The 55,867-nt window shown below is 70.5% G+C and carries 52 protein-coding genes (2 of these 52 running past the window's edge); 22 read left to right on the top strand and 30 right to left on the bottom strand.

The genetic code is table 11. From position 1 onward, the window contains the following. The 4 genes from ACFSKW_RS30860 to ACFSKW_RS30875 form a co-directional block, all read right to left on the bottom strand. On the bottom strand, nucleotides 1-537 hold the 5' portion of the coding sequence (locus ACFSKW_RS30860; protein WP_379575991.1) for a nucleoside hydrolase. Its footprint begins 387 nt before the window's first position; the window shows 537 of its 924 coding nt (coding positions 1-537); its start codon is at nucleotides 535-537; the stop codon falls past the left edge of the window. Between the two features lie 250 nt (nucleotides 538-787). After that, the gene (locus ACFSKW_RS30865; protein ID WP_379575992.1) at nucleotides 788-1,177 is read right to left on the bottom strand and encodes an OsmC family protein; all 390 of its coding nucleotides are present in this window, start codon (nucleotides 1,175-1,177) and stop codon (nucleotides 788-790) included. 138 nt (nucleotides 1,178-1,315) lie between these two features. Next, nucleotides 1,316-2,332, bottom strand: coding sequence for a HAMP domain-containing sensor histidine kinase (locus tag ACFSKW_RS30870; protein WP_379575993.1), 1,017 nt, complete (start codon nucleotides 2,330-2,332; stop codon nucleotides 1,316-1,318). Continuing rightward, a complete protein-coding gene (locus ACFSKW_RS30875; RefSeq protein WP_379575994.1) occupies nucleotides 2,329-3,006 on the bottom strand; it encodes a response regulator transcription factor in 678 nt (225 codons plus the stop codon). Before ACFSKW_RS30875 ends, ACFSKW_RS30870 begins: the two co-directional genes overlap by 4 nt. A gap of 177 nt (nucleotides 3,007-3,183) precedes the next feature. Here ACFSKW_RS30875 and ACFSKW_RS30880 point away from each other — a divergent pair, with 177 nt between their 5' ends. Next, nucleotides 3,184-3,714: a hypothetical protein gene (locus tag ACFSKW_RS30880; RefSeq protein WP_379575995.1), complete on the top strand. Its 531-nt coding sequence runs from the start codon at nucleotides 3,184-3,186 to the stop codon at nucleotides 3,712-3,714. Nucleotides 3,715-3,794: 80 nt separating this feature from the next. Continuing rightward, nucleotides 3,795-4,544 (top strand): FAD:protein FMN transferase, encoded by a 750-nt coding sequence (locus tag ACFSKW_RS30885; protein ID WP_379575996.1) that lies wholly within the window; start codon nucleotides 3,795-3,797, stop codon nucleotides 4,542-4,544. Here the strand turns inward: ACFSKW_RS30885 and ACFSKW_RS30890 are convergent. Next, complete coding sequence (locus tag ACFSKW_RS30890; protein WP_379575997.1) at nucleotides 4,541-4,816, bottom strand: hypothetical protein; 276 nt, start codon at nucleotides 4,814-4,816, stop codon at nucleotides 4,541-4,543. The two genes, ACFSKW_RS30885 and ACFSKW_RS30890, sit on opposite strands and share 4 nt — an antisense overlap. 210 nt (nucleotides 4,817-5,026) lie before the next feature. Between ACFSKW_RS30890 and ACFSKW_RS30895 the strand changes: the two genes are divergently transcribed. Both ACFSKW_RS30895 and ACFSKW_RS30900 read left to right on the top strand, forming a co-directional pair. Next, complete coding sequence (locus tag ACFSKW_RS30895) at nucleotides 5,027-5,398, top strand: phage holin family protein (protein WP_379575998.1); 372 nt, start codon at nucleotides 5,027-5,029, stop codon at nucleotides 5,396-5,398. Next, complete coding sequence (locus ACFSKW_RS30900; RefSeq protein WP_379575999.1) at nucleotides 5,398-6,714, top strand: aromatic amino acid lyase; 1,317 nt, start codon at nucleotides 5,398-5,400, stop codon at nucleotides 6,712-6,714. Before ACFSKW_RS30895 ends, ACFSKW_RS30900 begins: the two co-directional genes overlap by 1 nt. On the opposite strand, the gene ACFSKW_RS30905 is transcribed toward ACFSKW_RS30900, so the two are convergent. Continuing rightward, nucleotides 6,704-7,696 (bottom strand): LacI family DNA-binding transcriptional regulator, encoded by a 993-nt coding sequence (locus ACFSKW_RS30905; RefSeq protein ID WP_379576000.1) that lies wholly within the window; start codon nucleotides 7,694-7,696, stop codon nucleotides 6,704-6,706. The genes ACFSKW_RS30900 and ACFSKW_RS30905 overlap by 11 nt on opposite strands. Before the next feature lie 124 nt (nucleotides 7,697-7,820). Between ACFSKW_RS30905 and ACFSKW_RS30910 the strand changes: the two genes are divergently transcribed. Then, the gene (locus tag ACFSKW_RS30910) at nucleotides 7,821-8,717 is read left to right on the top strand and encodes an amidohydrolase family protein (RefSeq protein ID WP_379576001.1); all 897 of its coding nucleotides are present in this window, start codon (nucleotides 7,821-7,823) and stop codon (nucleotides 8,715-8,717) included. 6 nt (nucleotides 8,718-8,723) lie between these two features. Continuing rightward, nucleotides 8,724-9,251 carry a cysteine dioxygenase gene (locus ACFSKW_RS30915; RefSeq protein ID WP_379576002.1) on the top strand — a complete coding sequence of 176 codons (528 nt, stop codon included), beginning with the start codon at nucleotides 8,724-8,726 and terminating at the stop codon, nucleotides 9,249-9,251. 2 nt (nucleotides 9,252-9,253) lie between these two features. On the opposite strand, the gene ACFSKW_RS30920 is transcribed toward ACFSKW_RS30915, so the two are convergent. Together ACFSKW_RS30920 and ACFSKW_RS30925 are read right to left on the bottom strand one after the other, a co-directional pair. Further along, complete coding sequence (locus tag ACFSKW_RS30920; protein ID WP_379576003.1) at nucleotides 9,254-9,925, bottom strand: hypothetical protein; 672 nt, start codon at nucleotides 9,923-9,925, stop codon at nucleotides 9,254-9,256. Between the two features lie 34 nt (nucleotides 9,926-9,959). Further along, nucleotides 9,960-11,117: a CynX/NimT family MFS transporter gene (locus ACFSKW_RS30925; protein WP_379576004.1), complete on the bottom strand. Its 1,158-nt coding sequence runs from the start codon at nucleotides 11,115-11,117 to the stop codon at nucleotides 9,960-9,962. A gap of 220 nt (nucleotides 11,118-11,337) precedes the next feature. On the opposite strand from ACFSKW_RS30925, the gene ACFSKW_RS30930 reads away from it, so the two are divergent. Next, nucleotides 11,338-12,336 carry a LacI family DNA-binding transcriptional regulator gene (locus tag ACFSKW_RS30930; protein ID WP_379576005.1) on the top strand — a complete coding sequence of 333 codons (999 nt, stop codon included), beginning with the start codon at nucleotides 11,338-11,340 and terminating at the stop codon, nucleotides 12,334-12,336. A gap of 46 nt (nucleotides 12,337-12,382) precedes the next feature. Here the strand turns inward: ACFSKW_RS30930 and ACFSKW_RS30935 are convergent, their stop codons facing one another. Beyond that, complete coding sequence (locus tag ACFSKW_RS30935) at nucleotides 12,383-13,597, bottom strand: MFS transporter (protein ID WP_379576006.1); 1,215 nt, start codon at nucleotides 13,595-13,597, stop codon at nucleotides 12,383-12,385. A 57-nt stretch (nucleotides 13,598-13,654) separates the two neighbouring features. On the opposite strand from ACFSKW_RS30935, the gene ACFSKW_RS30940 reads away from it, so the two are divergent. Further along, a complete protein-coding gene (locus ACFSKW_RS30940) occupies nucleotides 13,655-14,626 on the top strand; it encodes an ArsR/SmtB family transcription factor (protein WP_379576007.1) in 972 nt (323 codons plus the stop codon). On the opposite strand, the gene ACFSKW_RS30945 is transcribed toward ACFSKW_RS30940, so the two are convergent. The 4 genes from ACFSKW_RS30945 to ACFSKW_RS30960 all read right to left on the bottom strand — a co-directional run bounded on the left by ACFSKW_RS30945 (nucleotide 14,616) and on the right by ACFSKW_RS30960 (nucleotide 18,503). Continuing rightward, nucleotides 14,616-15,413, bottom strand: a complete 798-nt coding sequence (locus tag ACFSKW_RS30945; RefSeq protein ID WP_379576327.1) for a carbohydrate ABC transporter permease — start codon at nucleotides 15,411-15,413, stop codon at nucleotides 14,616-14,618. The two genes, ACFSKW_RS30940 and ACFSKW_RS30945, sit on opposite strands and share 11 nt — an antisense overlap. Beyond that, nucleotides 15,413-16,318 carry a carbohydrate ABC transporter permease gene (locus ACFSKW_RS30950; protein ID WP_379576008.1) on the bottom strand — a complete coding sequence of 302 codons (906 nt, stop codon included), beginning with the start codon at nucleotides 16,316-16,318 and terminating at the stop codon, nucleotides 15,413-15,415. Before ACFSKW_RS30950 ends, ACFSKW_RS30945 begins: the two co-directional genes overlap by 1 nt. Before the next feature lie 13 nt (nucleotides 16,319-16,331). After that, nucleotides 16,332-17,630, bottom strand: a complete 1,299-nt coding sequence (locus tag ACFSKW_RS30955; RefSeq protein WP_379576009.1) for an extracellular solute-binding protein — start codon at nucleotides 17,628-17,630, stop codon at nucleotides 16,332-16,334. Nucleotides 17,631-17,753: 123 nt separating this feature from the next. Continuing rightward, a complete protein-coding gene (locus ACFSKW_RS30960; protein WP_379576010.1) occupies nucleotides 17,754-18,503 on the bottom strand; it encodes an AMP-binding protein in 750 nt (249 codons plus the stop codon). A gap of 435 nt (nucleotides 18,504-18,938) precedes the next feature. Here ACFSKW_RS30960 and ACFSKW_RS30965 point away from each other — a divergent pair, with 435 nt between their 5' ends. After that, entirely contained in the window at nucleotides 18,939-19,256 is a 318-nt protein-coding gene (locus ACFSKW_RS30965; RefSeq protein WP_379576011.1) for a hypothetical protein, read from the top strand. A 20-nt stretch (nucleotides 19,257-19,276) separates the two neighbouring features. Next, nucleotides 19,277-21,139 (top strand): ABC transporter ATP-binding protein, encoded by a 1,863-nt coding sequence (locus tag ACFSKW_RS30970; RefSeq protein ID WP_379576012.1) that lies wholly within the window; start codon nucleotides 19,277-19,279, stop codon nucleotides 21,137-21,139. Nucleotides 21,140-21,372: 233 nt separating this feature from the next. Here the strand turns inward: ACFSKW_RS30970 and ACFSKW_RS30975 are convergent, their stop codons facing one another. Further along, on the bottom strand, nucleotides 21,373-22,806 hold the full coding sequence (locus tag ACFSKW_RS30975; RefSeq protein WP_379576013.1) for a peptidoglycan D,D-transpeptidase FtsI family protein: 1,434 nt from the start codon (nucleotides 22,804-22,806) through the stop codon (nucleotides 21,373-21,375). 60 nt (nucleotides 22,807-22,866) lie between these two features. Beyond that, a complete protein-coding gene (locus ACFSKW_RS30980; protein WP_379576014.1) occupies nucleotides 22,867-23,226 on the bottom strand; it encodes a MerR family transcriptional regulator in 360 nt (119 codons plus the stop codon). Between the two features lie 80 nt (nucleotides 23,227-23,306). Between ACFSKW_RS30980 and ACFSKW_RS30985 the strand changes: the two genes are divergently transcribed. Further along, nucleotides 23,307-24,230, top strand: a complete 924-nt coding sequence (locus ACFSKW_RS30985; protein WP_379576015.1) for an aldo/keto reductase — start codon at nucleotides 23,307-23,309, stop codon at nucleotides 24,228-24,230. Here the strand turns inward: ACFSKW_RS30985 and ACFSKW_RS30990 are convergent. Next, nucleotides 24,202-24,861, bottom strand: a complete 660-nt coding sequence (locus ACFSKW_RS30990) for a TetR/AcrR family transcriptional regulator (RefSeq protein ID WP_379576016.1) — start codon at nucleotides 24,859-24,861, stop codon at nucleotides 24,202-24,204. The two genes, ACFSKW_RS30985 and ACFSKW_RS30990, sit on opposite strands and share 29 nt — an antisense overlap. 72 nt (nucleotides 24,862-24,933) lie before the next feature. Here ACFSKW_RS30990 and ACFSKW_RS30995 point away from each other — a divergent pair, with 72 nt between their 5' ends. After that, entirely contained in the window at nucleotides 24,934-26,208 is a 1,275-nt protein-coding gene (locus ACFSKW_RS30995) for a GH1 family beta-glucosidase (RefSeq protein ID WP_379576017.1), read from the top strand. 10 nt (nucleotides 26,209-26,218) lie between these two features. Here the strand turns inward: ACFSKW_RS30995 and ACFSKW_RS31000 are convergent, their stop codons facing one another. Continuing rightward, nucleotides 26,219-27,118, bottom strand: coding sequence for a coiled-coil domain-containing protein (locus tag ACFSKW_RS31000; RefSeq protein WP_379576018.1), 900 nt, complete (start codon nucleotides 27,116-27,118; stop codon nucleotides 26,219-26,221). Between the two features lie 192 nt (nucleotides 27,119-27,310). Here ACFSKW_RS31000 and ACFSKW_RS31005 point away from each other — a divergent pair, with 192 nt between their 5' ends. Then, nucleotides 27,311-30,358, top strand: a complete 3,048-nt coding sequence (locus ACFSKW_RS31005) for a M14 family metallopeptidase (protein WP_379576019.1) — start codon at nucleotides 27,311-27,313, stop codon at nucleotides 30,356-30,358. A gap of 113 nt (nucleotides 30,359-30,471) precedes the next feature. Further along, the gene (locus tag ACFSKW_RS31010; protein WP_379576020.1) at nucleotides 30,472-31,905 is read left to right on the top strand and encodes an aldehyde dehydrogenase; all 1,434 of its coding nucleotides are present in this window, start codon (nucleotides 30,472-30,474) and stop codon (nucleotides 31,903-31,905) included. Nucleotides 31,906-32,167: 262 nt separating this feature from the next. Here ACFSKW_RS31010 and ACFSKW_RS31015 read toward each other — a convergent pair whose 3' ends face one another. From ACFSKW_RS31015 to ACFSKW_RS31025, 3 genes are read right to left on the bottom strand one after another with little or no spacing between them, the layout of a single operon-like run. Then, a complete protein-coding gene (locus tag ACFSKW_RS31015) occupies nucleotides 32,168-32,929 on the bottom strand; it encodes an alpha/beta hydrolase (protein WP_379576021.1) in 762 nt (253 codons plus the stop codon). 9 nt (nucleotides 32,930-32,938) lie between these two features. Then, on the bottom strand, nucleotides 32,939-33,214 hold the full coding sequence (locus ACFSKW_RS31020; RefSeq protein ID WP_379576022.1) for a hypothetical protein: 276 nt from the start codon (nucleotides 33,212-33,214) through the stop codon (nucleotides 32,939-32,941). A gap of 55 nt (nucleotides 33,215-33,269) precedes the next feature. Beyond that, nucleotides 33,270-35,699 carry an ATP-binding protein gene (locus ACFSKW_RS31025; protein WP_379576023.1) on the bottom strand — a complete coding sequence of 810 codons (2,430 nt, stop codon included), beginning with the start codon at nucleotides 35,697-35,699 and terminating at the stop codon, nucleotides 33,270-33,272. A gap of 261 nt (nucleotides 35,700-35,960) precedes the next feature. Here ACFSKW_RS31025 and ACFSKW_RS31030 point away from each other — a divergent pair, with 261 nt between their 5' ends. Beyond that, nucleotides 35,961-36,548, top strand: coding sequence for a TetR/AcrR family transcriptional regulator (locus ACFSKW_RS31030; protein ID WP_379576024.1), 588 nt, complete (start codon nucleotides 35,961-35,963; stop codon nucleotides 36,546-36,548). Here the strand turns inward: ACFSKW_RS31030 and ACFSKW_RS31035 are convergent. Then, entirely contained in the window at nucleotides 36,529-37,392 is an 864-nt protein-coding gene (locus ACFSKW_RS31035; RefSeq protein ID WP_379576025.1) for a hypothetical protein, read from the bottom strand. The two genes, ACFSKW_RS31030 and ACFSKW_RS31035, sit on opposite strands and share 20 nt — an antisense overlap. Nucleotides 37,393-37,509: 117 nt before the next feature. Here ACFSKW_RS31035 and typA point away from each other — a divergent pair, with 117 nt between their 5' ends. Together typA and ACFSKW_RS31045 are read left to right on the top strand one after the other, a co-directional pair. Then, complete coding sequence (gene typA, locus ACFSKW_RS31040; protein ID WP_379576026.1) at nucleotides 37,510-39,363, top strand: translational GTPase TypA; 1,854 nt, start codon at nucleotides 37,510-37,512, stop codon at nucleotides 39,361-39,363. A gap of 318 nt (nucleotides 39,364-39,681) precedes the next feature. Next, a complete protein-coding gene (locus tag ACFSKW_RS31045) occupies nucleotides 39,682-42,228 on the top strand; it encodes a hypothetical protein (RefSeq protein WP_379576027.1) in 2,547 nt (848 codons plus the stop codon). Here the strand turns inward: ACFSKW_RS31045 and ACFSKW_RS31050 are convergent. From ACFSKW_RS31050 to ACFSKW_RS31080, 7 genes are all read right to left on the bottom strand, one after another. Then, complete coding sequence (locus ACFSKW_RS31050) at nucleotides 42,191-42,961, bottom strand: FkbM family methyltransferase (RefSeq protein WP_379576028.1); 771 nt, start codon at nucleotides 42,959-42,961, stop codon at nucleotides 42,191-42,193. The genes ACFSKW_RS31045 and ACFSKW_RS31050 overlap by 38 nt on opposite strands. 109 nt (nucleotides 42,962-43,070) lie before the next feature. Next, entirely contained in the window at nucleotides 43,071-43,730 is a 660-nt protein-coding gene (locus ACFSKW_RS31055) for a response regulator (protein ID WP_379576029.1), read from the bottom strand. Between the two features lie 31 nt (nucleotides 43,731-43,761). Further along, nucleotides 43,762-45,033, bottom strand: a complete 1,272-nt coding sequence (locus tag ACFSKW_RS31060) for a sensor histidine kinase (protein WP_379576030.1) — start codon at nucleotides 45,031-45,033, stop codon at nucleotides 43,762-43,764. 5 nt (nucleotides 45,034-45,038) lie between these two features. Next, complete coding sequence (locus ACFSKW_RS31065; RefSeq protein ID WP_379576031.1) at nucleotides 45,039-45,689, bottom strand: DUF2461 domain-containing protein; 651 nt, start codon at nucleotides 45,687-45,689, stop codon at nucleotides 45,039-45,041. Nucleotides 45,690-45,718: 29 nt separating this feature from the next. Further along, nucleotides 45,719-47,209: a helicase HerA-like domain-containing protein gene (locus ACFSKW_RS31070; RefSeq protein ID WP_379576032.1), complete on the bottom strand. Its 1,491-nt coding sequence runs from the start codon at nucleotides 47,207-47,209 to the stop codon at nucleotides 45,719-45,721. Next, entirely contained in the window at nucleotides 47,206-47,994 is a 789-nt protein-coding gene (locus ACFSKW_RS31075) for a polysaccharide deacetylase family protein (protein ID WP_379576033.1), read from the bottom strand. The genes ACFSKW_RS31070 and ACFSKW_RS31075 overlap by 4 nt, the downstream gene beginning before the upstream one ends. 469 nt (nucleotides 47,995-48,463) lie before the next feature. Beyond that, complete coding sequence (locus ACFSKW_RS31080; protein WP_379576034.1) at nucleotides 48,464-49,036, bottom strand: helix-turn-helix domain-containing protein; 573 nt, start codon at nucleotides 49,034-49,036, stop codon at nucleotides 48,464-48,466. 47 nt (nucleotides 49,037-49,083) lie between these two features. Here ACFSKW_RS31080 and ACFSKW_RS31085 point away from each other — a divergent pair, with 47 nt between their 5' ends. Next, nucleotides 49,084-49,917 carry an EamA family transporter gene (locus tag ACFSKW_RS31085; protein ID WP_379576035.1) on the top strand — a complete coding sequence of 278 codons (834 nt, stop codon included), beginning with the start codon at nucleotides 49,084-49,086 and terminating at the stop codon, nucleotides 49,915-49,917. A gap of 29 nt (nucleotides 49,918-49,946) precedes the next feature. Further along, nucleotides 49,947-50,831, top strand: coding sequence for an anti-sigma factor RsbA family regulatory protein (locus ACFSKW_RS31090; RefSeq protein WP_379576036.1), 885 nt, complete (start codon nucleotides 49,947-49,949; stop codon nucleotides 50,829-50,831). On the opposite strand, the gene ACFSKW_RS31095 is transcribed toward ACFSKW_RS31090, so the two are convergent. Then, nucleotides 50,828-51,424 (bottom strand): sigma-70 family RNA polymerase sigma factor, encoded by a 597-nt coding sequence (locus ACFSKW_RS31095; RefSeq protein ID WP_379576037.1) that lies wholly within the window; start codon nucleotides 51,422-51,424, stop codon nucleotides 50,828-50,830. The two genes, ACFSKW_RS31090 and ACFSKW_RS31095, sit on opposite strands and share 4 nt — an antisense overlap. A gap of 237 nt (nucleotides 51,425-51,661) precedes the next feature. On the opposite strand from ACFSKW_RS31095, the gene ACFSKW_RS31100 reads away from it, so the two are divergent. Next, nucleotides 51,662-52,732 carry a PLP-dependent cysteine synthase family protein gene (locus ACFSKW_RS31100; protein WP_379576038.1) on the top strand — a complete coding sequence of 357 codons (1,071 nt, stop codon included), beginning with the start codon at nucleotides 51,662-51,664 and terminating at the stop codon, nucleotides 52,730-52,732. A 61-nt stretch (nucleotides 52,733-52,793) separates the two neighbouring features. Here ACFSKW_RS31100 and ACFSKW_RS31105 read toward each other — a convergent pair whose 3' ends face one another. Then, complete coding sequence (locus ACFSKW_RS31105) at nucleotides 52,794-53,786, bottom strand: ABC transporter substrate-binding protein (RefSeq protein WP_379576039.1); 993 nt, start codon at nucleotides 53,784-53,786, stop codon at nucleotides 52,794-52,796. A 47-nt stretch (nucleotides 53,787-53,833) separates the two neighbouring features. Here ACFSKW_RS31105 and ACFSKW_RS31110 point away from each other — a divergent pair, with 47 nt between their 5' ends. Further along, nucleotides 53,834-54,880 carry a FecCD family ABC transporter permease gene (locus tag ACFSKW_RS31110; RefSeq protein WP_379576040.1) on the top strand — a complete coding sequence of 349 codons (1,047 nt, stop codon included), beginning with the start codon at nucleotides 53,834-53,836 and terminating at the stop codon, nucleotides 54,878-54,880. After that, nucleotides 54,877-55,867, top strand: partial view of a FecCD family ABC transporter permease gene (locus tag ACFSKW_RS31115; RefSeq protein WP_379576041.1) — the 5' portion only. The gene runs 53 nt beyond the window's last position; the window shows 991 of its 1,044 coding nt (coding positions 1-991); it begins with the start codon at nucleotides 54,877-54,879; its stop codon lies beyond the right edge, outside the window. The genes ACFSKW_RS31110 and ACFSKW_RS31115 overlap by 4 nt, the downstream gene beginning before the upstream one ends.

Genomic DNA, 55,867 nt, shown 5'->3' on the forward strand with positions numbered 1-55,867 from the left:
GGCGTCGAACACGATCGACGCCGCGGCGGGGTCGGCCTTGATGTTGAACTCGGCGGCGGGCGTGTGGTTGCCGCGGGTGTAGGAGCCCCCCATGATCACGAAGTCGCGCGCCCACTCGACGATGCGCGGCTCGCGCCGTACGGCGAGGGCGATGTTGCTGAGCGGGCCGACGGCGACGAGGGTGATCTCGCCGGGCGCGGAGCGGAGAGTCTCGATGATGTAGTCGACGGCGTGACCGTCGGCGACCCCGCGGGTCGGCGCGGGGAGGGTGACGCCGCCCAGGCCGGTGGCACCGTGAATGGAGTCGGCACGGACGCCCGCCCCGAGCAGCGCGCCGGCGCTGCCTGGCGTGACCGGGACGTCGCCGAGCCGGTAGAACTCGCGGAGCGAGAGGGCGTTGGCGGTGGTCAGGTCGAGGCTGACGTTGCCGCCGACGGTGGTGATGCCTACCAGGTCGATCTCGGGGGAACCGGCTGCGAGCGCCAGGGCCAGCGCGTCGTCGATGCCGGGGTCGCAGTCAAGGAGGAGCTTCTTCACCCCAAAACAGTACACATGAATCGGGGCCGGACGGCTTCCCCCAAAACCGTCCGGCCCCGATCTACCGCGGTCCAGGCCGACACCTTCCCCCGAAGTGTCGGCGGTCCCGCACAGCAGACGACGGTCCCCCTCCGCGTCCGCATCGGCAAAAGCTCTGCAAGTCAGTCGCAGCACCCTTGACCTGCTTCAACGTTACAGAGACGAATGCAACGGACGCGTCATACCAGGGTCGATTATCGCCCTAATCAGCCTAGGGGAGCTCCAAGCGGACCTCCGTGCCCTCCCTGAGCGAACGGCTCACCGTGCAGTGCTTCTCCTCCACCCGTTCGGCCACCGCCCTGAACACCTCGTCGGCCTGCTCGGAGGGGACCTCCACGTCGTAGGTCACGGTGACGGGCCCGAGCTTGCTCGGCTCGACCTTCTCCGCCTCGACCGTCATCGCCAGCCGGAGCAGGCGGTGCCCTCGCTTTGCCGTGAGCGGTTCCACGGTCACGATGTTGCACCCGCCGACGGCGGCCAGGAGCAGTTCGACGGGGGTGAAGACGCCGTCCTCGTCGCCACCGCCGATCTCGACCCGCGCACCGCGGGCGTTGGTCGCCACGAAACCGTCGTCTGTCCGCTCAACACGCACGTTAGCCATGCCGGTCAACCTACCGGGAGTATCCGGACCGCGCGCGTCCGAGCCGCCCTGTCCGTCGTCGGGTACGGCGGCGCCCCAGGAGTTCGACGGTCCGACAAACCTCTGGACCGAGGGATCCGCAGAACCCAAGGGCCGGGGTCACGCCATCCCGGGGAGGACCAGACGGACCAGGGTTCCCCCGTCCGGGACCGAGACAGCCGACACGGTGCCCCCGTGGCTGTCCACGACCTGCCGTACGATCGCCAGCCCCAGCCCCGACCCCGGTTTCGTCCGCGCCTCGCCGGACCGGTAGAACCGGTCGAAGACGAACGGCAGGTCCGCCACCGGAATCCCGGGCCCATGATCGCGGACCTCCAGCACCCCGTCCCGCAGCGTCACTTCGACCGCGTCCTCAGGCGCCCCGTACTTGGCGGCGTTGTCCAGCAGGTTCCCCACGGCGCGCGCCAGCCGGTCGGGCACGCCCCTGACCACGGTCGGCTCCACCGCCACCGTGAACCTGGTGGCCGCCCAGTGGAGTCCCGCCCTGGTCACCTCGTGCTCGACGATCTCGTCGAGCCGCACGTCCTCGACCAGCGCCACCGGTTCCTCGTCCCTGGCCAGTTCCACCAGATCCGAGACCAGCCCGCTCAGTTCCTCGAGACCGTAGACGACCGCCTGCCCGACCTCGTCGCGCTCCTCGGCGGGCAGGTCGCCGCGCACCAGGAGTTCGGCGTTGGTCCTGACGGCGGTCAGCGGCGAGCGCAGCTCGTGCGAGGCGTCGGCGACGAGCTGCTTCTGCGCTTTGGCCGATCGCTCCAGGGCGTCCAGCATGGTGTTGAAACTGGCCGCCAGTTTCCCTATCTCGTCGTCGCGGGCCACGTCGATGCGCAGCCCGAGGTCCCTGGTGACGGCGATCCTGGAGGCCGTGGCGGTGAGCGTCGACAGGGGGCGGAGCGAGGCGCGGGCCGCCAGCCACCCGAGGAAGGCGGCGATGACCAGTCCGCCGACGGCCACGGCGAGGAACGGCCAGCCGAACTCCGCCTGCCACCGTCCGATCTGCCCCATGACGCTCTCGGCCCTGCGGCAGGTGACGTAGTAGGCGGCTCCGAGCACGAGCAGGACGGAGAGCGCCGCCGCGAGGCCCGCCGCGAGCGCGAGCCTTAGATGAAGCCTCATGACTCCCTCAACACGTATCCGAGGCCGTGCACTGTCTGGATCAGCCGGGGTTCTCCGTCGTGTTCGGTCTTGCGCCGCAGGTAGCGGATGTAGACCTCCAGCGAGTTGGAGCCTGGCGTGAAGTCGTATCCCCAGATCCGTTCCAGGATGACCTCCCTGGTGAGGACCTGTCCCGCGTTGCGCATGAGCAGTTCGAGCAGCGCGGCTTCCGTCCCGGTCAGGTCGAAGAGCCTGCCGCCGCGTCTGGCCTGGCGGCTCTCGGTGTTCAGCGCGAGTCCCGCGAACTCCAGCGCCCCTCCCGAGGAGTTGGTACGGCGCAGCAGCGCGCGCACCCTGGCGAACAGCTCTTCGAGGGCGAACGGCTTGACCACGTAGTCGTCGGCGCCGGCGTCGAGCCCCTCCACCCTGTCTCCCACGCCGGACAGCGCGGTCAGCATGAGGACGGGGGTCCTGTCGCCTTCGGCTCGCAGGCGGCGGCAGACCTCCAGCCCGTCCATGCCCGGCATCATGACGTCGAGCACGATCAGGTCGGGACGGTCCACGGCGGCCACGGCCAGCGCGGTCGGCCCGTCGGGCGCGCTCCTGACCTGGTATCCCTCGACGCGAAGCGCTCTGCTGACGGCGTCGCGCACCTGGGGCTCATCGTCCACAACCAGAACTTCGGATTTACCCATCTTCTATTCAGGCAACTCTCATCTACTTCGCAGACTGTCTTTTCTATGACTACCAGCACCCAGTCTCTCCCGCCGGTGCTCTTCTGGTCTGGCGCGGCAGTGGGACACTTCGGAGCAATTCACCCCGCTTGGAGTTACCCGTGGCTCCCGACGGCCCATGTCGGCACCGCGGTTCTGGTGGTGCTCGGCCTGGTGGCGGCGCGCTGGAACAGGCAGGAGCGGCTGCACCCCAGCCTCAGGTGGGCGGCGTATCTCGCTGGGGCGCTGGTGGTGGTCCATCAGCTCGCCTCGCCTGCGGCGGTGACGGGGCTGAGCAGGGTGGGCTCGTTCCTCCTGTACGGCGCGGCGCTGGCGGTGCTGCTGTGGGAGCGCAGGCCCGAGCCCCGGACGTCGACCCTGCTGATCGCCGAAGGCGTGGGCGCGGCCGCGATCGCCGCGAGGGTCAAGGACCCGGAGCGCACGGTGGTCCTCTACCGCGCCCGGGACACCCGCGAGGCCCAGCAGGCGCGCGAGCTGCGCGAGCTGGGCGTGCCCGTGGTGCTCGTGGAGGGCACCGAGCACGATCCCCGGGCGAAGGAGGCGGTCAGTGCCTCGGGCCTGCGCCGCCTGGTGCCCGACATCTCCCAGCGCACGGTCCACGTGTACGGCCCGCGAGGCTTCGTCCGCTACGTCAGGGGCGCGTTGACCAGGCTCCGGCGAAGGGCATAGCCGCTGTCACGTTGGCGCGTTGACCAAGCCCAGGTAAAGGACTTAGCCGGCCGTTATGGCTCGCGTGGGACGGTGACCGCATGACCTTTCCCGGTGCCGCTCGAGTCCAGATGGTGATGAGCCTGCCCGTGTGCGTGGACATCCGCACGGCGCTTCCAGGGCGGGAGCTGACGCCGCTGCTGGACGACGCGTTCAGCTGGCTGCGCTGGGTGGAGGACACCTTCCGCCCCGGCGTGGACGGCGGCCACGTCGCCCGGCTCGACGGCGGGCGGCCGATCGAGGGGATCCCCGAGCTCGTCGAGGTCACGCGCAGGTGCGAGGAGCTGAGCGGGGAGACGGGTGGCTGGTTCGACGGCAGCGAGGGCGAGCGGTTCGACCCGATGGCCTACGTGCGGGGCTGGGCCGTGGAGCGCCTTTCGCGCGCGCTGGCCGGCGCCGGCGCGGTCGACCACCGGGTGACCGCGGGCAGCGGGACGAGGGTGCGCGGTTCCTCAGCGCCCGGCCGCCGCTGGAGGGTGGGCATGCGCGACCCGTACGACGGGGTCACCACCAGGGTGCTGTTCGCCCATGACGCCGCGGTGGCGACCGCGGGCGGCGAGCAGTACAGCGGGGACGGCAGGGCGTGGGTGTGCGTCGTCGGCCCCGACCTGGGCGCCGCCGGTGCCTACGCGGGCGCGATGCACGCCATGGGCACGGCCAGGGCAAGGCGTTTCGCGAGGGAGCTCGCCGCGCGCCTGCCGTACCAGAGCATGGTGGTCGGCGCGGACGGGCGCGCGACGAGCACCCCGGGGTTCACCGGCCACGGGGTGGAGACCAGGCTGGCGGGCTAGGCCTCGGGGTGCTTCGACAGGTAGTCGACGTAGAGCGGTTTGAGCGCCTCCCCCAGATCTCCGTGTCCCGAGGCCATGGCGTCGCTGAGCAGGGCGGACAGGTGGCTGAGGTCGTTGACGACCTCGCCTCCGTGACCGCTCGCCGCCTCGGCCGCGGGGATCGCCTTGAGCAGGTCCCAGATGAACGCGAAGTCCCCGTGGCGTACGGCGTAGTGGACCGCCCGCTCGTGCAGCTCGATCGTCGGCAGCGTCTCGAGTTCTCCACTGTCCATGTCACTCCCTCCCCAGGAGGGCTCTTCCCCGCGATGTCGCCTCGATAACGCCTTCTCAGGACTACTTAGCGTCATGGCCGGGCACGTAGCGTCCATGATCGACCGTCGGCCGGCGACCTTCCCCGCCGTCACCGGGGGCGCGGCGCCCACCGGGGCCCGGCGGCGGCACCCCTTCCTCATCGCCGATCAGAGATGCGAGGATCCTGTGGCGTGAAGTTCATTATCAAAGTTCTCGTCGTGGCGGCATCCCTCTGGGTCGCCATCCAGTTCGTGAGCGGGGTCGCGATCACGACCCCGACGGGCACGGCCCAGTACTGGGGCACGCTGCTCGTCGTGGCGCTGATCTTCGGTGTGATCAACGCCGTGATCAAGCCGATCATCGAGACGATCGGCTGCGCGTTCTACGTGCTGACGCTGGGGCTGTTCGCCCTGGTCGTCAACGCGGGTCTGATGCTTCTCACCAGCTGGGTGTCCGAGCAGCTCGACGTCCCCTTCCACGTCTCCGGTTTCTGGCCCGCCTTCTGGGGAGCGATCGTGGTCTCCATCGTGAGCTGGGTGCTCAGCCTGGTCCTTCCCGACTGATGGAGCTCGACGGCACCTCCCTCACCTGCGCGCAGGTGGCCACAGGCGGCCCGGTCTCGATCGCGTCACTCGATCGGGCCCGGGCCGCCTGGCGTACGGCGCGGTCGCTGACCGGCCCCGTGTACGGCCAGAGCACGGGCGTCGGCGCCAACAAGGACACCTCGGTCCAGGAGGGCGGCTTCGACCTGTTGCGCAGCCACGCCGGCGGCGCGGGCCCGCTCGTCTCCGAACGACGGGCGAGGGCCATGCTCGTCGTGCGGCTGAACCAGCTCCTCGCGGGCGGCTCGGGCGTGGATCCCGCGCTGCTGCCCGTGCTCGCCGAGGCGATCAACGGCGGGCACACCCCGCCGGTGCGCACCTATGGCGCGATCGGTACGGGCGATCTGACCGCGCTGGCCACGACCGCGCTGTGCCTGCTGGGCGAGCGGGAGTGGCGCGGGAGCGGGCCAGGCCCCAGGTTCCCGCTGTCGTCGGCCGACGCGCTGCCGTTCATCAGTTCGGGCGCGGCCACGCTGGCCGACGCCGCGCTCGCGGTTCACCAGGTGAAGCTGCTGCTCGACGCGGCGATCGGCGTGGCCGCGCGCACCTTCACCGCGGTCAACGCCTCGGCGGAGCCGCTGGCGCGGGCCGTGCACGAGGCACGGCCCCAGCCTGGGCAGGCGGACGTGGCCGCGCGGCTGCGCGGGCTGCTCGCCTCCGAGGAGGCGGTCAGGGTCCAGGATCCGTACGGCTTCCGCGCCTTCGCCCAGGTGCACGGGGCGGCCGTCGACGCGCTGGCCCGGGCGCAGCGGGCCGTCGAGGTGGATCTGAACGCCGCCAACGAGAACCCGCTGTTCGACGGCGAGCTCGCCTGGCACAACGGCAACTTCCACGCCGCCCCGATCGCGTTGGCGCTCGACGCGCTGCGCGCGGCGCTCGTGCCGGCCGCACAGCTCGCGACCGCGCGGCTGGCCACGCTCATGGAGCCCGCCTACACGGGGCTGCTGCCCTTCCTGGCGGGGCGGCAGGGCGACTCGGGCGCGATGATCCTGGAGTACGTCGCCCATGACGCCCTCGCCGAGCTGCGCCTGCTGTCGGCGCCTGTGACGGGCGGCACGGCGGTCATCTCGCGCGGCACCGAGGACCACGCGAGCTTCGCCACCCAGGCGGCGCGGGCCGCGCTGCGCTGCGTGGAGCCGCTGGAGATCGTGCTGGCCTGCGAGCTGGTCGCCGCCAGGCGCGCCCTGGCCGAGCGCGGCGCTCCAGGGGAACGGGATCGCCCCCTCGACACCGATCTCGACGCGGCCAGGGAGGAACTGCGCCTGGTCAGCGGCTGATCCGCCGCACTGATCCGCGTTCGCGCAGTGTGGGCTGCTGGACGACCCTGCGGCGGCGGGCCGCGCCGTCGGCCGCCGCGGCCACCAGGCGTACGGCGGCGCGGACGATGCCGTCGAGGTTCCAGTCGACGGTGGTGAGGCCGGGGGTGAGCAGGCCCGACATGGGATGGTCGTCGTAGCCCATCACCGACACGTCGCCCGGCACCGACAGGCCGCGCTCGGCGGCCGCCGCGTAGACGCCGTAGGCGATGGAGTCGGAGAAGCAGAACACGGCCGTGTGGCGCCCGTCCTCCAGCACCTCGCGGGCCACCTCGGTGGCGCCCACCAGGTCGTAGGGCGCGGGGGCCACCTCGATGTCGAGGCCGAGCCTGTCGGCCTCGGCGCTGGCGTGGACGTCGGCGGGCCTGTCGGGGGTGCGGGCGCCCGTCGGGGTGAGCACCGCGATCCTGCTGTGACCGAGCGCCTTGAGGTGTTCGAGGGCGAGCGTGACGCCGCTCCTGTTGTCGAAGACCACCTCGCCCGCCGTCCCTGGCAGCCCGTCGCCGATCGCGACGACCGGAACCGACTCGCACAGGTCGGCCCAGAACGGCGCGGCGGGATCGACGGGCTGCACGATGAGGCCGTCGACGCGCTGGTCGCGCAGTTGCGTGGCCAGCGCGCGCTCGCGGCCCGGGTCGCCGACGGCGTCGAGGATCAGCGCGTAGCGGTCCTTCTCCCGCAGGCCCCTGCTGATGCCGACAGCGAGGGACTGCTGCCACAGGTCCTCGAGCGAGCCGCAGAGCACGCCGATCATGCCGGTGCGGCCGCTGGCCAGCGCTCGGGCGATGGGGTCGGCCTCGTAGCCGAGTTCGGCCGCGGCGGCGCGGACGCGCTCCATGGTCTCCTCGGAGACCTGGAGCCCGCGAAGGGCGTACGAGACGGCGGCAGGTGACAGGCCGGTCGCCTGCGCGACCTCTTTGATGGTCGCTCGCTTTCTGGCCATCCGCCAAGCCTACTCAGCGTTGACAAAAGCAGGGGTGAAGCGGTTCACTGAATCGCATCACTGAAACGGTTCACAAGGTGATCCCCAGGTTTACCTGTATTGTCAGTAGGAAATAGAGGGAGGTATGGCCGTGAGCATCGACGTGCATCAGCACCTGTGGACTTCGTCGTTCGTCGACGCGCTCCGCGCTCGCGCCACGCCTCCCTACCTCGACGGGTGGACGCTGATCCTCGACGGCGAGCCCCCGTACGAGGTCGACCCCGCCGACCACGCCGATCGCGACACCACGGGCCTGGAGCTCGCGCTCGTCTCCCTGTCCAGCCCGCTCGGCATCGAGTCGCTGCCACCCGAGGAGGCGTGGCCGCTCATCGACGCCTATCACGAGGGCGCGCTGAAGCTGCCGGAGCCGTACGGCGCGTGGGCGGCGACCTGCCACAGCGAGATCGACCCCGACCGGCTGGCCGCCGACCTCGACCGTGGCTTCGCCGGGCTGCAGATCCCCGCGACCGCCGAGCCCGACGACCGGCTGCTGGAGGTGCTGACCTCGCGCGACCTGCCGCTGTTCGTGCACCCCGGCCGTGCCGCGGCCGAGCTCGACCGTCCCGGCTGGTGGCCCGCGCTGGTGCCGTACGTGCAGCAGATGCACGCGGCGTGGCACCACTTCCGCGCGGTGGTGCGCCCGCGGCACCCGCGCCTGCGGGTCTGCTTCGCGCTGCTGGCGGGGCTCGCGCCGCTGCACTCCGAGCGGCTCATGGCCAGGGGCGGCGGCCGCGGCCAGGTCGACCCCTGCCTGTTCGTGGAGACCTCCTCGTACGGCCCGCGGGCGATCGACGCGATCATCCGCGAGCTCGGCATCGACGTGGTGGTGAACGGCTCGGACGCGCCGTACGCCACCGCCTTCCAGGACGGCCCGGGCATCGGCCAGGCGGCCGCGCACGCCATCAGGGTCACCAACCCGCGTCGTCTCCTGTCGGGAGACGACAGCAGCCACATTTCTCGTGCATTGGGACGAAAGGAGTAAACGCACGTGAGCACCAACCTTCCAGACCGCGCACTCGATCGGCGGGAACTACGCGAGCTGGTCGACGACCTGGCCTCGAAGCCTGCCCAGTGGCAGGACCAGGTGCAGTTCCCGGCCGACGGCGGCCGGCACTACGCCTCGCTCTACCGCGACGCCTATGTCGATGTGTGGCTGCTCTGCTGGCGTCCCGAAGACGACACGGGCTGGCACGACCACGACATCTCGTCGGGAGCGGTGCACGTGGTCCAGGGCGCGCTGCTGGAATGCAACCCGCGCATCGGCGGCGAGCACCTGGAGACCGTCGTCGCCGAGGGGCAGTCGTTCCACTTCGGGCCCGACCACATCCACAGGCTGACAGGAGCGGTGGACAAGAGCGTGTCCATCCACGCCTACTCGCCGCCGCTGTGGCGGCTCGGGCAGTACTCCATCGACGACACGGGCCTCATGCGCCGCGTCTCGGTGAGCTACGCCGACGAGTTGCGCCCCATCGACGGCGAGCCGGTGGGCGACGCCGCCATGGAGGAAGTGGCCTGAGCTCAGGCCGCCTGGGGCTCGCGCAGCACGCAGCAGGTCGCGCAGGCGTCGGCCTCGGGAAGGGTGACCCACAGGCAGCAGGTCCTGCGCCGGTAGCCGTCGGCGGTCTGTTCGAGCAGACCGTCGACGGGCGGCCCCACCTCGCGCAGCAGGCTCATGTAGTCGGCCTTGACCACCACGGTCATCGGGTGCGCGAAGGCCTCGGCCGTGGAGCCCCACAGCGTCCGCCTGCCCACCCTGGCCTGCCCGCTGATCGCGTTGACCAGCGGCTCGTGCGCCTGCAGGAGCGCCTCGCGGATCGCCTCGGCGCTGCCGGCGACCGACACCGACGTGGCCGCGATCGTCACACCCGCGTCGGACCGCCTGAAGTAGATGTCCTCGTGCCGCATGACGGGCGCCTGCCTGTTGAGCGCCCAGCCGAGGGCCATCGGGAAGGTGAGCCAGTAGCCGAGCGTCTTCCACAGCAGCGCCGCGCCCACGTGCCTGGGCGCGTCGTACAGGCCGGCGGTCTGGTCGATCAGCGCGCTCAGCAGCGTGGACGGCTCGCGTGACAGCTCGCTGAGCGGCGTCCACGACTCGTCGGGTTCGACGACAAGACCGGGTAGGACGCCGAGCACCCCGCCACGCTCGGCGGCGACGCGTTCCAGCACTCCGGTCAACTCCGCGAGCGGCACGGCAAAGCCCTTTCCCTGAAAAGGTTAGCCTTACCTAAGATAGCAGAGGACGGCCTGCTCGCACGCCCACAACCAGCTGGATCATGCAGGCCGCGATACCCGCGAGCAACGGAAGCGTCCAGCCGCCGGACACCTCCCTGAGGATCCCGATCAGCAGCGGGCCGAGCGCGGCCAGCACGTAGCCGACCGACTGGGCCACAGCCGACAGCGCGGTCACCGACGCGGGATCGGGCGCGCGCAGGGTGATGATGAGCAGCGCCAGCGCCAGGGAGGCGCCCTGGCCGACGCCGAGCACGATCATCCACACCCACGGCACGGTGGTGGGGGCGAGCAGCACGCCCACGTATCCCGCCACGGTCAGCAGCGCGGCGGCGGCCACGTGCCCGGCCTGCGACCGCCTGCGCTCGGCGTGCACGGGAACGGCCAGCGTGGCGGCGACCTGGGAGAGGTTCGAGACGGCCAGCAGGAAGCCCGCCTGCTCCGCAGGGATGCCCGCCTCCTGGAAGATCGTCGGAAGCCAGGCGAGCATCACGTAGAACGTCAGCGACTGGATGCCCATGAACGCGGTCAGCTTCCAGGTGAGCGGGCTCCTCATCAGCGCCATGAACGGCCGCGGGCCGTTGGCGGGCGCCGCCTGCCTGCCGAACGCCTGAGGCAGCCAGATCAGCGCGGCGGCCACGGCGGGCACCGCGACCAGGGCGGAGACGCCGCGCCAGCCGTACCCGGTGAGGCTTTCGAGGGGGATCATCAGCGCGGAGGCGGCCGCGGCACCGCCCACCAGGGCGGAGACGTAGATGGAGGTGAGCAGGCCCGCCTTCGCGGGGAAGTGCTGCTTGACCACGCCCGGCATGATCACGTTCAGGATCGCGATGGCGGTGCCCGCGATGGCAGCGCCCGTGTAGAGGGCGGGGGCGCCGTCCAGGCTGCGGACCACCACGCCCGCGGCCAGGATGAGCAGGGCGACCAGGAGCGTGCGGTCCAGGCCGATCCTGCGCGCGAGCAGCGGGGCCACGGGGCCGAACAGGCCGAGGCAGACCACCATGACGGTGGTGATGGCGCCGCCTCCGGCGGGGCTGAGGCCCACGTCGGTCATGATCTGGTCGAGGAGGGGGGAGATTCCGGCGATGGCGGGCCGCATGTTGAGCGCGGCAAGCACGAGCCCGGCGACGAGGAGGGTGGATCTCAAGGACATAGCGCGGCCCACTCTGTCATGCCACCCCCACGAGCGGGGCGACCGCCCTCACCCGCCCCGTCACCAGGATCCGAGGTGGCAAGCCAGAAGGGATAGGCGTCGACATCGCCCCGCCTGGTCACCCACCGGGTCTCCCTGAACGCCTCCAGGTTTCGCCGAAGCGCGCCCCCACCGACCTGACAACGTTGTCAAGCCGACGCGCATGATAAATGATCCCTATGTGAGACCGACGATGAAGGATGTCGCGGCGGAGGCGGGGGTCGCGCTCAAGACCGTCTCCCGGGTCGTGAACAACGAGCCAGGCGTGAACGCCGCGACCGCCGAGCGGGTGCGCGCGGCGATCGAGCGCCTCGGCTACAGCCGCAACGAGAGCGCGAGGGTGCTGCGCCAGGGCAGGACGTCGAGCATCGGCCTGGTCATCGAGGACGTCGGCGACCCCTTCTACTCAGGGGTGAGCAGGGCCGTCGAGGAGGTCGCGATCAAGCACGGTTCCCTGGTGCTCAGCGGCTCATCAGGCGAGGAGCCTGCCAGGGAGAAGGAGCTGGTGCTCACCTTCTGCACGCGCAGGGTCGACGGCCTCATCGTGGTGCCCGCCGGGAGCGACCACTCCTACCTGCGGGCCGAACTGGACGCCGGCACGCCCGCCGTGTTCGTGGACCGCCCCGCGGGGCCGGGCCTCGACGTCGACACGGTGCTGTGCGACAACGCGGGCGGGGCGCGGCTGGCCGTCGAGCACCTGCTCGCGCGGGGGCATCGGCGGGTGGCCTTCCTGGGTGACAGCCCGGCGATCTACACGGCGAGCGAGCGAGAGCGCGGCTACAGGGAGGCGCTCGGCGACCTGGTGGACGAGCGGCTGATCTCCATGGCGCAGCCGTCGCTCGACGGGGCGCGGGCGGTCCTGGACCGCATGCTGGGGATGGACGACCCGCCCACCGCGCTGTTCACGGGCAACGGCCGGTGCACTGTCACGGCGCTCCGGGCCTTGGAGGGGCAGCGGATCGCGTTGATCGGGTTCGACGACTTCGAGCTGGCGGACCTGCTGAACCCGGGGGTGAGCGTGGTGGCGCAGGACCCGGCGGGACTGGGGAGGGTGGCGGCTGAGCTGCTGTTCAGGAGGATCGCGGGGGACGTGGGGCCGGTCGAGCGGATCACGCAGCCGGTACGCCTGGTCGCGCGGGGCTCGGGAGAGATCGGACCCACCGGGATGCCGACCGGCTGAGCGCCGGGGTCGGCGGGGGTTCGGGCGGGTCGGCCTTCGGTGGGGGTCACGGGGTGGGGACGGGGGTTCGGGCCGGGGTCAGGACGCGGGCGAGGGCGAGCGCGGCGAGGATGCCGACCGCCCCTGAGACCGCCATCGCGGGTCCCGAGCCCGCCAGTTCCGCCACTCCGCCGATCACCGCCGCCCCGACCGCCTGGCCGGTCATCAGCCCTGCCGACTGCAGGCCGTACGCCTGGCCTCTGACCTGCTCGGGGACCGCCTCCAAGAAGCGGCGCTGCAACCCGAGCTGGTAGGCCAGGCACCCGGCCGACAGCGCCGCGAGCGCCGCGGTGACCGGCGCTCCAGGCTCGGCCACGAAGAACAGCCACGGCACCCCCATCGCCGCCGCCAGCGGAAACGACAGCCGTTCCCGCAGCGCGGGAGCGGCGAAGCGGCCCACGGCGAACTCGCCCACCGCCATCCCCACGGCCGCCGTGGCCAGCGCGAGCCCCGCCCCTGTCGCCGTCCCCGCCGAGGTGAGGTACGGCACGACCATCGCCTCGGCCCCCGCCAGGCACATAGGCGGCACCCACATCGCCAGCAGCAGCCCCCGCACGCCAGGCGAGCCGAGCAGGACCCTGTTCACCCGCAGCGTCGTACGCACCGTGCCGCGTCCCGAGCCACCCCTGGCCGGCGTGTACGGCAGGCCGTACCTGAGCACGATCGCCGCCACCCCCGAGACGCCCGCCGTGACCGCCAACGCCCCCTCGGGCCCCGCCACGGCCAGGATCGCGCCGCCCAGCGACAACCCGCCGATCTGCGCGCCCGCGCTGGTCACCCCCATCAGCGACCTCCCCAGCACGAAGGCGTCACCGGGCAGCACGTCGGGCAGCATGGCGTTGCGCGCGGCCCCGAACACCGGCTGGCCGAGACCGCTGACCAGGATCAGCGCCAGCATGGCCCACACGGGCAGCCCCGCGTAGGCGAGCACCAGGCACACCACGAGCCTGACCAGCTCCCCCGCCACCATCAGACCGCGCGGCGGCAGCCTGTCGGCCAGCGACAGCAGGAACATCCCTCCGGCGAGGTACGGCAGCCAGCCCGCCATGTACGCGGCGGCGGACAGCCCTGGCGAGCCCGTCCGCTCGAAGACGAGGACCGACAGGGCCAGCATCTTGACCCCGTCGCCGCCGACCAGCAGCGCGAAGCTGCCGAACAGCACCCTGAACTCCCTGACCCTGAACACGTCGCGAAAAGTCGCCTGATCCCTGCTGGTATCCATGCGCCAACCTTCGAGAACACGCCGTCAGAGGGCGACATATTCGGGAATATCCGAAGGGTGATCAGGATTGAGGTCAGCCCCCAGGACATCGCCGCGAGCCGTTTCGCCATCTCACCCCTCATCGAGACGGTGCACGCGACCTGGGTGCTCGAAGGCAGGGTGAGCGCGGGAGCGTTGCAGGCGTGGGCCGCGCGGTGGCGGGAGCCGTACCGGCGGCTGGGCCGGCCGGGACTGGCGTTGATCCAGGCCATCTCCGGTCACCGCGGCTCGGGGAACGTGGACTTCGTCGCTCCCCCGCCTACCGGGGTGAACGTGCCGTTCGACAGGGAGCTGGCCGCGCTCAGGGCCACGCCGCTCGACCGCGCCCACGAGGAGATCGCGCAGCTGACCGTCCCCCGCGAGCTGCGTGCGGCACTCGAAGGCCCCCACGTCGTACGGCTGATCGCCGACGCCCTCGAAGCGGTGTGGCGGGAGATCGTCTCGCCCGAGTGGCCCCGCTTCCACGCCGTGATGGAGCGCGACGTGGTGTGGAGGGCGGGCAGGCTGGCGACCTCCGGGTGGGCGGCGGCGCTCGACGATCTCAGCGCGCAGGTCCGCTGGCGCGACGGCGGCCTCGACTGCGACCTGTCCAGCGACTTCGTCAAACGTGATCTCAACGGCAGGGGCCTGCTGTTCATGCCGTCGGTGTTCGGCTCGCGCGTGGGCGTCTATCTCGACGACGCGTGGCCGTACGCGCTGGTCTATCCCGCGCGCGGGGTCGGCGCGACCCAGGCGGGAGGCGGCGCGCGGCTGGAGGCGCTGATGCGGCTGATGGGCCGCACCCGCGCCCGCGTCCTGGCCGAGCTGGCCACGCCCGCCACCACGACACAGCTGGCCGCCGTGATGGGGCAGGCGCTCGGCACGGTGGGCGAGCACGTCGCGGCCCTGCGCGGGACCGGTCTCATCACCGGCGCCCGCGCGGGCCGTGGCGTGGTCTACTCGCGCACCCCGCTGGGCGACGCGCTGGTCACGGGGGAGCTCACCCCTTGAGCGCCCCCGCCATCAGCCCGCGCATGAAGAACCGCCCGAGCAGCAGGTAGATCAGCATCGTCGGGATCGAGGCCAGCAGCGCCGCGGCCATCTGCTGGCTGTACGGCGTGGCCTGCGCTCCCGCGATGTTGTTCAGCATGACGGTGGTCGGCCAGCTCGTCGGCCCGGTGAGGAAGACGGCGAACAGGAAGTCGTTCCACAGCGAGGTGAACTGCCAGATGATCACGACGGCGACCGCGGGACCCGAGATGGGCAGCACCACCGACCAGTAGGTCCGCAGCATGCCCGCGCCGTCCACTCTGGACGCCTCGATGAGCTCGTCGGGGATGGTCACGTAGTAGTTGCGGAAGATCAGCGTGCAGATCGGGATGCCGTAGACGACGTGCGCGAGCACGAGTCCCGGGATCCCGCCGTAGATGCCGAGGTTCACCATGAGCTGGACCAGCGGGATCATCACGCCCTGGTAGGGGATGAACATGCCGAACAGGAACAGCGTGAACAGCACGTCCGCGCCGGGAAAGCGCCATTTCGACAGGACATAGCCGTTCATGGAGCCGAGCGCGCACGACAGCAGCGATCCGGGCACCGCCAGCAGGACGCTGTTCCAGATGCCGGGTGCGAGCTTCTCCCACGCCACCCGCCACGCCTCGAACGTCCAGACCTGCGGCAGGTTCCACGCCTGCGCGGGGTTGGCCTCGGTGAGCGGCTTGAAGCTGGTGACCAGCAGCACGTAGATCGGGATCAGGAAGATGACCGCGAAGACGATCAGCAACCCACGGCGGAGGATCACGAGCGCCTCTCCTTGCGGACCGACCAGATCAGGTAGGGGATCACGAAGATCGCCACGCTGAGCACGATGTAGGAGGCGATGGTCGCGCCCTTGGCCGGGTCATGGGAGTCGAAGACCGCCACCCACATGAACACGGCGGGCACGTCGGTGATGATCTGCTTGCCTGACACGGCCATGACCAGGTCGAAGGTCTTCAGCGAGATGTGCCCCAGGATGATCAGCGCGGACAGCGTCACGGGGCGCAGCAGCGGCAGCACGATGTGCCGGTAGACGCCCCATTCGGTGCATCCGTCCACCCGTGCGGCCTCACGCAGTTCCTCGGGCACGCCTCGGAAACCCGCCAGGAAGAGCGCCATGACATATCCGGACATTTGCCAGATTGCCGGGAGGGCCATGGCGGCCATGCCCCAATCCTGGTCCCTGAACCAGGCCCACTGGGGCAGGCCGATCACGTCGAACAGCCGGTTGAGCCCGACCGCCCGCTCGCCCTGGCCCGAGTTCATCAGCCACCGCCACACGATGCCGGTCGCCACGAACGAGATCGCCATGGGGAACAGGTAGATCGCCCTGAACGTGCCCTCGCCCTTGATCCCCTTCTCCATGAGGAAGGCGAGGAACCAGCCGAGCAGCAGCGCCCCGCCCACGAACACGACCGTGAACAGGATCGCGTGGTTGACCGAGAGGTGCCAGCGGGGCAGGTCCCAGATGTCGATGAGGTTGCGCAGGCCGACGAACGAGCCCTCCGACACCTCGTCGTGCTTGTCGGTCATGGCCAGGCTGAAGTTCCAGCCGAGCATGCCGTACACGAACACGCCGATCAGGATGATCGAGGGGGCCACCAGCAGCAGGCCCGGCAACCAGGCGCGGGCCCGCCGCAGGGCGGACCCGCCTCTCCTAGCCATCACTGTGCAGGCCTCACTGGGCGTTGGCCGCCGCGGCGTCAACGAGGCCCTTCTGCAGCGCGGCGACGTCCTTGCTGCCGATGAACAGGCCGACCGCCTCGTTGATGGAGGCCAGCCAGGGCTGGTTGACGGCCACGCCGTGCTGGATGGATCCGGCCAGCTTGTTGGAGGACCAGTCCTTCAGCGCGTCGGCCAGATAGTCGGTGTAGAGCGAGGCGTCGGCGTCCTTGCGCGCAGGGATGGAACCCTTCTTCGGATTGAAGGCGTCCTGTCCCTCCTTGCTCGCCGCCACCTTGAGCCACGCCACCGCGCCGTCCCTGTTCTTGGCGCCCTTGGGCAGCGTGAAACTGTCGGACAGCCACAGGTAGGTGCCCTCGGTGCCAGGCGCGGCCGCCCAGTCGAAGTCGGTCTTCGACTGCTTGCCGAGGCCGCCCTCCGGTGGGTTGTGGAAGTAGCCGTAGGCCCAGTCGCCCATGATGTTGAAGGCGGCCTTGCCCTCCGCCACCTGCGCGGCGGCCGGCTGCCAGTCGTCCTGCGGGTCTCCCGCGTACGACATGATCGTCTTGAAGTTCTCCAGTGCCTTGGTGACCTCGGGAGATCCCCAGTTGGCGCCCGGCTTGAACAGCGCGTTGTAGCCGTCGGTGCCGAGCGAGCCGAGCAGCACGCTCTCCATCAGGTGGGTGACGGTCCACTCCGAGCCGATGGACAGCGGAATCTTGCCCTTGGCCTTGACCTTCTCCAGGGCGGCGATGAACTCCTCGATCGTCTTGGGCGCACCCGCGACCCCTGCCTCCTTCAGGACGCCCGGGTTGAACCAGAGGATGTTCGACCTGTGGATGTTGACGGGCACCGAGTAGATCTTGCCCTCGTAGCTGATCTGCTCGACCAGCTGCGCGGGGAAGACGTCCTTGAGCTTGAGCTCGTCGTAGAGGAAGGTCAGGTCCTCGAGGTCGCCCGACTTGATGTAACCCTGCAGCTCCGCGCCCGCGTGACCCTGGAAGGTGTCCGGCGGGGTGTCGGCCTGGAGCTTGGACTGCAGCAGCGCCTTGGCCTTGTCGCCGGAGCCTCCCGCCACGGCGGCGTCGAAGAAGGTGAAGCCGGAGTTCTGCTTCTCGAAGATCTCCTTCATGGCTTTCAGACCGTCGGCCTCACCGGGCCCGGTCCACCACGAGAAGACCTCCACCTGCTTCTTCGCGTCTCCTCCCGCGCCGGAGGCCTGACCCGACGGAGCCGCAGTGCCGCCTCCGCCGCCGCAGGCCGTCAGCCCGAGCACGGCCGCCAGGGTGATCGCCGCTAACCACCGTCGTCTCATCGCACACCGCTCCTTCACCACGGTCGGTGACAACGTTGTCAGTAGGGCAATCAACCCACTTCGCACTCCGCGACGTCAAGGCATGTGCGGGTAACAGGTCGGCATATTCGGGGAGCGCTCTCTTTACAGTCGCCGCACGCCACGGCCCGCCAGCGCCGTCACCGTCACACCGAAGTCGTGAAGGGTCCCCGCCAGGCTCGCGGGCGCGAGCCCGTTGGCTGCGATCACCAGTGCGCCCCTGCTCACCGCCAGGCCGACCAGCGCGACCAGGTCGCCGCCGCCATCAGGCGGCCAGGTCACCAGCACCACGTCCGAGTCGGCCAGAGCGACGCCGCTGTCCAGGGCGCTCATCTCCCCGAGCAGGTCATGGTGGGTGAGCGTGCGGCCGTCGGCCAGCGACAGCGCGGTCTGCGTCGCGGGGTCGAGCGACGGCAGCGGCACCGCGTCCAGCAGCGAGAGCCGCGCGAAGTCGACGGTGTCGAGCGCGTCGCCGAACGCGATCACCTGCCTCACCCTGGAGTCCTCCACCGCCCTCACAGCCGAGTCGGCCAGGCGGCTCGTGGTGATCATCATGCGCGCGTCGCACTCCGACAGCCGCCCGGCGATCCGCCCGACGGGCAGCGCGGGATCGAGCGGCGCGGCCACCCCGCCCGCCGCGATCACGGTGTGGACGGCCAGCGTCTGCGCGGTGACGGTGTCGACGTGGACGCCCACCACCTGGTGGGGTCTGGCGCCCCTGCGGATCAGGCCCGAGGCGGCCGCGGTCACCTCGGTGACGAGACGGCGGTAGCCGTACACCAGGCCGGCGGTCAGGTCGATCAGCGCGGGACGGTCGCCGCGCTCGTAGGCGGCGGCGAACACACCTCCCGTCACGGCGCCCGGTGAAGGGGATGTCGGTGGCGTGGCGCCACAGCGGGCATGTGGGCCGCAGCATCCACCGAGATATGTATAGCGATGTGTATTCAAGGACCGTCCCTGAAGCCTGGGCGGGCTCGAGCCCTGCGCGGCTCGAGCCCGCTGTCGCGCCCGCCGGACCACGACCCCCACCCCTCCGAGGAGGCCAGGCCCACCTGCGAACGCGACGTTTCGGATGGATCGCCCCCGGCCGTGCCCGCCCGCCCGCGATGTGGCACCCGGAGCACCGGGTTCAGGGGGAGCCGCCGGTCGATCACAGACGCAACGCTAGGCGGGGCGGGCTTCGGGCACATGCGCCGAGATGGCCATTCGGCCATGTATCCGCAGTGGGTCAAGGATGTGTAGAGAAGAGGTCGTCACGCAGGCGCGTCCCCGTGAGGAGAACGGCCACGTGTGTACGTGACGAGGGGCCTGCCGGAGCGCGGCGCGTTCGCCTACCGGAGTCCGGCGGCAGCGCTGCGCGACGGCGCCCATCCCGACCAGGCCGCCACGGCGCTGCTCGACGCGTGGGGTGAGGTGCTGCTCCACTCCACGAGCCGGCGGTTCGACGAGGGCGCGGTCGTGCTCGCCCACGCCGCCCGCCCCGACCCGCGGCCCGACCTGCCCGCGCCCGGTGGCTGCGGCATTCGTCGCGATACGCCCGGATATCGCCGACGCCCTCGGCGCGCGCCGGCCCGCAACGGCGGGGCAGCCGTAGGAAATTGTCGGTGACGTCCGTCACACTCCTGGGTATGGCGGACGAGCCCCTCGAACTCGGCGAGATCTCCTTCTCCGACTGGCACGCACACACCGACAAGATGGCGGAGGTCGGCTTCCTGACCATCGCCCGCCGGTTGCCGGCCCTGGTGGGGCAGGCGATGCGGATGGCGTGGCGGGCCAGCCCGCGCGACACCGCGGCCACCGTCGGATTCAACCTGGCGGGCGGCGTCTTCACCGCCTTCGGGCTGCTGGCCACCACCGGCGTCCTCGAAGCGCTGTTCCGCGAGGGCCCCACGCCCGAACGGGTGCGGGCGGCGCTGCCCAGTCTCGCGCTGGTGGCGGCGGCCGCCGCGCTGCGCACGCTGACGCAGGCGGCCGCGGGCTGGGCGCAGTCCAGGCTCGACCCGCAGGTCTCCAGACTCACCGAAGAGCGACTGTACGGCCTGACCAGCAGGGTTCCGCTGGTGGCCTACGACGACCCCGACTTCCACGACGCGATGGAACGTGCCAGGATGCGCGGCGTCGCCATGGCCGACGTGGTGGTCATGACGGCGATCGACGTCATGACCGCCTTCATCGGCATCGCGGCCGTAGCCGGCGTGCTGGGCATCCTGCATCCGTCGCTGCTGCCGCTGCTCATCCTCGCCGTGCTGCCCGACGCGTGGGCCGCCGTGCGCTCGGCCAGGATGCGCTACTCGTACATGTACTCGCTGATCCCCGCCCGCAGACGCAAGTGGATCATCGCCGAGCTGCTGGCCGACCGCTCCCCCGCCGCCGAGGTGCGTTCCTTCACCATGCGCGGCTTCCTGCTGCGGATGTACGACGCCGTGGCCAGGGCCGAGCAGGAGGTCCTGCTGCGGCTGGCCAGGCGGCAGACGGTGGCCAGGATCGTCGGAGAGGCGCTGGGCGGCGTCGGCACCGGCCTGGTCTACCTCGCGCTGGGCCTGCTGCTGGCCTTCGGGGCGCTGCCGCTGGCCGTGGCCGGCACCGCCGTCCTCGCGATCCGGCAGGGGCAGATGTCGCTGAGCAACCTGATGTACGCCACCAACCGCCTCTACGAGGAGGGCCTCTACTTCACCGACTTCCTCGACTTCTGCGCCGACGCCGAGCGCCGGATCGCCGACCCGAGGCCCACGCCCGCGCCGCGGTCGTTCGAGGAGATCAGGGCCGACGACGTGACCTTCAGCTATCCGGGTTCGGACAACCCCGCGCTGCGCGGCGTGTCCGTCAGGGTGGGCAGGGGCGAGGTCATCGCGTTCGTCGGCGAGAACGGCTCGGGCAAGACCACCCTCGCCAAGATCCTCTCCGGCCTCTACGAGCCCGACGGGGGCACGGTGAGCTGGGACGGGCTCGACGTGCGCGAGGTGGCGCCGGAGGAGCTGCGCCTGTCCACCGCGGTCATCGCCCAGGACCACACCAGGTGGCCGCTGACGGCCCGCTACAACATCACCATGGGCACCGACAAGGGAGAGCCCGCGCTGGTCGCCGCGGCCGAGGTCGCGGGGGCCGACGAGGTCGTCGCCGAGCTCCCGTACGGCTACAGCACGCTGCTCGACCGGCGCTTCAAGGACGGGCAGGAGCTGTCCGGCGGGCAGTGGCAGCGGATCGCCGTGGCGCGCGGCTTCCATCGCGACGCGCCGCTGCTGATCTGCGACGAGCCCACGGCCGCGCTCGACGCCAGGGCCGAGCACGCCCTGTTCGAGCGCATCCGCCGGCACTCCGACGGGCGGAGCGTGCTGCTGATCACGCATCGGCTGGCGAGCGTGCGGTACGCCGACCGGATCTACGTGCTCGACCACGGCAAGGTGGTGGAGGAGGGCACCCACGATCACCTGATGGCGGAGGAGGGGCTCTACGCCGACCTCTACAACCTCCAGGCCCAGGCCTACCGCTGACGCGGCCCCACCCTCGCCGGAGGCCACCGGTCCTCATCCCGCGAGAGCCCGGCGGGTCGACGGCCGACGCGAACCGCGTCACCCGAAGGCGCGGCCGGCCCGAGAACGGATGCCCGAGAACGGACGGCCCGAGAACGGACGGCCCGAGAACGGACGGCCCGAGAGCGGACGGCCCGAGAGCGGACGGCCCGAGAGGTCTCGCGGGAACCGGAGCGCGGAGGCGGGGCTCCGGATCAGGTGAGGACCGCCTGCATGATCTGGCGGGCGATGGGGGCGGCCACGTCGCCGCCGGAGCCGGCCTGCTCGACGACCACGCCCACAGCCACCCGCGGGCTGCCGGCGGGGGCGAAGGCCGTCAGCAGCGCGTGATCCTCCGCGCCCTGGACGTTCTCCGCCGTGCCCGTCTTGGCCGCGACCTGCACGTCGGGCAGCGCGGCCGCCGTACCCGTGCCGCCCTGCTCGGTGACCTCCACCATCATGGCGGTGAGCTGGGCGGCCTCGCGCGCGCTCATGACCGAGCGCCACTGGGACGGCTCGGCCCTGTCGATGACCGAACCGTCCGGCAGCCGGACCTCCTCCACCAGGTAGGGCCGCATCAGCGCGCCGCCGTTCGCCACCGCGGCCGACAGCATGGCGATCTGGAGCGGGGTGGCCCTGTCGTTGAACTGCCCGATCGCCGACATCGCGGTCTGCGCCTGGTCGAGGCCGCTCGGGTAGACGCTCATGGAGACCGGCATCGGCACGGTCAGCGTGTCGTCGTTGAACCCGAACGCCTCCGCCTGCTGGCGCAGTGTGTCCTGCCCCATGTCGAGGCCCATGGCGGCGAAGGCGGTGTTGCAGGAGATCTGGAAGGCGAAGGCCAACGCCGGACGCCCGTCGCCGCAGGACTCGCCGCCGGCGTTGCGCAGGTAGGTGGAGGTGCCCGGCAGCAGCAGCCTGATGGGCGCGTCCACGGCGGAGGCCGACGCGTACGTGCCGGAGTTCAGGGCGGCGGCGCTGGTGACGACCTTGAAGGTGGAGCCGGGCGGATAGTTCTGGTTGAGCACCCTGTTGAGCAGCGGCCGGCCGGGGTCGGCGTGGAACAGCGTGTCGATCTCCGTCAGCTTGGCGCCGTCGAAGGTGGTGTAGAGGTTGGGGTCGTAGGACGGGTAGGAGACCATCGCCAGGATCGCCCCCGTCGTGGGGTCGAGCGCCACGGCGGCGCCACGCCGCCCCGTCGCGGCCAGGCCCTGGTAGGCGGCCCGCTGGACGCGCTGCTCGATGGTGGTCCGCACGTCGGCGCCCTCGCTGATGCCGTCGGTCACCAGCGCGCGCACCCGCACTCTCGGGTCGCTGCCGGTGAGGGCGGCGTCCTCGGCACGTTCCAGGCCGGTGGTGGTGTAGAGCGAGGAGTGGCCGGTGACCGCGGCGTAGAGGTTGCCGCCGGGGTAGGTCCGCCGGTAGGCGTAACTGGCGTTCTTCGTCCTGCGGCTGGCGGCGATGATCGTCCCGTCGCGGGTGAGGATCTTGCCGCGCGGGTGCTCGAACCTGGAGATCAGCATGCGCTGGTTGCGCGCGTCGGCGTTGAGCCGCGCCGTCGTGAACCCCTGGATGTAGGTGACGTTCGCGAGGAGCGCGAACAGCATCGCCGCGCACAGTATCGCCGCGCGACGCAGCGGGATGTTCATGCGTCTCGCCCGGGGTCCGGCCATACCCCCCGGTTTAGCAACCGCAACGCCAAGCGCGGGCTAGAGCACGCTGCGGTAGTAGGAAATCTTGTTGTGAATGTAGCGCTGGCGCTCGATCAGGTTGTCGATCTGGCCGCGCACCCTGCTGTCGTGCTCCTCCAGGAGCGCGATCCTGTCGGCGATGGTGTGGTCGCCCGCGCGCACCAGTTCGGCGAAGCGCAGCATCTGGGCGATCGGCATGCCCGTGTCGCGCAGGCATCTGATCGTCCCCAGCCACCCGAGGTCCTCCTCGGAGAACCTGCGCTGTCCCGCGGCGTTGCGGTCTACGGGGGCCAGGAGGCCGATCTTCTCGTAGTAGCGAAGGGTGTCCAGGCTGAAGCCGGTCTCCTCGACGACTTCAGCGGGTGTGTAGACGCTCACGAGGCCGATCCTCCCACCTGGAGCGCACTCCAGGTCAATCGCTTGACATGGAGTGCGCTCCAGCTCGCAGAGTCTCGCCCATGGATTTCGCGATCGGCACCATCGACTTCGGCACCAGGGTCACCCTGCAGGACACCTTCGCTCTTCTCGACAGGTTCACCGAGGCGGGCGGGACGATGATCGACACGGCGAACAACTACCCGTTCTGGAACGCCGGCCGTACCGGCAGCGAGAGCGAGGAGGCGGTCGGGGCCTGGCTGGCCGCGCGCGGCGCCAGGGACAGGATCGTGTTGAGCACCAAGGTCGGGGCGCGCCCGACGGTGCCGGGTGACACGACGCTCGACTCGGCGGAAGGCCTGTCGGCACAGGCCGTCGGGAAGGGCATCGAGGGCAGCCTGCGGCGGCTGGGGACGGACCGCATCGATGTGTACTGGTCGCACATCGAGGATCGGTCCGTCCCGCTCGAGGAGACCCTGGGCGCGTTCAACGAGCTGGCCGAGGCGGGCAAGATCCTCAGGCTGGGCTCGAGCAACATGCCCGCGTGGCGCCTGGAGCGGGCCAGGAACCTGTCCGCGGCCAACGGCTGGCTGCCCTACACCGCGCTGCAGCTGCGGCACACCTACCTGCGGCCGCGACCGCTGGTGAAGCTGCCCGAGGGCGGCCACATCCTCACCACGGACGAGACGCTGGCCTACGTGCGCGAGGAGGAGGACCTGACCCTGTGGGTGTACAACACGTTGATGTCCGGCGCCTACACCCGCGCCGACCGGCCCGTCCCCGAGTGGTACGACCACCCCGGCACGACGCGCCGCCTGGCGAGGCTGCGCGAGGTGGCGGACGAGCTGGGCGCGACGCCGAACCAGGTGGTGCTGGCGTGGCTGACGGCCCAGGGGCTGGTGCCGATCGTGGGGGTGACGACGATGGCCCAGCTGGAGGAGGCGATCGGGGCGGCCGGCCTCAAGCTGGACGAGGCGCTCATGGCTCGGCTGGACGAGCCACGCTGAGGTGCTCGGCGAGGTAGCGGCGGACCAACTGCTTGCACTCGGCGATCAACGCCGGGTCGCCGTCGGAGCTCGTGCGGAAGGCCAGCTTGAGCACCGCGTCGGCCGCCTCGACGGCGACCCGCAGCGCCAGGTCGAGCCGCTCGCCTTCGGGCTTGTCGTACAGCCCGACGACGAGGGCGCGCAGCCGGTCGGCCACGACGGCGCTGTTCTCCGTCGCCGCGTCGAGCATGTGGCTGGTGCCCGGCAGCGCGGGACCGCCGGGCGTGGGCAGCACCTCACCGAAGTCGACCACCGCGAAACCCGGTGTGGTGCGCTTCATCGCCACGAACTCGTCGATCGCCAGGTCGGACAGCTCCGACCAGTGGGCGAGGTCGGCCTGCGCGATCCGGTCGGTGACGCGCGTGAGGAACCTGTCGAGGTTGCGCATGGCCAGCGCCCTGACCAGGCCTTGTTTGTCGGAGAAGAACTGGTAGAAGGTGCCGATCGGGACCTCGGCCCGACGGGCGACCTCCTTGGTGGTCAGCCCGTCATAGCCCACTTCGTCCAGGAGCGAGGCGCACTCGTCGAGCATCCGCTCGACCCGTTCGGCGCTGCGGCGCTGGGAGGGACGGCGGCGCAGGGTACTCGTCATATCCCCATCCTGGCCCATCAGCGCCGCCGACCTCGCGACCTCGGACCCCTTGATCGCCTAATATCACCGGTTATGTTCCTCTGGGGTACGGCCACCGCCGCCTACCAGATCGAGGGCGCCGTCCACGAGGACGGCCGCGGCGCCTCCATCTGGGACACCTTCGCCCACCAGCCCGGCAGGACCCGCGACGGGCACACCGGTGACGTGGCGTGCGACCACTACCATCGCTGGCCCGATGACCTCGAGCTGATGACCGGCCTGGGCGTCAACGCCTACCGGTTCTCGATCGCATGGCCGAGGATCCAGCCCGGCGGCTCCGGCGAGGTCAACCCGAAGGGGCTCGACTTCTACGACAGGCTCGTGGACGGGCTCGGCGAGCGCGGCATCACCCCCGTGCCGACGCTGTTCCACTGGGATCTGCCCCAGGCGCTGGAGGACAGGGGCGGGTGGCTCGACAGGGACACCGCCCACCGTTTCGCGGACTACGCCGCGGTCGTGGCCGACCGGCTCGCCGACCGGGTGAAGATGTGGATCACGCTCAACGAGCCCTTCGTGCACATGGTCTTCGGCTACGCGATGGGCGTGCACGCTCCTGGTCACGCGCTGATGCTGGACGCGCTCCCCGTGGCGCACCACCAACTGCTCGGGCACGGGCTGGCCGTACGGGCGCTGCGGGCCGCGGGCGCGGAGCAGGTGCTGGTCACCAACAACTGCACCCCCGTCTGGGCGGAGGACGCGGCGGCGGGCGACGCCTACGACGCGTTGCACAACCGGCTGTTCAACGACCCGGTCCTGCTGGGGCGCTACCCCGACCTGTCCGCCTACGGCGTCACCCTCGACTGCGTCCGCGACGGCGATCTGGAGGTCATCTCCACGCCGCTCGACGGGCTCGGCATCAACTACTACAACCCCACGCGGATCGGCGCCCCCACGGACGACTCGCTGCCGTGGACCGACCTCGGCGTCACCGGCTACCCCACCACGGCTTTCGGGTGGCCCGTCGTCCCCGACGGCCTGCGCGAGCTGCTGGTCGGCCTGCGCGACCGGTACGGCACGGCGCTGCCGCCGATCTACGTCACGGAGAACGGCTGTTCCTACCCCGAGCTGGACGACCAGGCCCGCATCGCCTTCCTCGACGGCCATCTGGCCGCCGTGCGCGCCGCGCAGGACGAGGGCGTCGACGTGCGGGGATACTTCGTCTGGTCGCTGCTGGACAACTTCGAGTGGGCCGAGGGCTACCACCAGCGCTTCGGCCTGGTCCATGTCGACTTCCCCACCGGCCTGCGCACCCCGCGCGCCTCCTACCACTGGCTGAAGGAGCACCTGTCGCGTACGGCGCGGCCGTAGCGGCCTGGACTCAGAACACCGACACGTGCACGTGGTCCCAGTGGTTGGCGGTGACGCCGCCACGGTCGGACATCATGTCCCAGCCGCCGCCTGTGCGGATGTCGTAGTAGCGCTGCTTCCAGATGATGTACATCACGCCGAGCCGCGACCCGTTGGAGATGAGCCACTGGGCCAGCGCGTCGCCTCGCGCCAGGTTGGCACCCGAGGCCATGGATCCGCCGGGGCTCATCATGAAGTCGCAGGCCCGCCCCTTGCCGTGCTCGCCTGGGTCGCCGACCCTCAGGCAGCCGACGCCGTAGAACATCGGGAAGTTGCGCATCACCTCGTCGCGGACCGAGACCATGCGCGCAGTGAGGCCGTTGGCGCTGCCAGGCTGCTGGATGCCGTACTTGGCCAGCAGTTTCTCGATGTCGCGCCGCTTGCTCTGCATCTTCTTGACGTCGCGCTCGAGGTCGTCGATCTTGCCGTCGGCCTCCTTCTTCGCCTTCTGGGCGTCGGCGACCATCTCCTTGACGCGGTTGAGCTTGGAGGTGCGTTCGGCCGACAGGTAGGCCATGCTCGCCGCCTGCCCCAGCACCTGGTAGGGCTCCGCGGGCGAGCTGAACAGGGCGGTGCCGTCGAGCGGCCCCTGGATGTAGGTGGTCTGTGCGATCTGGCTCACCTCGACCTCGGCCCTGGCGAGCGCCGCCTTGAGGTTGGCCGCCCTGTCGGTGGCCTTCTTGGCGGCGAGCCGGGTGTCCTCGAGGCTCTCGATCGTGCCGCGGTAGAGCTTGTTGAGCTGGGCCGCCTGTTTGGTGAGCTTGCGCAGCTTGGTCTGGCTGTCGGGGTCGGCGGTCGCGGAGTGCGGGAAGGGGGCCGCGACCAGCGCGACGAGGACGACGGCGAGCACGGCAAGACGCCCTGATCTCACGCCTGTCCTCCCCTCCTAGACGGAGCGACTATAGAAGATGATCTTGTTCCCTGCCACCTGAACCAGCGAACTCGTGCGCCTTTGGCGAACTATCTACCACTTTGCCGGAAAGTGGGCCAACAGTTGGGTCTTGCCGAGCACTCCACGCCGGGTGACATTTCGAGCATTCCGTCTTCTGCAAAGGGGCAGAACTTGTCTCGAACTTTCACCCTCGTCACAGCCGTGACCGCCTGCCTGGCCACTTCCCTGGTGGCTGGGCAGGCCGTCGCATCAGAGGACCCCGCCTTACCCTCGGCCGACCGGATCGAGCTCTACCAGTTGGACGGCCCGCCGGGCATCGGGCAGGCCCTCGCCGAGGACGGCTTCGATGTCGTGCAGAAGCAGGCCGTCGCGGGCAAGGAGCACATCGAGTTCACCGCCGACAGCGACGACCTGGTCAAGATCGGCAAACTCGGGCACAAGCCCGAGCCCGTGCGCAACCCGCAGGGCCAGACCCAGCTCGAGGCCGCCAAGGCCCAGGCCGCGGGCGGCTACACGGTCTGGCGCAGCTACTCCGAGCAGGGCGGCATCGCCGAGCAGCTCAAGGCCATCGCCGACGCCAACAAGGACATCGTCAAGCTGCAGTCGATCGGCAAGACGATCAAGGGCCAGGACATCCTGGCCGTCAAGGTGACCAAGCACGCCAGGACCCTGCGCGACGGCGCCAAGCCCGCCGCCCTCTACTCCGCGACCCAGCACGCCCGCGAGTGGATCGCGGCCGAGGTCGACATGCGGCTGCTGAAGTACGTGGTCGCCAACAAGGGCACGCTGTCGGGCCTGCTCAACACGACCGAACTGTGGTTCGTGCCCGTCGCCAACCCCGACGGCTACGACTTCACCTTCACCGAAGGCAACCGTCTGTGGCGCAAGAACCTGCGTGACAACAACGGTGACGGCCAGATCGCCAGCGGCGACGGCGTCGACCCGAACCGCAACTTCCCGACGAACTTCCACTACGACGAGGAGGGCGCCTCCAGCGTCCCCAGCAGCGAGACGTACCGGGGAACGGCCGCCGCCAGCGAGCCCGAGACCAGGGCGATGGACGGGCTGCTGCGCCGGATCAAGTTCAAGCTGCAGCTCAACTACCACTCCTTCGGCCCGCTGCTGCTGTACCCGTTGGGCTGGCAGATGTACACCGCGAGCGCGGACAACCCGGTCTACGAGGCGCTGAGCGGCACCGACGCCAATCCGGCCGTCCCCGGGTTCAATCCGGGCCTGGCCGCGGGAGAGCTGTACATCACCAACGGCGACACCAACGACCGCGCGCACGGCGAGTACGGCACGCTCTCGTGGACGCCTGAGCTGAACGAGGGCTGCGACGGCTGCGGCTTCGTCTTCCCCGACGACGAGGCGCTGGTCCAGGCGGAGTTCGAGAAGAACCTCCCCTTCGCCCTGGACATCGCGAAGTCGGCGGCCAACCCGGTCGAGCCGGTCAGCCACCTGGGCAACAAGACGCCCGACTTCGTCGTCGACGACTTCGAGGTCAGCCACGGCAGGGACCAGGTCGTCCAGGTCAACGCCAAGCGCAAGCTGGGCCCTGTGGTCGTGCAGTACCAGGTCAACGGGGGCCGCACGAAGACCGCGCTCACCAGCGAGTGGAAGGGCGGCGAGAGGTACGGCAAGGGCTACGACGTCTACTACCACCAGCTCCGCGGCAAGATCACCGGCACCGGTCCGGGAGACAGCGTCAAGGTCTGGTTCAGGTCGCTGACCAAGAAGAGCGCTGACTTCACCTACAAGGTGGCCGACGACATCGGCGGCAAGGTCCTGATCCTTGCGGCCGAGGACGTCACGGGCATCAGTCCCGCCCAGGGCGTCACCGAGTCGAAGTACGTCGACGACTACGCCAAGGCGATCTCCGAGGCCGGCTACACCTCCGACGTCTACGACATCGACAAGAGCGGCCGCAAGGCGCCGCACCCGCTGGGCGTGCTCAGCCACTACAAGGCCGTCGTGTGGGAGACCGGCGACGACATCAACCCGCGCTCGCCCGAGCAGGTGCCCGGCACCCTGGCCAGGTACAGCGTCGAGACCGAGATCGCGGTGCGCGACTACCTCAACGAGGGCGGCAAGCTCCTGTCAGCGGGCAAGTACGCCCACTACGCGCGCAACGCCAACCAGGGCTTCTTCTTCCAGCCCGACGCCTCGCTCGGCGAGTGCGTGGTCGCCGCGACGCCCCCGTGCTTCGAGGCCAACAACGACTTCCAGCAGTACTGGCTGGGCGCCTACATCTGGTTCGACAACGGCGGCACCAGCCAGCAGACGCATGAGCCGTTCGGGCTGAAGGGCACCGTGGGCGCCTTCAGCGGCTTCACCGGCACGCTGAACGGCGGCGACTCGGCCGACAACCAGGACCACAACAACTCGTGGGTCGCCACCTCCGCGATCCTGCCCGTCGAGACGTTCCCGCAGTTCGAGAGCAGGGCGGGTATCACGTGGGACAGGCCCGGCGGCCCCTTCGACCCGCACACCGGGGCGTGGGACGTGCAGAGCGGCATCGCCGACGCGTCGTGGAAGCGCCTGACCAAGACGATCGACCTGACGGGCGAGAGCAGCGGGGACCTGACGTTCTGGGCCTCCCTCGACACCGAGGCGGACTGGGACTTCTTCACCGTCGAGGCGCACACCGTCGGCCAGGACGACTGGACGACGCTGCCCGACGCGAACGGGCACACCACCCAGTCCACGGGGTCGAGCTGCAACACGCCCAACGGACAGCACTGGAGGGAGATCCACCCGTTCACGACCCGCTACCAGGGGCCGAACTGCGAGCCGACGGGCAGCAGCGGCGCATGGCACGCGGCCACCGGCAACTCGGCGGGCTGGCAGCAGTGGAAGGTCGACCTCACTCCCTACGCGGGCAAGAAGGTCGAGATCTCGCTCTCGTCGATCACCGACTGGAGCACCCACCAGGCCGGCGTCTTCCTCGACGACGCGAAGGTCACGCTCGACGGCGCGGTGGCGGAGGAGACGTCCTTCGAGGCCGACCTCGGCGGATGGACCGCCGGCGGGCCGCCACCCGGCTCCGGTCCGCTGCTCAACAACTGGGGCCGCACCGACAAGATCTTCGATGAGGGCGGCGGCATCATCACCAAGGACACCGTTCTGCTCGGATACGGCGTCGAAGGTGTCACCACGCAGGCACAGCGCACCGACCTGGTGAAGCGGTCGCTGACCCACCTGCTCGGCGATCCTCGCTAGAGCGGGCCGAGGGGTACGGCTCCGGCGAGCCGTACCCCTCTTGCGTGCCCGCACAGAACATGATTCGGTCTCCCAAGAGAGCAAGCACTCGGTCAAACGAGAAGGGTCACGACATGCGCCAGCACGACACGCTGTTCATCGGGGGCGAATGGGTGGCCCCGGCGGGCACCGGCGTCATCGAGGTCATCAACCCGCACACCGAGCAGGTCGTCGGCACGGTCCCTGACGGGACGCCCGCCGACATGGACCGCGCGGTCGCCGCCGCCCGCGAAGCCTTCGACCACGGGCCGTGGCCCCGGCTCAGCTTCGGCGAGCGGGCCGAGGCCATCGGCAGGCTCGCCGACATCTACGCCGCGCGACAGGGCGAGATGGCGGCCCTCATCACCGAGGAGATGGGCTCGCCGATCACCTTCTCCCAGCTCGCCCAGGCCCCCCAACCGCTCGGCATGCTCCAGTACTACGCCGAATACGGCAGGACGTTCCAGCAGGAGGAGGAGCGCCCCGGCCTGTTCGGTCCCTCGACCGTGCGCAGGGAGCCCGTCGGCGTGGTCGCCGCCGTCGTCCCGTGGAACGTCCCCCAGTTCGTCTCCATGACGAAGATCGCCCCCGCGCTGCTGGCCGGATGCACGATCGTGCTCAAGCCCGCGCCCGAGACGCCGCTCGACGCCTACCTGCTGGCCGAGATGGTGCAGGAGGCGGGCATCCCTGGCGGCGTGCTCAACATCGTCCCCGCGGGCCGCGAGGCGGGCGAGCACCTGGTCTCCCACCCGGGCGTGGACAAGGTCGCCTTCACCGGGTCCACCGCCGCGGGCCGCCGCATCGCCTCGATCTGCGGCGAGCAGCTCAAGCGCTGCAGTCTGGAACTGGGCGGCAAGTCGGCGGCGATCGTGCTCGACGACGCCGATCTCGGCGCCAGCATGGGCATGCTCGCCATCGCCTCGCTCATGAACAACGGCCAGGCCTGCGTGGCGCAGACCCGCATCCTCGCCTCCCACCGCCGCTACGACGAGGTCGTCGAGGCCGTGGCGGGCATGGTCACCTCGCAGGCGGTCGGCGATCCCGCCGACCCCGCCACCGGCATCGGCCCGCTGGTCGCCAAGCGCCAGCAGGAACGAGTCGAGGGCTACATCAAGATCGGCATGGACGAGGGCGCGAAGGTCGTCGTCGGCGGCCTCGACCGGCCCCACGACAGGGGCTGGTACGTCGCGCCCACCGTCTTCTCCGGCGTCCACAACGACATGCGGATCGCCCGCGAGGAGATCTTCGGCCCGGTCCTGGCCGTGATCCCCTACGAGGACGAGGCCGACGCCGTCCGCATCGCCAACGACAGCGACTACGGCCTGGCGGGCACGGTGTGGACGGCCGACACCGACCACGGCATGGACATCGCGCGCCAGGTCCGCACCGGCACCTACGGCGTCAACTGCTTCATGCTGGAGGCCAACGTACCCTTCGGCGGCTACAAGGCCAGCGGCGTCGGCCGCGAGCTCGGCCCCGAGGGTCTGTCCGCCTACCTGGAGTACAAGACCATCTCGCGGCTCGGCTGAGCCGCGAGGACCCGGCTGAGCGGCTGGGCCGAGCGGCCGGGCCGGGCCACTGGCCGGCGAAGGACCGCCCCGGTACGGCATGCCGTACCGGGGCAGGGTGCGAGCGGCACCCAGCGCGCCCCCGCGACGCTGGGCGTTCACCCGGCTACAGAAGTATGTCCCGCGTCTACCGCCTTGACGGCTGATGGCACCGTTGGCGATCCCCCTGCGGGTTCCTTCCTTACGTCATAGGTAGACGCCTTTAATACCGAAAAGGTTCGATCTATCTCTGCGCGGTGTTCGTGGTGATCCACTTCGCGATCCGGCGGACGAGTTCGGGCGTGGCGGCCGACTCGGCGTGCCCGAATCCGCGCTCGATCCACAGCTCCTTGGGCTCGCGGGCGACGTCGAAGATCTGGTGGGCGTGCTCCAGCGGGAAGAAGGTGTCGGCGTCGCCGTGCACGACGAGCAGCGGCGTCGGGGAGATCAGCGCGGCGGCCTCGTGGGGCGGCAGCGGGATCGGGTCCCACTGGCCGACGGCGATCCTGGTGCGCTTGACCACCCGCGCCGCCAACCTGCCGAACGGCCGCTCGATCGCCCAGTGCACCTGGCGCATCGGCCTGGTGCCCCGGTAGTACCAGCGGGCGGGGCCGCTGACGGCCGCCACCGCGTCCACGCCGCGGTGCAGGCCCGCGTGCCGGAGGGCCACGGCCGCCCCCATGGAGAAGCCGACGACCGCCACCGACGAGTAGCCGACGACCCTCGCGTGCCGCACCGCGGCCTCGATGTCGTGCACCTCCAGGTCGCCCACAGTGCTCTCACCGGCGGAGCGGCCGTGGCCGCGGAAGTCGAAGGCCACCACTCCGCCGAACCCGCTCAGCACATGGACGATCCTGCGGGCGGTGGGCTCCCTCCACGAACCCGTGAAGCCGTGCGCCACCACGATGCCCAGGTCACTTCGCCCGCGCGAAGGGGTGTGAGCGGCGTCGATCCGCACGCCGTCGGCGGTTCTGAGCATGACGGGGAAGCTGGTGGCGAAAGGCATGGATCGAGCCTAAGGTCCCTGGAGTTCGGCGCTTCCGATGACCTGCCTGATACGGGAGTCCTCGGCGGCCTTGATGGCGTCGTCCGAGTCGGAGATCATGATGCGCGCGGCGCTCCCCCTGATGAGGTCGCCCGTCTCTAAACCGGCGGGCAGCACCGTGACGATGGCTCCCACGGCGATCGCGCCGTCCACTGCCGCGCTGAGGTCCGCTCCCCGGGGCAGGCAGACGACCACCCGGTCGCCGGGGCGCAGCCCACGGCTCCGGAGCAGGTCTTCTGTGCTCATGCGATCAGGCTAGGGAGCGTGCTTCGCCCGCACATGGGGCGGAATATGCAGACCGTTATGCAGAACCCAGGTCGTGCTCGACGGCCCAGAGAGCGATCTGCGAGCGCGAGGTGAAGCCGAGCTTCTCCATGATGTTGGCGATGTGCCTGGCGACGGTGGCGGGGCTGATGACCAGCTCGTCGGCGATGGCCCTGTTCGACAGGCCGCGGGTGAGCAGCCCGGCGATCTCCTGCTCGCGGGCGGTGAGCACGGGGTGCGGGACCTCGGCCACAGCGGGGACCGGCAGCCGCCCGTTCCCGCCGCCCTCTCCTGCCAGCACCAGGCGCGCGACCTCGACAGGGTCGAGCTCCCTGCCCCTCGACCACTGCAACGCCGTACGGCCCTCGCCGAGCTTGTCGCGGGCGCGGGCGAGCAGCTCCTCGATCCGGCCCGAGACGGTCGGCTCGCCCATCTCCTCGGCCAGCGCGGTCGCCGCGCCCGAGGAGAGCACGGCCCCCGCGAGGTCGCCCTCGACGTCGGCCAGCCTCGACAGCACCCGCAGCACCCGCGCCATCCCGAGGCGCTGGCCTGTCTTTTGCGCCAGCTCCAGGCACTCGGCCAGCAGTCCCTCGGCCGTGGCGTGGTCGCCGCGGCCGATCGCGACCTTGGCCACCATCACCAGGCAGCGTTCCATCTCGACCCTGTTGTCGAGCTCGTCGAAGATCGCGGCGGCCTCGCGGTAGTGGGTCACCGCCGCCTCGGTGTCGCCTCGCCACTCGGCCACGGCCGCCAGCTGGCTGGTCGCCATCGCGACGTGCCACGGGTGGCCGTTCTCCTTGGCGACGGCCAGCGCCTCGCCCGCGTGCCGCTGCGCCAGCCGCAGCTGTCCCCTGACACCCGCCAGGACGGCCAGGCACGAGTGCGCGATGACCCTGTTGAAGGTGTCGTCCCACTCCCGCGTGGTCGCCACGACCTCCTCGAAGTGCCGCTCGGCCCGGTCGAACTGGCCGGTGCGCAGCAGCAGCACGCCCGCCACGTTCAGCGTGACGCCCTTGCCGAGGCTGTGGGGAACCTTCTCCTGCTCCTTGAGCGCCTCGGTGACCACCCGCTCGCAGCCTGCCAGGTCGTCCCTCGCCTCCAGCCCGTAGGCCAGCGCGCCCTTGCTCAGCGCGACCACCTCGGGCGGCACGCCCGTCAGGTCGAGCCGTAGCAGCCGCTCGAACCACTCGACGCCCTCGGCGATCTCTCCGTGGACGGCCAGCAGCGCCGAGGCCACGTACGCGAGCCGCAGCCCCAGCAGCGCGTTGTCCGACTCGACCGCCCAGTCGACCGCCGCTCTGCAGTCGTCGATGAGGGCTCTGCCCCTGACGAAGTACGGCAGACGCTCGGGCCACGGCGCCCGGGGCGTGGCGAGGCCCGACTCGAAGCAGCGCTCCTGCACCTCGCAGATCACCTGCAGGTGCCGGTCGCGGAACCAGGTGCGCTCGTCCTCGTCCCGCAGGCGCTCCGCCGCGAACTGCTTGATCGTCTCCAGCAGGCGGTAGCGCCCTCCGTCGGCCAGCAGCAACGACTTGTCGACCAGCCCGCCGAGCAGGTCGAGAATCTCGTGCGAGGGCAGGTCCCCGTCGTCGGCGCACACCTGCTCGACCAGGTCGAGATCGAAGTGCCCGGCGAACACCGAGAGCCGCCGCAGCAGCACCCGCTCCTTGGGGGTGAGCAGGTCGTGGCTCCACTCCACGGTGGCCAGCAGCGTCCGCTGCCTGGCGGGCGCCGTACGGTCACCGCTGGTCAGAAGCCTGAAGCGGTCACCGATCCGATCGGCGATCTGCGCGGGGCTGAGCATCCTGGTGCGGGCGGCGGCCAGCTCGAGCGCGAGCGGCAGCCCGTCCAGCGCCACGCACAGCCTGGCCACGTCGTCGAAGTCGCCGCCGCTCAGCCTGGTGCCCACGGCCAGCGCCCGGTCGGTGAACAGCAGGACGGCCTCGGCGTCGGGATGGCGTGCGTCCGGCAGGTCGAGCGGGGGCACCCGCCACACCAGCTCGCCAGGAATGCGCAGAGCCTCCCTGGTCGTGAGGAGGATCCGCAGGTCGGGGCAGCCGGCCAGCAACTCGGACACGAGCTCGGCGCAGCGCTCGACGACCTGCTCGCAGTTGTCGAGGAGCAGCAGGGCCCTGGCGCCGCGCAGCCGGACGAGCAGCCCGTCGAGCGAGGGCCTCGAGCGCTCCTCACGCACCCCGAGCGTGTTGGCGATCTCGTGCGCCACCAGGTCGGCGCCGGTGATCCTGGCCAGTTCGACCAGCCACACCCCGTCGGGGAAGTCGGGCACGACCTTCGCCGCCACGCGCAGCGCGAGGCGCGTCTTTCCGATGCCGCCCACGCCGCAGAGCGTGACCAGGCGCTGATCTCGGAGCAGGCCGCACAGCTCATCGAGGTCGCGCGCGCGGCCGACGAAACGATTCGGTTCAACCGGGAGGTTATGCGATGTCATGCCTTCAACCGGGTTCATGGGGAAGCGTTACCGCGAGTGTGCAGGCGATCACTCGCCTGCACAAGCGGTCCGGGGTCGAGCAGCGGCGCGGTCCCATCTTCGCGCACATGGAGCGGTATCTCCTGGGATTCGATCCGTTCCCGCGAGACGAACTCGCTATGGCGGCGCAGGCGCAGATCACGGCGCTCACCGGCCGGGGCCCGCCGCCGCGCCCTTGCGGCCGCGCCTCGGCGATCACACCGCGGAGACGCGGTGGTACAAGACTCCTATTGTTGTCTCATGACGCTGGTGGAGCTCCTGCGCGCCGACGACGGCTCCGACTCGGCGAACGAGCGCATCCTCGACGCCGCCTACGAACGATTTCTGGCCTTCGGGGTGCGCAGGACCACCGTGGACGACGTCGCCAGGCAGGCAGGCCTGGCGCGTGTCACCGTCTACCGGCGCTTCGCCCGCAAGAACGACCTCGTCCACGGCGTCATGCTGAGAGAGCTGCGCCGGTTCCTGCGTGACTTCGAACGCGCGGTCGCGCCGCTGCCGACGGCCGCCGAGCAGGTGGTCGAGGGGTTCGCCCTGACTCTGCGCGTGGTGCGCGGCCACTCGCTGCTGGCCCGGCTGCTGGTCACCGAGCCTGAGACGATCCTGCCGCACCTGACGACGGGGGCGGCGCCGTACCTGGCGGTGGCCAGGGAGTTCGTCGCCGCCCACCTCGACTCGCCGGACGCGGAGGCGATCGCGGAGATGTTCGTCAGGGTCTCGCTGTCGTTCCTGCTGACGCCGTCCTCGGCGATCCCGCTGGAGACCGACGACCAGGCGCGCGCCTTCGCGCGCCGCCACCTGGTGCCCTTCCTCAGCTCAGGCGGGCGGTGATCCGCGCGATGAGCAGGGGCAGCCACCCGGCCAGCCCCCACACCAGCAGGTACGGCGCCGCGTCCCACCCGGGGGCGGCGAGCGTCACCGCCAGCCAGATCACGCCAAGCGCGGCGTTGAGCGACACGACCCAGCTCACCCGCAGCGCCCGCCGCACCGGTCCTGCCCCCATGACCTGCCACGCTCCCGCCGTCACCGCGACGAAGGCGATGACCGCGCCGGACCGCAGCGCCACCGCCTGGTCCTCGATCGGCAGCAGCCCGTAGGCCAGAGTCCCGACCAGCGCCACCGTCCACAGGAATCTGGCGGAACCGCCCACGTGGTGACGCAGCCCGGCGTCGTCCAGCCCGGCGTAGAAGGCCCTGGAGGCGTCCCTGCGCGCCCGTACGGCGGCGGGGATGTTCGACAGCCCCTCCCGCCGCCGGATCGTGAGCGTCCACAGGCCGCCGCGCACCGCCAGGAGGCCGGCCACGTAGACGACGACGAACCAGTCCCCCGGCCCGATGGCGGCCAGCCGCTCACCCTGCCACACCAGCGGCGCCACCAGCCCGCCGAGCAGGAGCGCCGCCACGATCTCCACCGCCCACCCGTCCCACCACGGACGCCGGGCATCCGAGGGAACAGGAACGCTGTTCCTCAGCGTTGTGTAGTCGCCACCCAGTTCCTCGGCCCGCCGTACCGCCTCCCCGTTCGGGCGGCCCTGGCGGTCGAGGATCAGCGCCCTCAGCAGCCACGGCTCGGGGTCGAGGGGCGAGTCGGAGATCAGCCGGTCGACGTAGGCGTGTGCCCAAGGAAAACGCCGCTCGTCGAGCAGGCGTCGGACATGCCGCAAGTGGGAGGACACGGGGTGAAGTCTGCCCTGTCATGCCCACTGCACCAAGGGTGGTAACGGGATCAACTAAACTGGTGGCGCCGCATCGTCCCGCGGCCAGCCTCCACGAACACAGAGTGAGACCTCATCATGCCTTTGAACAGCCGCGACGACCTGCGGAACATCGCGATCATCGCGCACGTCGACCACGGCAAGACCACTCTCGTGGATGCCATGCTCTGGCAGTCCGGAGCCTTCCGCGCCAACCAGGACGTCGATGACCGTGTCATGGACTCCAACGACCTCGAGCGCGAGAAGGGCATCACCATTCTCGCCAAGAACACCGCGGTCAAGCACGGCGACATGACCCTCAACATCATCGACACGCCGGGCCACGCCGACTTCGGTGGCGAGGTCGAGCGCGGCCTGTCGATGGTCGACGGCGTGGTGCTGCTCGTGGACGCCTCCGAGGGGCCGCTGCCGCAGACGAGGTTCGTGCTGCGCAAGGCGTTCGCCGCGAAGATGCCCGTCATCCTGTGCATCAACAAGGTCGACCGCCCCGACGCCCGCATCAAGGAGGTCGTCGACGAGGTCTACGAGCTGTTCATGGACCTCGACGCGACCGAGGAGCAGATCGACTTCCCGATCGTCTACGCCTCGGCGAAGGCCGGCCGGGCCTCGCTGGAGCGTCCCGACGACGGCGGCATGCCCGACTCCGAGGACCTCGAGCCGCTGTTCGACGTGATCAAGCGCACGATCCCCGCGCCGACCTACGACCCGAGCGCGCCGCTGCAGGCTCACGTCACCAACCTCGACGCCTCCTCCTACCTGGGCAGGATCGCGCTGTGCCGCATCCACCAGGGCACCATGAAGAAGGGCCAGCAGGTCGCCTGGTGCAGGACCGACGGCACGATCCAGCGCGTCAAGATCACCGAGCTGCTCATGACCGAAGCGCTGGAGCGCAAGCCGGCCGAGGAGGCGGGCCCCGGCGACATCATCGCGATCGCCGGCATCCCGGAGATCATGATCGGTGAGACCCTCGCCGACCCCGACGACCCGCGCCCGCTCCCGCTGATCACGGTGGACGAGCCCGCCATCTCGATGACGATCGGCACCAACACCAGCCCGCTCGTGGGCAAGGTGAAGGGCTCGAAGGTCACCGCCCGCATGGTGAAGGACCGCCTCGACAAGGAGCTCGTCGGCAACGTGTCGCTGCGCGTGCTCCCCACCGACCGCCCCGACGCGTGGGAGGTCCAGGGCCGTGGCGAGCTGGCGCTGGCCATCCTGGTCGAGCAGATGCGCCGCGAGGGCTACGAGCTCACCGTGGGCAAGCCGCAGGTCGTCACGAAGACCATCGACGGCAAGATCCACGAGCCGGTCGAGCGCCTGACCGTCGACTGCCCCGAGGAGTACCTCGGCGCGGTCACGCAGCTGCTGGCCGTCCGCAAGGGCCGGATGGAGCACATGACCAACCACGGCACCGGCTGGATCCGGATGGAGTTCGTGGTCCCGGCGCGCGGCCTGATCGGTTTCCGCACCGAGTTCCTCACCGAGACGCGCGGTACCGGCCTGGTCCACCACGTCTTCGAGGCCTACGAGCCGTGGTTCGGCGAGCTGCGCACGCGCAACAACGGCTCGCTGGTCGCCGACCGTTCGGGCCCCGTGACCGCGTTCGCGATGACGAACCTGCAGGAGCGCGGCATCCTGTTCGTCTCGCCCGGCACCGAGGTGTACGAGGGCATGATCGTCGGCGAGAACTCCCGCTCCGACGACATGGACGTCAACATCACCAAGGAGAAGAAGCTCACCAACATGCGCTCCTCCACGGCCGACGTGACCGAGACGCTCATCCCGCCGCGGGTGCTGTCGCTGGAGCAGGCGCTGGAGTTCATCCGCGAGGACGAGTGCGTGGAGATCACTCCGGAGACCGTGCGGATCCGCAAGGTCGTCCTCGACGCCGCCACCCGCGGGCGCGCCGCCGCCCGCGCCAAGCGCGCCAACTGACGCCCTGCCCCGACAGGGCCGTTCCCACCGGGAGCGACCCTGTCGAGGGTCCGCCGAAGACCCTGGTCATCCTGCCCATGTCGGGCATAGATGACCGGGGTCTTCGTGTTTTCGCAGGTAGGTCGCAAGTCAGGCACAACCGGACCTTTAGCGCACGCCACGATGCTGGGGCGCGAGAGGAGGTGCCGTCATGGGTGTCGTGTCCTACCGGACGAATCTGACATATCTCGCCGCCTGGCTCGTTTTCGTCGCCATCGTGCTCCTGCTGGTGCGCTGAAGTAATCAGTCCGTTACCGACCGGCGTGGATCATGCTGGTTGTGGGCCGGCTGAGGAAGATCGTCGCGTACGCGCTCGCTGCGATCTCCGTGGGAGCCATCGTCTGGTGCGTCGCCGTGGCCAGCCCCGTCACCCGGTCAGCCCCGAGCCCCGAGCCTCCCTCCCCCTCCCTGCTCGAGGTGTACGGCGCGCAGGAACACTCCCCCCGCACCCCTCCCGAGCTGACCACCGAGGTCACGATCGCCGACGCGACCGACGCCGACCTCGCGGTCGTCCCGCAGGGAAGGCTCGACGAGCGGGCCAGACAGTTGAAGATCACCGTGGTCCACCGCCTCGTACTGGACCGCACCGATCTGCTGGCCACGCTGCTCAGATCCGAGGGGCCCTTCCCCGACGACATCCAGGGATTCACCGACCGCAGGCTCGGCGCGGTGAAGGCCGACGGCGGCTCGGCCGTCCTCGCACCCACCAGCAGGCTCGCCCCCGTGCTCACCACCTCGGGCTCGCGGACCACCGTGCGCTTCACGATCACCATGCTGCGCCAGGTCGGCAACGACGCCCTGCCGCAACTCGACTTCGTGCCGCCGACCGAGCAGGGAGCGGTGTCCGCGCGCGAGATCACGCTGATCGCGCCCACGTGGACGGTGATCAGGGTCGAGCGGGTGACGCCCGACAGGGAGCAGGCGGGACGGCTGGTCTTCAACGCCTACACCGCGCCCGTGTCGGTCCGGCTCGCCCACGAGTCCTACGGCAGGCCGGACGCCGAGCAGACGGACCTGTTCTCCTGGACGCCGATCCTCAGCGTCTTCACCGCGATCGCGCTGACCGTCTTCCTCGGCAGGGCGCTCGGCGCATCATGGTGGCAGCGGACGCCCAACAGGGAGCTGGCGACCGGGATCGCCCTGTGCGTGGTCGCGCTCCTGCTCGCCATGCTGCTGGCGCGCATGCCGTACCTGGGTCCTGTCATCCTGTTCGGCGCCGTGCCCGTGCTCGCGCTGCGTCACGCGCGCAGGATCGTGCCCGACCGGCCACCGTGGACCTCGAAGGACGCGCTACTCGTCACAGGCCTCGGCGTGCTCGTGGCCAGCGGCATGCTGTTCTGGGCGTTCGTCCACGGGCAGGTGCCGCCGCTGACCCTCGCCGTGGGCACGGTGACGGCCGCGCTGGCGGCGGCGGGTTCGGCCGTGGCCTTCGGCGCCGACCTCGGCATCGCCGTCCTGGTGGCCAGGCTGGCCGCGGTGACGGCGGGCGTCGCCGTGGCCGCGCTGGCGCTGGCGCTGTGGGTGCGGGCGCTGATGAGCGGCGGCTACTTCCCTCCCGACAGCGTCCGGCTGGTGCTGGCGCTGTGCTGGTCGCTGATCCCGATCGCCGGGATCGCGGTCGCCACCCGCTCCTGGTCGCGCGTCGCGATCGTGGTGGCCGTGCTGGGCAGCCTGCTGCTGCTCGGCTGGCCCACGGAATGGCTCGACGCCGGCTCGTGGAGCGTCCAGCCGGACCAGATCACTCCGACGACGCCGCCTCCGCTGGTGTTCGGTCAGCCGCTCAACGAGGTCACGCGCGGGGCGCTCGGTCTGCTGCTGCTGACGTTCGCGCTGCTCGTGCTGAGGCTGCGGCGGCTGGGGGCGACGCCCGACGCCATGGCCAACCCGGCGGTGGTGGCCACGGTGATCGTCTGCCTGATGGTCCTGTACCTCACCCCGCGCACCGACCCCGACTCCACCGCGATCGACCTGCCGCTTCCCTCCCTCGCGATCACCTCGCTGGTGGCGTGGGCCGCCGCCATCTGGCTGCTGTCGGGGCCACGCCCCGAGATCGCCGAGCCGTCCTCCCGCGCCGAACACCGCGAGCTGATCAGGAACGCGCTGCACCGGCGGGTGCTGCACGGCTCCGAGCAGGAGCTCTACCGGCTGAGCAGGGGCAAGCTGGGATCCGGCGAGCTCACGATGGAGGACTTCGAACGCCAGCGCCTCGACCTCGACCGCGCCCTCACCCTCGACCCGCCGCACACCGAGACCGCCTTCGCCACCTCGGCCGGCTGCACGCCATGGCAGAACGGCCTGGCGGCGTTCGTGGTCAGCCTGCTGCTGTCGCTGCCCTTCGCGCTCATCTACGGCTGGCCCGACGGGCCCGAGCTGACCACCTGGGTGTTCGACGCGCGATTCATGTTCACGCTGCCCGCCTTCGGGTTCTTCTACGGCTACTTCTATCCCCGCCTGCGCGGCACGCAGCCGGTCACCAAGGCGCTCTACGTGATGAGCGTGGCGCTCGTCACCGAGCTGTCGGCCTACGTTCCCTCGCTCGTCGACCCCGACATCGGCGGATTCGACAAGCTGCAGGTCGTCGCGATCGTGGTGGGGCAGGGCGCGCTGGTCTTCATCGGCCTCGGGCTCTACTGGGAGTGGCGGATCATGTTCGCCGCCGGCGAGCCGTGGGCCAGGGTGCGCAACGTCCGCAGCGTCCGCAGCCTCGCCACCCCGCTGGTCGCCGTCGTGATCGCCGCCGGCACCACGGCCGCCACCTCCGCCGCCGGCCAGACCGTGGACCGCATCCTCAAGGGCGACACCGCGACCAGCCAGGGCGGCCCGTGAGCCGGCCCTCTTCGGCGAACAGGTAGTTACGCCGAGCGGTCGTCACCGCCCTGACCCTGGCCCACCCGCGGCGCGACCACGCGTACATGAGATAGCCGCTCCCCAGGAGCGGCTCCACCAGATCCTCGGAGCGCATGCCGTACTTGTCGAGGTGACGGTCCTCGATCTCCAGCAGCAGCGAGGGCCTGTCCCTGCCGATGATCTCGGCCGCGCCCTCCAGCACCCTGGCCTCGAAGCCCTCGACGTCGACCTTCATGAAGGCCACGCGGTCGATGCCGGCCGCGGCGCAGTACTCGTCGACGCCGCGGACCTCCACCGTCAGCGTCTTGGCCGAGGAGAAGGAGACGTGCCTGCCCGGCCGCTGCTGCCCCGTGCGCAGGTGAGCCCAGCCGTGGATGGGCAGGCCGAAACGGAAGGGCAGCGTCATGCGCTCGGCGCCCGGCTCGGGGCCGAGCGCGGCGTTGGTGGCGCGGATGCGCGGGGCGGCCGCGACCCGGCACCCCGCCGCCAGGATCCGGTAGGGGTTGGGCAGCGGCTCGAAGCTGTGGACCTGCCCGGCCGGGCCGACGAGCGCGGCCAGCGGGTAGGTGTACATGCCGTAGGCGGCGCCGATGTCGAAGCAGACGTCGCCCGCCCGGATGAGCTGGGGCAATCCCAGGATCTCCGGCTCACTGAGCGCCAGCGCGGCACCGGCGCGGAAAGCGCCGGCTATGAGCTCCAACCTCGTCGACATGATCTCCCCGTCCTTGTGGTGACGGGGAGACGGTAGGAAGGCGATGGGTGCGGCTGGATCCCGCCACGGAGCGCATTCGGCCGCTGCCTTCTCACCCCGTGGGGGGCAGTCAGCGGCCGGGGACCACCAGCCCGCTCTCGTAGGCGAAGATCACCGCTTGGGCGCGGTCGCGCAGGCCGAGCTTGCCGAACAGACGGCCGACGTGGGACTTCACCGTCTCCTCCGCGACGGTGAGCTCTGCGGCGATCTCGGCGTTGGCGAGCCCCCCGGCGATGAGCCTGAGCACGTCGGTCTCGCGGGTGGTCAGCGCGTTGAGCCTGAGTGCCTCACGACCGTCGGTCTGCTTCCTGGCGGCGAACTCCTGGATCAGCCTGCGCGTCACCGACGGCGCGAGCAGCCCCTCGCCCGCGGCGACCACCCGCACCCCGTTGATCAGGTCGGACGGCGGAGCGTCCTTCAGCAGGAATCCGCTGGCCCCGCCGCGCAGCGCGGCGTAGACGTAGTCGTCGGCGTCGAAGGTGGTCAGGATGAGCACCTTCGACGAGGCCCGGGCCATCCCGAGGATCTCCCTGGTGGCCTGCAGGCCGTCCATGCGCGGCATCCTGATGTCCATGAGCACGACATCGGGTCGCAGCTCACGTGCCGCCTCCACCGCCGCCACCCCGTCGGCCGCCTCGCCCGCGACGCGCATGTCGGGCTGCGCGGCCAGCAACGCGGCGAACCCGGCGCGGACCATGCCCTGGTCCTCGGCGATCAGCACCGAGATCATCCAACTGTCCTCTCCACGCGAGCCGCCGAGATCATCCGACTGCCTTCTCTCCACGAGCCGACGGGCTCGTCCGATGATCTTCTCCCGCGGCGGTCGTCGAACCCACGGGCAGCACCGCCCGTACGGCGAAGCCGCCGTCGCCGTCAGGGCCGGCGGCGAAGGAGCCGCCGAGGGCGGACACCCGTTCGCGCATGCCCTCGAGCCCATGGCCCGAGGCCGCGGGCGATACCGCCGACGGCGGCCGCTCGTTCGTCACCTCGATCACCAGCCTGCCGCCTTCCTCGTCCAGCCGCGCGCACACGGTGGTCGGGGCCCCGGTGGCGTGCCGTACGACATTGCTCAGCGCCTCCTGGACGATCCGGTAGGCCGCCTGCGACACCTCGGGCGGCAGGGCGGGCGGCGGCTCGGGAAGCTCCAGCCGCAGGGGAAGTCCCGCGCTGCGGACCGAGGCGGCCAGCGCCGGCACCTCGGCGATGCCCTGCCACCCCGCCGAGGGGTCGCGGAGCACGCCGAGCAGCTGGCGCAGCTCGCCCAGCGACGAGCGGGCGGCGGCGTTGATGGCGTCGAACTCGGCCGCCACCGCCGCCGACATGTCCTCGCCCAGCCGGTAGGGCGCCGTGGCCGCCTGGACCGCGATAACCGACATGTGGTGGGCGACGACGTCGTGCAGGTCGCGGGCGATCCTGGCCCGCTCTTCGAGCACGTCGCGCAGGCCGCGTTCTTCGGCGATCCGAAGCGTCGCCTTCCTGCGAGCCCTGCGTGTGTGGCCGAGGACCACAGTGAGGATCAGCTCGAGGCTCCAGATCAGCGCGCCCTGCGTCAAGGCGACGGTGTCGTGGGCGCCGCCGATGAGCGCGACAGCGAGGACGCCTGCGCTCAGCGTGACGGCCAGCGCAGGGATCACGGCACCGAGCGGCACCGACAGGGCGAGCGCGTAGAGCACGGGAAGCTGCGCCGCGGACAGGTTGAGGAACCACGGCGGCAGGGCGTCCTGGCCGACGATCATCGTGAACGGCGTGGCCACGAGGAGTCCCGTGAGCATCGCCCACCACGCCGCCATCGGCCGGTACGGGCACAGCCCCACAGGCAGCGCGACCAGCGCGGCCACGCCTACCCCTGCGGGACCGCCGCCCGCCCCGACGGCCAGCATCAGCGCATTCAGCAGGAACAGCACGCCCGCCGCGGCCGCGAACGGCCGGCGCCACAGCATCGGCCTGACGGGACCATGCCGCAGCGAGGAGGGGATCCGCGCCCGGTGCGCGGCCCGCAGTGCCGCCCAGCTCGGAGACAGGAGGGAGGGCACGCGGGTCAGCGGCGCGGCAGCTCGCTGCCCCTGACGTGGGCGCAGAGCCAGTCGACCAGCGGCGCGTAGTCGCGCCAGGTGGCGCGGACCCGGTCGGCGACCTCCTCGGTGTGCACCCACGGCTCGGGCTCGAAACGCCGCCCGAAGTAGAGGGAGCGATGGCGCAGCAGTTCGAGGCGCGGGTGGTCCTCGGGCACCCCTCGCGGCCTGGTCTTGAGCCTGTCGCCCCCCGCGACGTAGCCGGCCCCGGTCAGCCTGTCGGTGATGCGCTGCAGCGGCTTGCCCGACACGTCCTCGTCGACGGCCGCCCGGTAGCGGGCCACCTGGTCGGCGGCGGTGCTGTAGAAACCGCCGGCCGTGTAGAGGCCGGAGGCGTCGAGCTGGACGTAGAGGCCGATGCCCGGCATGACGTCGACGAAGGCGCCCTGGTGGGTCTTGTACGGCGACTTGTCCTTGGCGAAGCGGACGTCTCGGTACGGCCTGAACAGCTGGGCGACGCCGAACTCGGCGCCGAGCTCCTCGGTCAGGGCGAGCATGGGCGCCCTGACCGCCTGCTCGTAGAGCTCCTTGTGGCGCGAGAAGTAGACCTTGCTGTTGTCAGCCTCGAGGCCCTCGTAGAAGAGGAAGGCCTCGTCGGGGAAGCCGGTGAATCCCATCTTCACAGGGTGCCATGCTGCGCCGACACTCAGCGCCGCCGTCTGGCCGTGCCGAAGATCGAGCGGCTGAGCTCCCTGCCCAGCGAGCTGGCGGCGGACCGCGCGAACGACTTGAAGATCGACGATCCGAACACCGCCTCCAGTACCGTGGGCTCCTGCCTGCGCGGCGGCTCGGCCGGTACGGGGGCGGGAACCGCAGGCGGCGGGGCCATCTTGGCGGCCAGCAGCTCGTAGGCCGACTGCCTGTCGATGGGCCGGCCGTACTTGGGCAGCAGCGGAGAGGCCGACACGATGCCGCGCACCACGGCCGGGTCCGACGGCGCCATCAGCGAGCGGGGCGCGAGCAGCCTCGTCCACGCCACCGGCGTCGGCACGCCCCTGTCCGACAGGACGGTCACGACCGCCTCGCCGATGCCGAGCTGGGTGAGCAGCTCCTCCAGGTCGTAGTCGGAGTGCGGGAAGGTGGAGACCGTGGCCTTCAGCGCCTTGGCGTCCTGCGGGGTGAAGGCGCGCAGCGCGTGCTGGATCCGCGCCCCGAGCTGGGCCAGCACGTCGGCGGGCACGTCCTTCGGCGTCTGTGTCACGAAGAAGACGCCGATCCCCTTCGACCTGATCAGCCGCACCGTCTGGGTGATGGAGCGGAGGAACGGCTTGGAGGCGTCGGTGAACAGCAGGTGCGCCTCGTCGAAGAAGAACACCAGCTTCGGCTTGTCCGGGTCGCCGACCTCGGGCATGTCGCCGAACAGGTCGGCCAGCAGCCACATCAGGAAGGTGGAGAACATCGCGGGCCGATCCTGTACGGCGGGCAGCTCCAGGATGGAGACCACTCCCCTGCCGTCGGGGGTGACCCGCATGAGGTCGCGGGTGTCGAACTCGGGCTCGCCGAAGAACTGGTCGGCGCCCTCGGACGACAGGTTGGTCAGCGCCCGCAGGATCACCCCTGCCGTCTGCTTCGACAGCCCGCCGACGCCCTTCAGCACCTCGGGGGTGTCGATGAGGTACTGGATGACCGCCCGCAGGTCCTTCATGTCCAGCAGGGGCAGTCCGTTGGTGTCGGCGAAGTGGAAGATCAGTCCGAGCGAGGACTCCTGGGTGTCGTTGAGGTCGAGGACCTTGGACAGCAGCGTGGGGCCGAACGCGGTCATGGTGGCGCGCAGCGGTACTCCCTCGCCGAGCCCGCCCAGCGCGTAGAACTCCACCGGGCAGGCGGCGCTCGACCAGTCCTGGCCGATTCCCTGCGCCCGCTTCAGCAGTCCTTCCGACGGCTGGCCAGGCGAGGCCATGCCCGACAGGTCGCCCTTGATGTCGGCCAGGAAGACCGGCACGCCCTGGGCCGAGAGCTGCTCGGCCATCAGCTGCAGCGTCTTGGTCTTGCCGGTGCCGGTCGCGCCAGCCACCAGCCCGTGCCTGTTGAACATCCGCAGCGGCATGCCGATGAACGAGCCCGGCTGCGGCTCCCCTTCGGCCATGAGCACGCCCAGCTGGATCGTGGGCCCTTCGAAACCGTAGCCGTTTGTCATAGTTCGGAGTACTTCCTGCCGGGAGCGGGCGGCTTGCCGTACAGCTCGGAGATGGTGACGAACCGGTAGCCCTTGTGGGCGAGGTCGGTGACCACGGCGGGCACCGCCTCGACCGTGCTGCGGTGGATGTCGTGCATCAGCACGATCGACCCGCGCGTGGCCTTGCAGGCGCGCCTGGCCACCACCGTGGCGACGCGGTCGCGCCAGTCGAGGGTGTCGACGCTCCAGAGGATCTGGGCGAGCCCCAGCCTGCGGGCCTCCGCCGTCACCCTGGCGTTCGTCGACCCGTACGGCGGGCGCATCACCTTCATCAGCACGCCGGTGAGCTTGTGGACCAGCTCCTGGGTCCGCCCGAGCTCCCGCTCGATCCCCGCGTCCGTCAGCCTGGGCAGTTCGGCGTGGCTCCAGGAGTGGTTGCCCAGCTCGTGCCCCTCGGCGACCATGCGGTGCAGCGTGTGATGACTGTCGGCGGCCACCATCTGCCCGACGACGAAGAACGTCGCCTTCACGTGGAGGCGGCCGAGCTCGTCGAGCAGCCGCTGCGTGTATTCACCGGGACCGTCGTCGAAGGTCAGCGCGACGCACTTGACCTTCCTGCAGTCGGTCGTGACCGGGGGACGCGGCCAGCCGGGCTGGATCGACGCGAGAGATCTGGCCAGTGTGGCGAGGTCGACGCGAGCCGGTGCCCTGGCGCTGAGGCGCACGACGTCGACGGGCTCGACCGCCGCAGGCGCGCCACATCCGGCCACCAACGCAACGGCCAGCAACCCTGACCACACCCGCATGCTTCCCCCCGAAAGCGGCTCGGGGGATCACATCACGGATAGTCCTGGACCGAGCCCCCCCGAAGCCCTTTCGCCAGGTCTTGCCACCAGACTGGGATATCAGCCTGCAGTTCCGTGTAGCGACGCGCCACTCTGATGGCACATCCAACGGGATCCGTACCCAAATGCCGACGTTTCACCGAGCTCTCTTGCCATCGGTAGAACCCGTCGCGGTAGCGCACGACAAGCCCTATCCAGACCGAGAGAGTGGCGTCGTCACCCACCTCGTAGGCACTGGTCACACCCAGGCCCGTCAGCTCCGCGTGTAGCTTCTCGATCGCCGCACGGGACTCAGTCAACGCGCAACCCCCTGTCGAGGACGTGTCGCACAAGGGGGATGTACCCAGCTTGGGGGCGATCGAGTGCCTCCAACGCAAAACACATACGGTAATCATGGAACCGCGGACCGTTTCGTGGGGGCGGTTCGCCGCTATTGGTCGGGCGTCTCCCGCGGCTCGCTGACGACCATGACGAACCGCAGCTCCTCCTCGCCCCTGTTGGCGTAGCGGTGCGGGCGGTCGGCGGTGAAGACCACGGCGCCGTCGACGTGGACGACGTGGCTCTTGCCGTACACGGTGAGGGTCAGCTCGCCCTGGAGGACCGTGAGCATCTCGCGGGTGCCGGGCGGGTGCGCGTCGCCGTCGTGGTGCTCGCCGGGCGCCAGCCGCCAGTCCCACAGTTCCAGGATCGCGGGCGCGTCGGTGCCGACCAGCAGCCGCGCCGAGCCCTCGCCCTGCCGGAAGGTGACGATGTCGCCAGGGGGCACGACCCGCACCAACGGGGTCTCGGAGACCTCGACGAGCCTGGCGACGCTGACGCCGAGGGCGTCGGCGATGCGCACGAGCGTCGTGATGCTGGGGTTGGTCCTGCCCTGCTCGACCTGGACGAGCATGCCGCGGCTCACCCCTGACCTGGCGGCGAGGGCGTCGAGCGTCAGGCCGCGGTGGGCGCGCTGGGCTCTGACGTTGGTGGCGATCGCCGCGGTGATCGTCTCAGGATCCATGTGGTCCAGTGTAGTGAACACTCTTGGCAATGTGTTGTACTAGGCCCATGACAGCGGTGATTCTGGCCACGGCATGCGCGATCGTTTACGGGACGGCGGACTTCTGCGGCGGACTGGCGACCCGACGATCCCGCGTGCTCTCCGTCGTGACGCTGTCGCAGATCGCCGGACTCGCGCTGATTCTCGCGATGCTGCCGTTCCTGCCCGGCGTCTTCTCCGAGGGCGCGATCGTCTGGGGTCTCGGCGCGGGCGTCGCGGGCGCGGCCGGCCTCGTGCTCTTCTACCGGGCGCTGGCCACCGGCGTCATGTCGGTCGTGGCGCCCACGACGGCGGTCACCTCGGCGGCGCTGCCCGTGTTGTTCGGCCTGGCCAGCGGCGAGCGCCCGGAGGTCATGGCGCTGGCGGGCGTCGGCCTGGCCCTGCTGGCGGTGCTGCTGGTGAGCAGGAGCCCGGCCAAGGAGCAGCGGTCCTCGGCCTCGTCCATCGTGGCGGCACTCGCCGCCGGCGCGGGCTTCGGCGGGTTCTTCGTCCTGCTCGCCCAGGCACCCGACGAGAGCGGGCTGTGGCCGCTGGTCGGGGCGAGACTCGCCTCGGTGACCATGGTGGTGCTCGTGGCGGTCGTCACCCGCCGCTCGCTGCGGCCAGGAGAGGGCGCGCTCGGCATCATCGCGGTGGCGGGCCTGCTCGACATGGCCGCCAACGTGCTCTTCCTGCTGGCCCAGCAGCACGGGATGCTCAGCCTGGTCGCCGTTCTGGTCTCCCTCTACCCCGCCAGCACGCTCGTGCTGGCCCGCTACGTGCTCGGCGAGCGGCTGCACGCGGTACAGGTCGCGGGTGTCGCCTTCGCGCTCGGCGCGGTGGCGTTGATTGCCGTTGCGTAGGCAGTCAAGCGCTTGTTACGTTCTGGTCCGTGCACCCGGAGTGGGCGCCCCTCGCCGCCGAGTCGTTCAGGCACGTCGCGGTGCCGTACGCCTCCGATGAGGGTTTCCTCCGGCTGATCGTCCCCCAGGTCGCGCGCGCCCTCTCCGAGGGCAGACAGGTGCTGGTGATCACCGACGCGGCCAAGCTCGCGCTGCTGGACGTGGCGGCGGAAACCCGGCTCTCCTCCGAGTGGTACCGGCACCCGCACCGCACGCTCGCGGCCTTCCACGAGTACATGCGGGGGCGGCGCACGCTGGTCGTCGGCGAACTGCCGTGGGCGGGCTGGAGCGAGCGGGAGACGACCGAGTGGATCCGCTACGAGTCGATCATCAACGTGGCCATGGCCGGAGCGGACGCCACCATGCTCTGCCCCTACGCGACCGAGTCGGCGGGAAAGGCCTGGCAGACCCACCCCTCGGTGCTGAACGAGCGGTACGTGGAACCGTATGCGCTGGTGCTGGACGGTGACCTGGCCCCGCTGACCGAGCCGCACAGCTCGGCGACCACGGCCTCGTTCAGCACGCGGACACTCAAGAGCCTGCGCAGGGCGGTGAAGGAGTTCGCCGCCCGGGCGGGGATGGACCGCCAGCTCGTGGCCTCGCTCGTGCTCAGCGTCTCCGAGATCGCCGCCAACAGCATCGAGCACGGCGCGGGCCACGGCACGGTCACCATGTGGAGCGAGGCGGGCGAGGTGGTGTGCGAGATCGTCGACCCGGGCGGCGGCCCGCTCGACGATCCGTTACCCGGCTACATACCGCCAGAGCCCGAATCCCTCAGGGGATACGGGCTCTGGATAAGTCGTCAGTTGTGCGACCACGTCTCTGTGCGGGCCGGTGGAGGCGCACTTCGCGTGCGCCTGCACATGAAGCTCTAGGCGGCGACGCGCTGCTCCGGCAGGCGGAGGGCGCCCTCCTCGCGGGCGTACTCCTGCAGCATGCCGCGCAGCTGGCGGCGGCCGCGGTGCAGCCTGGACATCACGGTGCCGATGGGGGTGCCCATCCGCTCGGCGATCTCCTTGTAGGCGAAGCCCTCGACGTCGGCCAGGTAGACGGCGACGCGGAAGTCCTCGGGCAGGGCGCGCAGCGCGTTCATGACCGCGCTGTCGGGCAGCCGCTCAAGCGCCTCGGTCTCAGCGGACTTCAGGCCGCTGGACATGTGCGACTCGGCCGCGTGCAGCTGCCAGTCCTCGATCTCCTCGGCGGCCGAGAGCTTCGGGGAGCGCTGCTTCTTGCGGTAGTCGTTGATGAAGTTGTTCGTCAGGATCCGGTGCAGCCAGGCCTTGAGGTTGGTGCCCTCACGGAACTGGTGATACGAGGTGTACGCCTTCGCCACCGTCTCCTGGACGAGGTCCTCCGCGTCGGCGGTGTTCCGGGTAAGTCGCATCGCGGAGGCGAACAGCTGCGAGGTCACGGGCACGACGTCGCGCTCGAACCAGTCCTGACGCTGCTCTTCGGTCATAGTGATCATGTACATTCCCCCTCGTGCTCTCCCCCCGGTTGCCTGTTGAACGCCCAGGCTTCACCATCCTCGCAAAGCCCACGTAAAGGCGGCGTTAGGAGTTTTACCTGGTCAGGGGGCCGATCGGTCCGTATGCTCGCGGCGTGCACCATCACGTCCACGGCCGGACAAGTCTCATTAGTGTAACACTCTTTACTCAATTGCACCCTAACTGTGTGCAGAGTCACATGAGATAGCGTATGGCGCATGGAATACGTGGATCGTCACGACAGCCGAGTCCGGCGCTGGGTTGCGGAGGCCATCCGAAAGGTGGAAGCCGACGCCAACCGCAGCTCTGACACTCACCTCCATGTGTTCCCGCTTCCCCCGCACTGGGGCGTAAACCTCTACCTGAAAGACGAGTCGGTGCACCCCACCGGTTCACTCAAGCACCGGCTGGCCCGCTCGCTCTTCCTGTACGGCCTGGCCAACGGCTGGATCGGCCCTCTCACCACGATCGTCGAGGCCTCCAGCGGTTCCACGGCGGTCAGCGAGGCCTTCTTCGCCAGGCTCCTCGGTCTGCCGTTCGTCGCGGTGATGCCCGCGACCACCTCACCCGAGAAGATCTCGCTCATCGAGTTCTACGGCGGCAAGTGTCATCTCGTGGACGATCCCTCCTCGATCTACGAGGAGTCGCGCAGGATCGCCACCGAGACCGGCGGCCACTTCATGGACCAGTTCACCTACGCCGAGAGGGCCACCGACTGGCGCGGCAACAACAACATCGCCGAGTCGATCTACGCGCAGATGTCCATGGAGCCCTACCCCGAGCCCGAGTGGATCGTGGTCGGCGCCGGAACCGGCGGCACCTCCGCCACCATCGGCCGCTACATCCGCTACCGCTGCTACAGCACGCGGCTCGCGGTCGTCGACCCCGAGGGCTCGGCCTTCTACCCCTCATGGACGTCGGGCGAGGAGGAGGGCGCGCAGGGCTCGCGGATCGAAGGCATCGGACGGCCGCGCGTCGAGCCGTCGTTCCTGCCGGGCGTGATCGACAGGATGATCAGGGTGCCCGACGCCGCCTCGATCGCCGCCATGCGGTGGGTACGGCAGATCACCGGGCGGGACGTCGGCGGCTCCACGGGGACGAACGTGGCGGCGGCCGTCCAGCTCATCAGCGAGATGCGGGCGGCGGGCGAGCAGGGCAGCGTCGTCACCCTCATCTGCGACAGCGGCGACAGGTACCGCGGCACCTACGGCGACGACGCGTGGCTGGCCGCCCAGGGCATCGACATCCACCCGGATCTCGCCGCCTTCCGGGCCTTCCTGTCCTCCTGACCCCGGGACGGCGGCGGCCCCGCGCCAGGAGTGACGCGGGGCCGTACGGAGAGCGGGAGGGTCAGGCGGACCGCGCCGGATCCACCTCGAAGATCTTCGCGAGGTCGTCCAGGATCGCGTGGGCGCCCTGGATGCCGACGGCGCTCATCCACGTGATGTCGGTCACGTCGTGCTTCTGCCCCTTGAGCTTGCCCCACAGGGGGTTGTTCACGAACTGCTTCTTCGGCTCCTCGGCCGCGGGGTCGGCGTAGGTGGAGACGAAGATGTGGTCGGCGTCGAACTCGGCGATGCGTTCCTGGCTGATGTCGACCGCGATCGCCTTCGGGTCCTTCGGCTGGTTCTCGGGACGGGGGAAGCCGACGTCCTTCAGCACGATGCCCGAGTAGGAGTTCTCGACGTACAGGCGCGTGGTCGGCTCACCGGCGAAGCGGACGACGGAGACGGTCGGCAGCTTGCCGTCCTTCGTCTTGATCTCCTCGCCGATCTTGGCGGCGCGCCCCTCGAAGGCCTTGATCGTGGTCTCGGCGAGGTCCTCCTTGCCGAGCGCCTGGCCCATGAGGCGGATGTTCTCCTTCCAGATCGCGCCGGTGGTCTCGCTGAACACCGTGGGGGCGATCTGGGACAGCTTGGCGTAGAGGGCCTCGTGCCTGACCTTGGCCGAGACGATCAGGTCGGGCTTGAGCGCCATGATCTTCTCGAGGCTCGGCTGCTCCAGCGTGCCGACGGGCGTGGCCTCCTTGCCGTACGTCGCGGCGACCGCGCCGAGGTAGTCGGGCAGCTTGTCGTCGATGGAGCGGTAGGTGGTGTAGCCGACGACGGGTGTCTCCAGCGTGAGAACCGCGTCCACGAAGCTCTGGTCCAGCGCCACGACGCGCTTGGGCTGGGTGGGGATCTTCGTCTCGCCCATCGCGTGCTTGATCACACGGAAGGGCGCCGCCGCCGACTGCGTCCCGGCGGTCTGGTCAGCGGCGGTGGTGGTCGAGCCGCAGGCGGCCAGGCCCAGGCTCAGGACGGCTCCCGCCACGCCCACGGCCATAGCGCGCAACGCATTCATCGGATCCCTCTCGCGTTTAGGTAAGGCAAACCTCATTTAGATTAGCTATGCCTAAGCTGGCATACTTCACCGGGTCGGGCAACAAGGAAGGAAACGTGGTGGGACGACGCAGTGCCGTGTTCTGCGGACTTCTCACCGTCGTCGCCGTCGCCATCGTGATGAGCATCACGATCGGCTCGAAGGCCGTTCCGCTCGCCGACGCGTGGCATGCGCTCTTCTCCCCCACCGGCACCGAGAACGACATCGTCATCCGCTCCCTCCGGGTGCCGAGGACCACGCTCGGCGTCCTCGCGGGGGTCGCACTCGGCGTGGCGGGCGCGCTGATGCAGGGTCACACCCGCAACCCGCTGGCCGATCCCGGCCTGCTCGGCATCACCCAGGGCGCGGCGTTCGCGATGGTGGCGAGCATCATCTTCCTCGGCACGACCAGCCTGTACGCCTACATCTGGTTCGGCCTCGCGGGCGCGCTGATCGCCAGCGCCGGCGTGTTCGCACTCGGCATGGTCGGCGGTCGCGGCGGGCCCACCCCTGTCACACTCGCCCTCGCGGGCACCGCCGTCAGCGCCTTCCTCTACGCGCTCACCTCCGCGCTGGTCCTGGTGGACGAGCAGGCCATGGACGTCTTCAGGTTCTGGCAGGCGGGCTCGATCGCCGCCAGGGGCGCGGACGTCGTCTGGCAGGTCGTGCCCTTCATCCTCGTCGGGCTCGTCCTCGCGATGATCAACGCACCCGGGCTCAACGCGCTCTCCCTGGGCGAGGACGTCGCCCGCAGCCTCGGCCAGAACATCGCGCTGACCAGGGGCGTCGGCATCGCCGCCGTCACCCTGCTGTCCGGCGCGACGGTCGCGGCCTGCGGCTCGCTGTCCTTCATCGGGCTCATCGTCCCGCACCTGGCCCGTCCGCTGTCCGGCACCGACCACCGGTGGCTGCTGCCGTTCTCCGGCCTCGTGGGCGCCGCGCTGCTGCTGGTGGCCGACGTCATCGGACGGGTGGTCGCGCCTCCGGGCGAGCTGGAGGTCGGCGTCGTGCTCGCGCTGATGGGCGCTCCCTTCTTCATCGCGCTGGTGCGGCGCAGGAAGCCGGTGCGGCTGTGACGTCTCTCGCGCTCAGGATCGGTGGCCTGTCCTGGCGGGTACGGCCGCGCGGCGTCGCGGTGACCGTTCTCGGGCTCGTCCTGGTCGTCCTGCTCATGGCGCTCAACATGCGCATCGGCGACATCCCCATGTCCCTGGCCGAGGTCCTCCGCGCCGTCGTCGACACCGGCAGCGCCAACCACTTCGTCGTCATGGACCTGCGCCTGCCCCGCGCGCTGACCGGCGCGCTGGTCGGCGCCGCGCTCGCGCTCGCGGGCGCGATCACGCAGTCCATCGCCCGCAACCCGCTGGCCAGCCCCGAGATCCTGGGCGTCACCACCGGTGCCTCCGTCACGGTCGTCGCCGGCGTCGTGGCCTCCGGCAGCGTCTACGGCGGGGTCAGCGGCCTGCTCGCCACCGTCGGCATCCCGGCACTCGCCCTGCTCGGCGGCCTGCTGGGCGCGGCGATCGTCTACTCCCTGGCGTGGCGGCGCGGCCTGGACGGCTACCGCCTGGTCCTGGTCGGCATCGGCGTGGCCGCGGTGTTCACCAACATCAAGTTCTGGCTGCTGACGGTCGGCGACGTCAACGACACCGGCAGGGCCATGGTCTGGATCAGCGGCTCGCTCAACGGGCGCGGATGGGAACACGTCACGCCGGTCGCGATCGCGGTGGCCCTGCTGATCCCCGTGACGCTGCTGGGCACCCGCTCCCTCGACGCGCTGCGCTACGGCGACGACACCGTCACCTCGCTCGGCGTGCGGATGAACCTGGCGCGCGGCCTGATGATCCTGGCCGCCGTGCTGCTGGCCGCGGTCTCGACCGCCTCCGCCGGCCCGATCGCCTTCGTCGCGCTGGCGGCGCCCCAGATCGCGCTGCGCCTGACCAGGTCAGCCCAGCCGCCGCTGCTGTCCTCGGCGATCGTGGGCGCGCTGCTCACCGCCGCCGCCGACCTGATCGCCAGAGTCGCCTTCTCCCCCATCGAGCTGCCCGTCGGCGTCGTCACGG

It is taken from the genome of Nonomuraea mangrovi, from assembly GCF_042681425.1.
GTDB classification, from domain to species: domain Bacteria; phylum Actinomycetota; class Actinomycetes; order Streptosporangiales; family Streptosporangiaceae; genus Nonomuraea; species Nonomuraea mangrovi.

Excerpts from the sequence above, each read along its gene's own strand:
- ACFSKW_RS30865 (WP_379575992.1), bottom strand. The coding sequence starts at position 1,177 with ATGGCTAACGTGCGTGTTGAGCGGACAGACGACGGTTTCGTGGCGACC.
- ACFSKW_RS30870 (WP_379575993.1), bottom strand. The coding sequence starts at position 2,332 with ATGAGGCTTCATCTAAGGCTCGCGCTCGCGGCGGGCCTCGCGGCGGCG.
- ACFSKW_RS30875 (WP_379575994.1), bottom strand. The coding sequence starts at position 3,006 with ATGGGTAAATCCGAAGTTCTGGTTGTGGACGATGAGCCCCAGGTGCGC.
- ACFSKW_RS30885 (WP_379575996.1), top strand. The coding sequence starts at position 3,795 with ATGACCTTTCCCGGTGCCGCTCGAGTCCAGATGGTGATGAGCCTGCCC.
- ACFSKW_RS30890 (WP_379575997.1), bottom strand. The coding sequence starts at position 4,816 with ATGGACAGTGGAGAACTCGAGACGCTGCCGACGATCGAGCTGCACGAG.
- ACFSKW_RS30900 (WP_379575999.1), top strand. The coding sequence starts at position 5,398 with ATGGAGCTCGACGGCACCTCCCTCACCTGCGCGCAGGTGGCCACAGGC.
- ACFSKW_RS30905 (WP_379576000.1), bottom strand. The coding sequence starts at position 7,696 with ATGGCCAGAAAGCGAGCGACCATCAAAGAGGTCGCGCAGGCGACCGGC.
- ACFSKW_RS30910 (WP_379576001.1), top strand. The coding sequence starts at position 7,821 with ATGGCCGTGAGCATCGACGTGCATCAGCACCTGTGGACTTCGTCGTTC.
- ACFSKW_RS30925 (WP_379576004.1), bottom strand. The coding sequence starts at position 11,117 with ATGTCCTTGAGATCCACCCTCCTCGTCGCCGGGCTCGTGCTTGCCGCG.
- ACFSKW_RS30935 (WP_379576006.1), bottom strand. The coding sequence starts at position 13,597 with ATGGATACCAGCAGGGATCAGGCGACTTTTCGCGACGTGTTCAGGGTC.
- ACFSKW_RS30950 (WP_379576008.1), bottom strand. The coding sequence starts at position 16,318 with ATGGCTAGGAGAGGCGGGTCCGCCCTGCGGCGGGCCCGCGCCTGGTTG.
- ACFSKW_RS30955 (WP_379576009.1), bottom strand. The coding sequence starts at position 17,630 with ATGAGACGACGGTGGTTAGCGGCGATCACCCTGGCGGCCGTGCTCGGG.
- ACFSKW_RS30970 (WP_379576012.1), top strand. The coding sequence starts at position 19,277 with ATGGCGGACGAGCCCCTCGAACTCGGCGAGATCTCCTTCTCCGACTGG.
- ACFSKW_RS30975 (WP_379576013.1), bottom strand. The coding sequence starts at position 22,806 with ATGAACATCCCGCTGCGTCGCGCGGCGATACTGTGCGCGGCGATGCTG.
- ACFSKW_RS30985 (WP_379576015.1), top strand. The coding sequence starts at position 23,307 with ATGGATTTCGCGATCGGCACCATCGACTTCGGCACCAGGGTCACCCTG.
- ACFSKW_RS30990 (WP_379576016.1), bottom strand. The coding sequence starts at position 24,861 with ATGACGAGTACCCTGCGCCGCCGTCCCTCCCAGCGCCGCAGCGCCGAA.
- ACFSKW_RS30995 (WP_379576017.1), top strand. The coding sequence starts at position 24,934 with ATGTTCCTCTGGGGTACGGCCACCGCCGCCTACCAGATCGAGGGCGCC.
- ACFSKW_RS31010 (WP_379576020.1), top strand. The coding sequence starts at position 30,472 with ATGCGCCAGCACGACACGCTGTTCATCGGGGGCGAATGGGTGGCCCCG.
- ACFSKW_RS31015 (WP_379576021.1), bottom strand. The coding sequence starts at position 32,929 with ATGCCTTTCGCCACCAGCTTCCCCGTCATGCTCAGAACCGCCGACGGC.
- ACFSKW_RS31020 (WP_379576022.1), bottom strand. The coding sequence starts at position 33,214 with ATGAGCACAGAAGACCTGCTCCGGAGCCGTGGGCTGCGCCCCGGCGAC.
- ACFSKW_RS31025 (WP_379576023.1), bottom strand. The coding sequence starts at position 35,699 with ATGAACCCGGTTGAAGGCATGACATCGCATAACCTCCCGGTTGAACCG.
- ACFSKW_RS31030 (WP_379576024.1), top strand. The coding sequence starts at position 35,961 with ATGACGCTGGTGGAGCTCCTGCGCGCCGACGACGGCTCCGACTCGGCG.
- typA (WP_379576026.1), top strand. The coding sequence starts at position 37,510 with ATGCCTTTGAACAGCCGCGACGACCTGCGGAACATCGCGATCATCGCG.
- ACFSKW_RS31050 (WP_379576028.1), bottom strand. The coding sequence starts at position 42,961 with ATGTCGACGAGGTTGGAGCTCATAGCCGGCGCTTTCCGCGCCGGTGCC.
- ACFSKW_RS31055 (WP_379576029.1), bottom strand. The coding sequence starts at position 43,730 with ATGATCTCGGTGCTGATCGCCGAGGACCAGGGCATGGTCCGCGCCGGG.
- ACFSKW_RS31065 (WP_379576031.1), bottom strand. The coding sequence starts at position 45,689 with ATGGGATTCACCGGCTTCCCCGACGAGGCCTTCCTCTTCTACGAGGGC.
- ACFSKW_RS31070 (WP_379576032.1), bottom strand. The coding sequence starts at position 47,209 with ATGACAAACGGCTACGGTTTCGAAGGGCCCACGATCCAGCTGGGCGTG.
- ACFSKW_RS31075 (WP_379576033.1), bottom strand. The coding sequence starts at position 47,994 with ATGCGGGTGTGGTCAGGGTTGCTGGCCGTTGCGTTGGTGGCCGGATGT.
- ACFSKW_RS31080 (WP_379576034.1), bottom strand. The coding sequence starts at position 49,036 with ATGGATCCTGAGACGATCACCGCGGCGATCGCCACCAACGTCAGAGCC.
- ACFSKW_RS31085 (WP_379576035.1), top strand. The coding sequence starts at position 49,084 with ATGACAGCGGTGATTCTGGCCACGGCATGCGCGATCGTTTACGGGACG.
- ACFSKW_RS31095 (WP_379576037.1), bottom strand. The coding sequence starts at position 51,424 with ATGATCACTATGACCGAAGAGCAGCGTCAGGACTGGTTCGAGCGCGAC.
- ACFSKW_RS31100 (WP_379576038.1), top strand. The coding sequence starts at position 51,662 with ATGGAATACGTGGATCGTCACGACAGCCGAGTCCGGCGCTGGGTTGCG.
- ACFSKW_RS31105 (WP_379576039.1), bottom strand. The coding sequence starts at position 53,786 with ATGAATGCGTTGCGCGCTATGGCCGTGGGCGTGGCGGGAGCCGTCCTG.
- ACFSKW_RS31110 (WP_379576040.1), top strand. The coding sequence starts at position 53,834 with ATGCCTAAGCTGGCATACTTCACCGGGTCGGGCAACAAGGAAGGAAAC.